Source organism: Duganella lactea (assembly GCF_009857505.1).
Lineage (GTDB): Bacteria > Pseudomonadota > Gammaproteobacteria > Burkholderiales > Burkholderiaceae_D > Rugamonas > Rugamonas lactea.
On record NZ_WWCP01000018.1, the window covers coordinates 1 to 57,671 of the forward strand.

General features: G+C 57.4%; 39 protein-coding genes and 1 pseudogene (1 of these 40 running past the window's edge). 27 read left to right on the top strand and 13 right to left on the bottom strand.

The window, feature by feature from the left end; translation table 11 throughout:
- The first annotated feature begins 246 nt into the window (after nucleotides 1-246).
- Nucleotides 247-642, top strand: a complete 396-nt coding sequence (locus tag GTP44_RS15430; RefSeq protein ID WP_161020127.1) for a carbohydrate kinase family protein — start codon at nucleotides 247-249, stop codon at nucleotides 640-642.
- Nucleotides 643-690: 48 nt separating this feature from the next.
- Entirely contained in the window at nucleotides 691-1,371 is a 681-nt protein-coding gene (locus tag GTP44_RS15435) for an endonuclease NucS domain-containing protein (RefSeq protein ID WP_161020128.1), read from the top strand.
- 67 nt (nucleotides 1,372-1,438) lie between these two features.
- On the opposite strand, the gene GTP44_RS15440 is transcribed toward GTP44_RS15435, so the two are convergent.
- On the bottom strand, nucleotides 1,439-2,425 hold the full coding sequence (locus GTP44_RS15440; protein ID WP_161020129.1) for a hypothetical protein: 987 nt from the start codon (nucleotides 2,423-2,425) through the stop codon (nucleotides 1,439-1,441).
- A gap of 435 nt (nucleotides 2,426-2,860) precedes the next feature.
- On the bottom strand, nucleotides 2,861-3,340 hold the full coding sequence (locus tag GTP44_RS15445; RefSeq protein WP_161020130.1) for an SOS response-associated peptidase family protein: 480 nt from the start codon (nucleotides 3,338-3,340) through the stop codon (nucleotides 2,861-2,863).
- 200 nt (nucleotides 3,341-3,540) lie between these two features.
- On the opposite strand from GTP44_RS15445, the gene GTP44_RS15450 reads away from it, so the two are divergent.
- A complete protein-coding gene (locus GTP44_RS15450; RefSeq protein WP_161020131.1) occupies nucleotides 3,541-5,028 on the top strand; it encodes an AAA family ATPase in 1,488 nt (495 codons plus the stop codon).
- Between the two features lie 81 nt (nucleotides 5,029-5,109).
- Here the strand turns inward: GTP44_RS15450 and GTP44_RS15455 are convergent.
- Nucleotides 5,110-6,273: pseudogene (locus tag GTP44_RS15455) on the bottom strand (helix-hairpin-helix domain-containing protein); the annotation flags it as partial.
- Nucleotides 6,274-6,555: 282 nt separating this feature from the next.
- Nucleotides 6,556-6,840: an H-NS histone family protein gene (locus GTP44_RS15460; RefSeq protein WP_161020133.1), complete on the bottom strand. Its 285-nt coding sequence runs from the start codon at nucleotides 6,838-6,840 to the stop codon at nucleotides 6,556-6,558.
- Between the two features lie 190 nt (nucleotides 6,841-7,030).
- On the opposite strand from GTP44_RS15460, the gene GTP44_RS15465 reads away from it, so the two are divergent.
- Nucleotides 7,031-7,810, top strand: a complete 780-nt coding sequence (locus GTP44_RS15465) for a hypothetical protein (protein ID WP_161020134.1) — start codon at nucleotides 7,031-7,033, stop codon at nucleotides 7,808-7,810.
- Between the two features lie 126 nt (nucleotides 7,811-7,936).
- On the top strand, nucleotides 7,937-9,511 hold the full coding sequence (locus GTP44_RS15470) for an LA2681 family HEPN domain-containing protein (protein ID WP_161020135.1): 1,575 nt from the start codon (nucleotides 7,937-7,939) through the stop codon (nucleotides 9,509-9,511).
- A gap of 313 nt (nucleotides 9,512-9,824) precedes the next feature.
- Here the strand turns inward: GTP44_RS15470 and GTP44_RS15475 are convergent, their stop codons facing one another.
- A complete protein-coding gene (locus GTP44_RS15475; protein WP_202424094.1) occupies nucleotides 9,825-14,174 on the bottom strand; it encodes a hypothetical protein in 4,350 nt (1,449 codons plus the stop codon).
- 299 nt (nucleotides 14,175-14,473) lie between these two features.
- On the opposite strand from GTP44_RS15475, the gene GTP44_RS15480 reads away from it, so the two are divergent.
- Nucleotides 14,474-15,013 (top strand): hypothetical protein, encoded by a 540-nt coding sequence (locus GTP44_RS15480; RefSeq protein ID WP_161020136.1) that lies wholly within the window; start codon nucleotides 14,474-14,476, stop codon nucleotides 15,011-15,013.
- A gap of 22 nt (nucleotides 15,014-15,035) precedes the next feature.
- The gene (locus GTP44_RS27215) at nucleotides 15,036-16,034 is read left to right on the top strand and encodes a DUF6896 domain-containing protein (protein ID WP_202424095.1); all 999 of its coding nucleotides are present in this window, start codon (nucleotides 15,036-15,038) and stop codon (nucleotides 16,032-16,034) included.
- Between the two features lie 520 nt (nucleotides 16,035-16,554).
- Here GTP44_RS27215 and GTP44_RS15490 read toward each other — a convergent pair.
- On the bottom strand, nucleotides 16,555-18,864 hold the full coding sequence (locus tag GTP44_RS15490) for an nSTAND3 domain-containing NTPase (protein ID WP_161020137.1): 2,310 nt from the start codon (nucleotides 18,862-18,864) through the stop codon (nucleotides 16,555-16,557).
- A 330-nt stretch (nucleotides 18,865-19,194) separates the two neighbouring features.
- On the opposite strand from GTP44_RS15490, the gene GTP44_RS15495 reads away from it, so the two are divergent.
- From GTP44_RS15495 to GTP44_RS15505, 3 genes are read left to right on the top strand one after another with little or no spacing between them, the layout of a single operon-like run.
- Nucleotides 19,195-21,666, top strand: coding sequence for an ABC-three component system protein (locus GTP44_RS15495; RefSeq protein ID WP_161020138.1), 2,472 nt, complete (start codon nucleotides 19,195-19,197; stop codon nucleotides 21,664-21,666).
- Nucleotides 21,663-22,370 carry an ABC-three component system middle component 1 gene (locus GTP44_RS15500; protein WP_161020139.1) on the top strand — a complete coding sequence of 236 codons (708 nt, stop codon included), beginning with the start codon at nucleotides 21,663-21,665 and terminating at the stop codon, nucleotides 22,368-22,370. Before GTP44_RS15495 ends, GTP44_RS15500 begins: the two co-directional genes overlap by 4 nt.
- Nucleotides 22,367-25,492, top strand: a complete 3,126-nt coding sequence (locus tag GTP44_RS15505; RefSeq protein WP_161020140.1) for an AAA family ATPase — start codon at nucleotides 22,367-22,369, stop codon at nucleotides 25,490-25,492. Before GTP44_RS15500 ends, GTP44_RS15505 begins: the two co-directional genes overlap by 4 nt.
- Nucleotides 25,493-25,934: 442 nt before the next feature.
- On the opposite strand, the gene GTP44_RS15510 is transcribed toward GTP44_RS15505, so the two are convergent.
- Both GTP44_RS15510 and GTP44_RS15515 read right to left on the bottom strand, forming a co-directional pair.
- Entirely contained in the window at nucleotides 25,935-27,077 is a 1,143-nt protein-coding gene (locus GTP44_RS15510) for a hypothetical protein (RefSeq protein ID WP_161020141.1), read from the bottom strand.
- A 684-nt stretch (nucleotides 27,078-27,761) separates the two neighbouring features.
- Nucleotides 27,762-28,160, bottom strand: coding sequence for a hypothetical protein (locus GTP44_RS15515; RefSeq protein WP_161020142.1), 399 nt, complete (start codon nucleotides 28,158-28,160; stop codon nucleotides 27,762-27,764).
- Nucleotides 28,161-29,011: 851 nt separating this feature from the next.
- Here GTP44_RS15515 and GTP44_RS28245 point away from each other — a divergent pair.
- The 3 genes from GTP44_RS28245 to GTP44_RS15530 all read left to right on the top strand — a co-directional run bounded on the left by GTP44_RS28245 (nucleotide 29,012) and on the right by GTP44_RS15530 (nucleotide 31,492).
- The gene (locus tag GTP44_RS28245; protein ID WP_371867230.1) at nucleotides 29,012-29,239 is read left to right on the top strand and encodes a helix-turn-helix domain-containing protein; all 228 of its coding nucleotides are present in this window, start codon (nucleotides 29,012-29,014) and stop codon (nucleotides 29,237-29,239) included.
- A 466-nt stretch (nucleotides 29,240-29,705) separates the two neighbouring features.
- The gene (locus tag GTP44_RS15525; protein WP_161020144.1) at nucleotides 29,706-30,236 is read left to right on the top strand and encodes a thymidine kinase; all 531 of its coding nucleotides are present in this window, start codon (nucleotides 29,706-29,708) and stop codon (nucleotides 30,234-30,236) included.
- A gap of 32 nt (nucleotides 30,237-30,268) precedes the next feature.
- Nucleotides 30,269-31,492, top strand: a complete 1,224-nt coding sequence (locus GTP44_RS15530; protein WP_161020145.1) for a dienelactone hydrolase family protein — start codon at nucleotides 30,269-30,271, stop codon at nucleotides 31,490-31,492.
- A gap of 4 nt (nucleotides 31,493-31,496) precedes the next feature.
- Here GTP44_RS15530 and GTP44_RS15535 read toward each other — a convergent pair whose 3' ends face one another.
- Both GTP44_RS15535 and GTP44_RS15540 read right to left on the bottom strand, forming a co-directional pair.
- Nucleotides 31,497-33,686: a hybrid sensor histidine kinase/response regulator gene (locus tag GTP44_RS15535; protein WP_229256931.1), complete on the bottom strand. Its 2,190-nt coding sequence runs from the start codon at nucleotides 33,684-33,686 to the stop codon at nucleotides 31,497-31,499.
- 105 nt (nucleotides 33,687-33,791) lie between these two features.
- Nucleotides 33,792-35,153: an MFS transporter gene (locus GTP44_RS15540; protein ID WP_202424096.1), complete on the bottom strand. Its 1,362-nt coding sequence runs from the start codon at nucleotides 35,151-35,153 to the stop codon at nucleotides 33,792-33,794.
- A 256-nt stretch (nucleotides 35,154-35,409) separates the two neighbouring features.
- Between GTP44_RS15540 and GTP44_RS15545 the strand changes: the two genes are divergently transcribed.
- Nucleotides 35,410-37,641 (top strand): NADP-dependent isocitrate dehydrogenase, encoded by a 2,232-nt coding sequence (locus GTP44_RS15545; RefSeq protein WP_161020148.1) that lies wholly within the window; start codon nucleotides 35,410-35,412, stop codon nucleotides 37,639-37,641.
- Nucleotides 37,642-37,749: 108 nt separating this feature from the next.
- Here GTP44_RS15545 and GTP44_RS15550 read toward each other — a convergent pair whose 3' ends face one another.
- On the bottom strand, nucleotides 37,750-38,370 hold the full coding sequence (locus GTP44_RS15550; RefSeq protein ID WP_161020149.1) for a hydrolase: 621 nt from the start codon (nucleotides 38,368-38,370) through the stop codon (nucleotides 37,750-37,752).
- A gap of 135 nt (nucleotides 38,371-38,505) precedes the next feature.
- Here GTP44_RS15550 and GTP44_RS15555 point away from each other — a divergent pair, with 135 nt between their 5' ends.
- Complete coding sequence (locus GTP44_RS15555; RefSeq protein WP_160989893.1) at nucleotides 38,506-39,036, top strand: hypothetical protein; 531 nt, start codon at nucleotides 38,506-38,508, stop codon at nucleotides 39,034-39,036.
- Here the strand turns inward: GTP44_RS15555 and GTP44_RS15560 are convergent.
- Nucleotides 39,003-40,574 carry a DUF5060 domain-containing protein gene (locus GTP44_RS15560; protein WP_229256935.1) on the bottom strand — a complete coding sequence of 524 codons (1,572 nt, stop codon included), beginning with the start codon at nucleotides 40,572-40,574 and terminating at the stop codon, nucleotides 39,003-39,005. The two genes, GTP44_RS15555 and GTP44_RS15560, sit on opposite strands and share 34 nt — an antisense overlap.
- Before the next feature lie 90 nt (nucleotides 40,575-40,664).
- Here GTP44_RS15560 and pelA point away from each other — a divergent pair, with 90 nt between their 5' ends.
- Nucleotides 40,665-41,900: a pectate lyase gene (pelA, locus tag GTP44_RS15565; RefSeq protein ID WP_202424097.1), complete on the top strand. Its 1,236-nt coding sequence runs from the start codon at nucleotides 40,665-40,667 to the stop codon at nucleotides 41,898-41,900.
- Nucleotides 41,901-42,107: 207 nt separating this feature from the next.
- Nucleotides 42,108-45,014, top strand: coding sequence for a TonB-dependent receptor domain-containing protein (locus GTP44_RS15570; RefSeq protein ID WP_161020152.1), 2,907 nt, complete (start codon nucleotides 42,108-42,110; stop codon nucleotides 45,012-45,014).
- 91 nt (nucleotides 45,015-45,105) lie between these two features.
- On the opposite strand, the gene GTP44_RS15575 is transcribed toward GTP44_RS15570, so the two are convergent.
- Nucleotides 45,106-45,288, bottom strand: a complete 183-nt coding sequence (locus GTP44_RS15575) for a hypothetical protein (protein WP_161020153.1) — start codon at nucleotides 45,286-45,288, stop codon at nucleotides 45,106-45,108.
- 289 nt (nucleotides 45,289-45,577) lie between these two features.
- Here GTP44_RS15575 and GTP44_RS15580 point away from each other — a divergent pair, with 289 nt between their 5' ends.
- The 10 genes from GTP44_RS15580 to GTP44_RS15625 form a co-directional block, all read left to right on the top strand.
- A complete protein-coding gene (locus GTP44_RS15580; RefSeq protein WP_160989898.1) occupies nucleotides 45,578-46,672 on the top strand; it encodes an LLM class flavin-dependent oxidoreductase in 1,095 nt (364 codons plus the stop codon).
- Between the two features lie 26 nt (nucleotides 46,673-46,698).
- A complete protein-coding gene (locus tag GTP44_RS15585) occupies nucleotides 46,699-49,092 on the top strand; it encodes a beta-glucosidase (RefSeq protein ID WP_161020154.1) in 2,394 nt (797 codons plus the stop codon).
- Complete coding sequence (locus GTP44_RS15590; RefSeq protein WP_160989900.1) at nucleotides 49,089-49,697, top strand: NADPH-dependent FMN reductase; 609 nt, start codon at nucleotides 49,089-49,091, stop codon at nucleotides 49,695-49,697. The genes GTP44_RS15585 and GTP44_RS15590 overlap by 4 nt, the downstream gene beginning before the upstream one ends.
- Before the next feature lie 111 nt (nucleotides 49,698-49,808).
- Nucleotides 49,809-51,968, top strand: a complete 2,160-nt coding sequence (locus tag GTP44_RS15595; RefSeq protein ID WP_161020155.1) for a TonB-dependent receptor — start codon at nucleotides 49,809-49,811, stop codon at nucleotides 51,966-51,968.
- A gap of 137 nt (nucleotides 51,969-52,105) precedes the next feature.
- Nucleotides 52,106-52,753, top strand: a complete 648-nt coding sequence (locus tag GTP44_RS15600) for a gluconate 2-dehydrogenase subunit 3 family protein (protein ID WP_161020156.1) — start codon at nucleotides 52,106-52,108, stop codon at nucleotides 52,751-52,753.
- A gap of 8 nt (nucleotides 52,754-52,761) precedes the next feature.
- Entirely contained in the window at nucleotides 52,762-54,456 is a 1,695-nt protein-coding gene (locus GTP44_RS15605) for a GMC oxidoreductase (protein WP_161020157.1), read from the top strand.
- 39 nt (nucleotides 54,457-54,495) lie between these two features.
- Nucleotides 54,496-55,146 (top strand): TetR/AcrR family transcriptional regulator, encoded by a 651-nt coding sequence (locus tag GTP44_RS15610; protein ID WP_161020158.1) that lies wholly within the window; start codon nucleotides 54,496-54,498, stop codon nucleotides 55,144-55,146.
- A gap of 83 nt (nucleotides 55,147-55,229) precedes the next feature.
- Nucleotides 55,230-56,180 (top strand): sugar phosphate isomerase/epimerase family protein, encoded by a 951-nt coding sequence (locus GTP44_RS15615; RefSeq protein ID WP_229256932.1) that lies wholly within the window; start codon nucleotides 55,230-55,232, stop codon nucleotides 56,178-56,180.
- 9 nt (nucleotides 56,181-56,189) lie between these two features.
- Nucleotides 56,190-57,143: a sugar phosphate isomerase/epimerase family protein gene (locus tag GTP44_RS15620; protein WP_161020159.1), complete on the top strand. Its 954-nt coding sequence runs from the start codon at nucleotides 56,190-56,192 to the stop codon at nucleotides 57,141-57,143.
- On the top strand, nucleotides 57,140-57,671 hold the beginning of the coding sequence (locus tag GTP44_RS15625) for an MFS transporter (RefSeq protein ID WP_161020160.1). It continues 683 nt past the right edge of the window; only the first 532 of its 1,215 coding nucleotides appear in the window; the start codon lies at nucleotides 57,140-57,142; the stop codon falls past the right edge of the window. Before GTP44_RS15620 ends, GTP44_RS15625 begins: the two co-directional genes overlap by 4 nt.

Genomic DNA, 57,671 nt, shown 5'->3' on the forward strand with positions numbered 1-57,671 from the left:
CTTCGTCATGGTGGAGTTTCCTCTGTTGGTTGGTTTTGATCTCGACAATCAAATTTTCCAACAAAATCTCCACCGCCTCATCCCCGCCTGCAGATTTCAGCCCGTACACCAGATTCGACTATAGCTCTCATCGAAGACCAACAGACGCTTTCGGTATCTGCACAACTGCTTACCCGAACGTTCCGCCCGGAGAGTAGTGAGAAGTCGCCGCTTTTTATCAAGTGTCGCTTTGAAGATAAAGACCGGTTGGTTTCAGTTTTTGCAGCAAATGTGCTTGCTGCGGCTAAGACAGGGGCGTTATTTAATACTGCAAACCCAAGCCTGATTCTCTTTACATTGGCGCATCTAGGCGGAGCTGCCGTTTGTTCTCCAGTTTTCTCGGCAGTGGAAGGCAACAGCCTATTGATGGACGAGTTCGCCATGGCCTTAATGGGATATGCGACAGATGAACGCGGACGCGTATTTCGGATGCCAAAAAGTGTCACCGTGGTGGAAGCTTACTGTGGCGATGAGCAACTTAAACAGACCGCGAAACTTCGATTGGAAGATAAAGCTCTAGTTTATCCGGCTAGAGCTGCTTGGCGAGCTATCGTGGAAGGAAAAGCTCTTTATGGCGTTGACGGCATGCCGGCGCGCCTCTAGATTAGAGTACTAGCACTTTCGTCAAACTCTCATACGCCAAAGGCCCCAATGTCTCGCTATGCTCAGCTCACGCCATTTCTGGTATCAAAGCCAGAAGCACAAATTACGCTTTCATTTGATGATTTGGATAAGGTCATCGCTGGAGGTCTTCCTGCCAGTGGTCGGCAATACCACGCATGGTGGGCTAATAATGCATCAAGCCAGCCCCATGCAAAGTTCTGGCTCGATGCTGGCCGTCGTGCATCCCCAGACTTTAAGAACAAGAGAGTAACCTTCACGCTCGACGCTTCGGTGGACACGAGCGAATTGGCAGCAGCTGTGGTGGATGAATCGACCCATCAGGACCTGACGGAGTATGTTGAAAGTAGCTTGAGCCTGGAACGGGACTTGGAAGACCAGATTGTCAGCCACTTGGATATCCTGGAGCCAGGTCTTACGCTAGTGTCGAGGCAGGAGTCGAGCGATGTTGGACGACTGGACTTGCTCGCGAGAGACGCTGAGGGACGTACGGTTATTATTGAACTGAAGGCAGGAGAAGCCAAGGACTCGTCGATTGGCCAGATTGCCCGATATATCGGCTGGTACGGCGAGAAGGAAGGCACCGCGCCGCGCGCCATCTTGGTCGCAAGCGGCTTTGCAGAGCCTGTACGGTGGGCGGCCAAGGCGATTCCAGGCCTGAAGCTAGTGACTTATCGGGTTCAGTTCGCGTTCGAAGAAGCCACTGTTTAACGAGCGACGCTCGTTAAAACGCTGAGCTTGTGGATGGACCGGTAGTGCGACCCGGCCGCATCGGACGCTAATATCGCACACCACACTGCCACAACAAATCTACCCCAAATGGATGACCATGCATTGACAGGCTGGAGGCCAGATTGCCCGCCAACGCTGCAAGTCTCGAAGAGCAACGGGTTGTCTCGGGTGAATGAACTAGACCATTTCGAACTTTACGTACCTCATGAAGGTCGTGTGCGGTTGCGGCCGCAAGTTTGCCATCTTGCGATAGTAAATCAATGATGTGCTTCGCCTTTACGTTTTTGCGATTCCCACGTACATGTATATGCGGTGAATCATCGTAGAGCTGATTGCAGACCGACTCGATGACAAACCAGGATTGGAGCAGTGACATTGCGAAGTCATTCTTGCTGTACGCGACCTTGCTCCTGGTGACGAACGCGAGCCATTTCAGAACTCTCGGATGAGCGCAAATGTATTCGAAATTCCTCATTGCGGAATCCAAAGTACTTACCTTAACTTTTGGCCAACTATAAGGGCTGAATGTAATTTCAGAGGGGACCTCCCCGTGCTTAGAGACATACCGTATGTAGTGTTCTAGGTCTCGCAATTGCTCGTTGATAACGCGACCGCTTTCCCAATTCCGCCTGACTGGAAACCAATCAATCATGCCGATGGTCGAAGTGTAATCTGGTGCGACTTCACTAGCGGCGATGCCAAAAGGGGCTGCAACGCGCATAGTTTCTGATTCGATAATGGCTTGCAAAGCATAGGCGTAGTCCAGAAACTCATCCCACCAACTAAGGGCTTTTTCGATTTGCGTCGGGTCTCCCATCTGGGGGACGTTCGACGCCATTTCCTTGTGATGGAGTAGCACCATGCCGTCAATCGTGATGGCTACCATAAAGGCGGGACAGTCGTAGGCGTAGCCGATTTCTGCACACATGCCAGTGAAGCGTCGAGCCTCGTCATAAAGGCTTAAGTCTGGACAGCTTCCTATCCAGAACCCTGTCTGCATATAGAACCCGATGAAGTCATGGATGTGCTGCAATGGTCGCCTCCATGTATTTTGAGAGGGGGACCTGCATGCTGCTGGGACTCGTGGTTGCGTTGTACATGTTAGTGCTGCGTTTTTCCCCTAGAAGAGATTAGTTGGTAGCGAGGATTAAAAGAGAGACGCCTGATGAGTGGACCGAGATTCAGGATGTGGGCCTTCTGCATCCTGGACGTCATCATTGTCTGCACCTTGCTTCGGTGCAGCGTACGCACGCAACTCCAGCTCGGGGCGCAGCTCAATTAGGACGCGTGCAAATTCCGGGTTCTTTGAACTGAGCCAGTCGTCACAATGCTCTGGCCGCAGTATTGCCACCCCGCGCTTTTCCTCACCAGGGCGATGGAAGCGCTTCAGTAGTGGATGTTCATCGGCGTTCAGCGTGAAATGGGTAAAGCTGTGCGATATGGTTCCGTCCTTTTCCTCCCAGCTTCGTCACATGCCAGGGAGGCCAATTGGCTCGCCGCCGGCGAGTTCAAGTGCCCAACGTTCATGCAGACCTGTCTCCCAGTTCGGTTCGAACACCTTTAGGGCGGGCACAATGCACAGCTGCTGTTGTAGCCAAAAGCGCTTGTAGGTGACCTTGCTCCCTACTTCTTCTGCGCGGGCATTCATCGTGTCCATAGAAATGCGTGGGGGCTCTGTTAAGGGCTTACCGTCGGCTTTCGCCTTCTCGATTTTCCGCTCGAATTTTGTCTGCTCTTCCGGCGTCAACTTTTTGAAGGGCCGGTGGCGCTGCGGGACGAATCCGTACGTGCCCAGCAGACCCTTGCGACTTCCTTGGTCGTCGTGGATGATGAACGGCGCCAGGCGGTCCTTGTAGATTTCCTCGCGCCAGTCTTCATTGACCTCAATTGGGGTCTTGAACCAATCGAAGCAGATTTGACGGCTGACGGTGATGTAGTTGACACACATGGCTTTCGACACGAAGTTGAGGCTATCACTATTTTAGCTCTACACGATGCTTTTGAAAGCTGTCAGCTTCACATGTTGGTGTGATAATTGGTGATAATGCCACTTGGAAATTATGGTAAAGTAAGTAACTATGATTACCAATAAGAAATATCGAGATTTAAGGCTGGTTATTTTCCCATTTATGAAAGGACGAAGAACTCATGCAGGATACAGAGAATATCGAGTTAGAGATTCAAGAACTTAAGGGTATCAAGAATTTGAAATTATCGCTCCCTTTCAAAAAAGGGCTTTATGCGGTGACCGGCGAGAATGGCATTGGCAAGAGTACGACTTTCGCAGCGTTGTCTAAGCTTGTTTACCGGGGCGCTTTGCAGAATTCGTTCAGAAATGACGGGAGTTCTAATTCAAAAATAACGTTTAAATTAAATGGAACCGAAAACGTTTGGACCAAAACAATTAACTGGCAAAGGTCGGATGGAAATTCCGAAATATTTCTTGATGGATTTTATGAGGGAAGTTTGATTTTTGGAAGTCGTTTTAGTGATGCCCATACATCTAGAATCGGGAAAACTCAGAAAATTAAAGCAACTGACGTCTGTGACGCAGATGATTTTGTCATTGAAAATTTAGGAAAAATTCTTCGCGATAACCCGTTTGCTTATGGTGGGCTCAAGAAGGTAAAATCCAAGTCTATTGCAGAGAATATGGGATTCGGAGGCATTCCCTATTTAATCGAGAAGAACTCGAAATGGCTTTATCATTTCAATATGAGTTCGGGCGAATTTTTGCTTATTGGATTGCTTCACTTCATTAGCGAGCGCATAAAATTCAAGACAAAGACTAGAAATCACAACCTTAGTCTAATAATCATGGATGAAATAGAACTTGCCCTGCATCCATCAGCACAGGAAAGACTTGCGGTTTTTTTAAATAAGATTTCATCTGACTTCAACTTCTGTATTTATTTTGCTACTCACAGCGTTCAGATAATCCACAACATACGACCTGACCGTATTTACCACTTGGCTCTGGACATCGCAGGCGATATTGAAATTGTCAACCCATGTTACCCTGCTTACGCAACGCGGTGTTTGTACACGGCTGACGGGTTTGACTTTGTTCTACTAGTGGAGGATGAACTTGCAAAGTATTTTGTAGAAAAAGCTATAAGGGATAACAATATAAATGCTAGCAGACTTATTAAGATACTTCCGTCAGGAGGTTGGGAAAATACATTAAATTTACAGAAGGACCTGATTACTTCAAAATTGGCAGGTACAGATTGTAAGGTAATCGCGATTCTGGATGGTGATGTTCAAAATGAGTTTAATTCAAAATACGGAGGAAACTCTAAATTTAAAGGGCAAATTGTGTCATTCTTGCCAATTCAGAGTTTGGAAAAATATCTTAGGAAGAAGCTCGTAGATAATCCAGATGCTGTATTTGCGAAAAAATTTGGTGATGCTTTTTATAGTGTAAGAAGCTTGCCGAATATATTGGCAGATTATAATTCAAGGTCGGAGTCCGAGAAGGATAAAAATGGAAAAGGTCTTTTCCTTGTGCTAAAGAAATGTGCAGAAGAGCAAGGCATTAGTGAAGAATCTTTTAAGCGTGAAACCTGTTCTTTCATTTCCAATTTTGAGAATATTTCGACGCTCTCTCGCACTCTCATCGGCTTGTGTAGTTAAAATTGACGAGATAGTGACCATTACATAGGAGATGGGGGCGTGACGTGTAAAATTTTAATGGCGTTGCGTTGCCTCTCCTCATTACTGAAAATCTCTGGATTTTGTCCGAATCTCTCCCAGCAGTGGACTAAGGTCGACCATGCGTTTTGCCACTAAGTGTCGCACACCGCTTTCCGACTGCCATATCCCGTAGACGCCGAGCAATTCGGCGCCCATGACTTCCTTGCGATATTCGTCGACCAAGCTTGGCCAGCAAATGACGTTGACCGTTCCGTGCTCGTCTTCTAGCGTGAGAAATACTACGCCTTTCGCAGTGCCCGGTCGCTGACGCACGGTGACGATGCCGCACGCACGCGCGAGCTGTCTGTCCGCAAACCCTGCCAGTACATCGCTGGTGACAAATTTGCGCGCTGTCAGAGTCCCTCGCAAGAACGACAGTGGATGACTGCGGAGAGTGAGACCGAGACGTTTGTAGTCAGTAACTACATCCTCTGCCTCGGTCGGAGCGTCAAGCTCTACAAGCTCTTCTTTAATTTCTGCTGGCCTTAGTAATCCTTTGTCCGGCACGCTGGATTTCGCCTGCCAAATCGCTTGTCGTCGGTTCCCCGAGAGCGTTTGAAGAGCGTCTCCCTGAGCCAATTTGTTCATGTCGCCTTCGTCCAAATTCGCGCGGGAGGCAAGGTCGGTAGTGCTCTTGAACGGCGCGATGGCGCGTGCCTCTTCGATACGCCAAGCGGCTTCCTGTTCCATCCCGTTGATGATGTTCAGACCTAGCCTCACTGCGGGCTGCATTCCTTTGGTTGGTGGTTCCAGTGTAGCCTCCCAATTGCTGATGCGGACGTCCGGCGGACGCACCTCGATTCCATTACGCTGCGCATCTTGGACGAGAGAAGAGGGCGAGTAGAAGCCCATTGGCTGACTGTTCAGCAGGGCTGCCAAAAACGCAGCAGGCTCATGGCGCTTAAGCCAGCAGGAGGCGTAAGCTATCAATGCGAAGGAGTGAGCGTGAGACTCTGGAAATCCATATGCAGCAAAACCTTTGAGCTGACCGATGATGTTGTTTGCAAATGCCTCGTCGTACCCGCGTCCCAGCATGCCGGACAAAAGGTCGTCTTCGAATTGCGCGAGGTTGCCTTTACGCTGCCATGCCGCCATGGCTCGTCGAAGTGCGTCCGCCTTGCCAGCAGAGAAACCGGCTGCAACCATCGCAATCGACATGACCTGCTCTTGGAAAATCGGCACGCCGCACTCGGCACAAGCATAGAGGGGGACGCCCGAGGCGAGGGCATCTTTAATCTCCAGTCGCTTTTTGACGGCATCGCCGTAGACGTCTCCAACCACCTCAGCCAATGTTTGGTAAGAGCCGTCAGACAAGTTCAGGACTTCTGGAATCTCCGGGTCTGGAACATAGTAGGGCGGCGGGGGAATGTCAATGAACTGCATCAGCAAGAATCAGGTTAAATGCAAATCGAACTTCCGCGCCGACGTCTGCTTCGTGCCGGCGTCAATAGCGCGTTCGGGACTAGGTCAGACCAAAAAATCTTCTTTCTTCTTCCCATCGAGCCACCTTGGTGCGCGTCCTCGGCCGGTCCAAGTCTCACCAGTTTCGTTGTTGCGATATTTGATTTCAACAGGCTTGCTTGCCTTGCGTACGGTTTTCTGCGTGCTGGAGAGGTCCGCTAGCGTGATGCCGTACTCATCCATGATGGCTTTAATGTCAGCACAGGCCTTGGATATCTCATCTTTCCGAGTCCGCTCGGCAGCCGCCTTGAGTTCAGCGATTTGCTTTTGGTAGTCTGCGTAAGTTGGCATATCGGTCCTTTATCAAATAAGATAATTGTACAGGCGCTGCTACTGATTAGTGCTGATGAAATGTTGGTTCTCAAACGTTCCAATCTTTAGCGCCGATGGAATTGAAGTGAGCGCTATCCAAGCCAAGTGCGGGTATCCTTTCTGCCAACTTGTCAGAGCCGTGACCGGTAACTAATTTCAATGGATGCTAATGAGCTCTCTACCGCAAAATTTCGTAAAAGCCATGGGCGATTTTGTTGACCCATTTGTCACCGCCATCGCCTTGATAAAGCCCGGCGATACCAGAAATCCACCAGGTGACCACGAGGGCACTGGTAACTTCGTCACCATTGATAATCGCATTTATATCGTTACCTGCGAGCATGTTGCACGCTCGCAAAGTTCGGGAATGTTGGGGTGGACGCCGTTCGGGAGCAATGCGGGGCTGAGCATTCCTGAGTCTTTTCAAAGCGACCCATACCCTGTTGATATCGCAGCAACTCGGCTCTCATCGAACAGTTGGACGCTTGTCCCCCACAGAGCACAATGCGCGACAACTGAAATGTTTGCCAACACGCATAGTCCGGTGGAGGGAGAATTTCTTTACGTGTTCGGGTTCCCGGGCTCGGAGGCGACTGCCGGCTTCGGACAACATTTAATCAGAGGGATAGGCGTCATTACGCACGAAGGTCCATATGACCCTGTGCTTCTCAAAGAGAGCCCGGTGCCAAAAGAGGGTATCCATCTCTGTCTGCCTTATCTGCCCGAGGTGGCAGAAGTTGTTGCCGGCGATAACGGCGTACTTCCACTGGGCGATGGGTTAAGCGGCTCGTTTTTATGGAACACCAGGTACAAAGAGGTAACTGATGCGGGGGGGGCATGGAGTCCAACGGATGCGCAGATAACTGGGTTGGTTTGGGGGCATTCGCAAAAAGCAGGGATGCTTATCGCATCTCGTGTCGAAGATTTTCGCCAATTTCTGGGTATTTGATTGTTGAAATAATGTAGGTCCCACTTCCATTCTCTACGGAGTCTAATATCCACCTCAGTCGGCCGGCACTGTAGGCATTGGGTCTACAAGTTAAAGTTAATTTGTGTAGAGATAGATGAGAGAAATATGGCAGAACTAAGTTTGGCAGAGCATCTTGAAATGCTGAAGAAGTCGACGGAACAAAGCTCGGACTTTGGGAAATGGGTTGAGACACTTGCTTTAGTAATCGATACAGCGGGCGACGAGTCTAACGAAAATGTGCTCGTTGCCGCGATAGAAATCTCGGAAGGGATGGAAAACAAAAGCATCCAAGCCGACGCAAGTTTGGTTCTCTACCATAGGTCGAATGCGTGGGCATCACTACAGCACATCAGGCGGACTGGCGATGATGTTTGGAGGTGGGAGCAACCTGAGTTAGTGGAACAAATTTTTGCCCTGAGAGGCGCCATTCAGCATCCAGGGTTTGTAGAGTTGCCCGCACCTCGACGCGCGCAGATATATTGCAATCTTGGGAATTCCTTGAGCACCGCAGGGAGGATTGTTGATGCCCTGGTGGAATGGAAAAACGCCCTCGTAGAGCAGAGGAATCTGGGCATGGCGCGCGGCAATCTTGGAGTCGGGCTCGCGCGATATGGAATGCAGTTGTATGACGAAGGTCACACCTATTGGTTTTTGCGTTCAGCTCAGAATGAATTGTCGCAGGCAATTACAGGCGGCCTAGGCAGAGATGGTTCGACATACCCGGAAGCTCTTGATGCTTTTAGGTGGCACAGTACAAAAGTCGAGCGCGAGCTGAGCTGTTATGAAGGCCCCCATGATAGCGGGCCGTCCGAATATCCGGTTGGAAAATCAAAGCGGGAGCGTGCCTATCGGACCTGGTGTTTGGGGCGCAATCTATTTTTAAATCCGTTGAATGACCTCGGCCCGCTTTCCATTGCCGCGCAGGACGTGCTCCTTTTGCCAGGTCATAGGATTAAAGGGGCAGGAATCACATACCGTGCTTTCTTCAATCAGCTTAAGCAGGAATACGTCTATGCGCGCTTGAATCTCTTTGAAGGAACAGCAAGAGAGCGGCAGCATTTTGCGGACCGGGAGCTACCGCTGGAGTCAAATGCTGACTTTGCTCTGTACTCAATTGGCGTCGAGCAGGTCAAAACATCGTTCCGGCTTGCGTACTCATTACTTGATAAATTGGCCTACTTTATTAACGATTATTGGAGGTTGGAAATCCCCGAAAAGCAAGTGAGCTTTAGAAAGCTTTGGGTCGAGGACAAAAAAGGCAGGGAGGTGCCGGTTGGGTGCGTCCGGAAAGTCTTTGAGGACTCTAAGAACCTACCGCTGCGTGCACTGTACTGGTTGGCTAAAGATATCTACGACCAAGATTTCCAAGAGGTGGCGGACCCTATCGCTAAAGAACTGGATGCGTTGCGCAATCATCTTGAGCACAAGGCACTGAAAGTCGTACTTGACGGTTTGCCGCAGGCAGACCGCGGCGAATCTGAAATGTTTGAAGACCACCTTTCCCATCTAGTGGGGCACGATGAGCTTGCGGCACGAGCTGAGCATCTTCTTCGCATGACTCGGTCGGCACTGATATATCTTGCTTTAGCTATGTTTGTCGAAGAGCAGCGTGCCTACCGCCCAGGCGATAAACTTGCACCGGTTGACTTGGGGTTATATACAGAAGATAGGAATTTTTAGTCGTTCAAGAAAGGCGAGGCATGCTCTTTTGGTGGCTATGGCAATCGTAATCCTGCAATACAATCGAAAGCTGAATTCTATTAAGTCGCGCTCCAGTTCTAAAAGCCCGCTCCAGAGAAGACCATCAAGTCCGATACCGTGGGCTAGCGAATTGCGAATGTCCGACAAGTTCATTCGCGCGCGCGGTTGCTCACCATGACGTTCGGGCTTCTTCGGCTTCAGCACGTGCATAACAGAGCCGCCATACTTCCGAACAAATGAGAGTTTGTCGTCGGACAGTTCGTCTTCGCCAATGAGATGTGTCATCAGCCGTTTAAGCTTTTTTGCGGAGGCTGGCCTTGGTGGAAAGCGGCTTAGCCTTGCCAGCGGGTTTGCTCGTGGCAGTGCTTGGTCGCACGCCGTTGCGAACGCTCGGCGCTTTGGTTTGCTTGCCCCGGTTACGAAAATCTTCTGGCGCCGTTGCGTCAATACCGATGACCCTCAGATATCTCGACCGGTCCTTCCCCTCGAGTTCTTGCGCCTTTGCCGACAGAATTTCTAAGACTTCTTCGAATCCAACCTTCTTACCGGTCGACGGATTAGTCCATCTTCTTCCCTTCGTTTGAAGAACGAGCACCAAGAATCCGGTGGTCGCGCTACGGTGCCGCATATACTGTCCGACCAACTGAGATTCGAGAGCTTCGATGTAGTCTTCGATAGTCCACCGCTCTGACATCTTTAACTCGATTGAAGCGCGCCAATCGTTGCGGCTGCAAAGTACATCTCTGCGTTTGCTTTCTGCAGTTTCAGACTCAACGGAGACAGAGTAGCGGCCGCGCGAGTGATGATTTAGCTCGCTTGCGAGCAGGCGCTGGAAGTTAGCCTCAAGTGCAATTCCTGCTTTGGCTCCTTGAGCACCGGGTTTTAAAACACGTGTAAAGTCAATCTCGCTGAAGAAGCTACGGAGACTATGTTCTCCACGCTCGATGTCGTATTTCATCGCCTGAAGGTCGGAGTGGACGGACATCGCGAACGAAAGCGAGTCCGTCACCTCCGCACGGAAGTCTTTTTCAAACTGGTCATACCTTATTTGAGGCAGTGGTTTGCGAGTGAGCTGGCGCTCGCGCAGCTCGAACTGAAGCCGGCGTATGTACATGCGCATAGACTCATGCGTTGCCTTTCGTCGAAGTACTCCAAGAATCTCGTAAGCCATCTGCGAGTTCGCAGACGCGATGCTTGGAATCAGGGTGTCTCTGAAGCTTTGCGCGTTGTCCCTGGCACCTGGACTGTATACGACGCCGTTTGGACGTGCCTTGTCCTCGTCGGGATTGACCGCCCACTTTGTCCATAAATATAGGTCTCCAAGTACCTCCACGCCGTCATCACTACTTCGCGCGAGTTGACTGATGCTTCCTTCTCTGTCTCTGCCGAAATGAGCCGCCAGCGCGAACAGGAAAGCCCGCACAGCTTCGGGGTCCTTTGGTCCCCAATTACTAACGGCATTATAAAAACCGTTCGGATAGGTAGTCAGCCAATAACTCGCCCACATGGCAGCGGCCGCGCGTTGTGCGGTCAATGCGGTGTCAGGTTCTGCCGGAAGAGGGGACTTAAACGCTCCCTTCATCGCTCCAAGCGCAATATGTTCGAACTGCTTTGGTCGGGCCGTCGTTGGATTTTCCAGCATGGCACGGAGAATCTGCTCCGCGACCCACTCCCGAGAAGGGTTTTGTTCGACGAGATAGTTCCAGGCAATCGGCGCCAGTACCTCTCTGACCGGTTCCGGAGCGTCAGACAGGGCTGTGAATAGTTCTTCCGCGTGCTCCTTAGATACCGCGCCTTTACTTGCTTCGTTGGCGATGTTCGACAGCTCAGAAATTGAGGTGACGTGATGCGCTGCAACCAATGGCCAAAACCACTTCGGATATCCGTTCATTTCGAACGTACCGTAGCGCAGAGCCTGCCGTACTTCCGCCGCAGAAAGAGCGGGCAGATTCTCGCCGGTCCCCAGCTCCAAATGCAACCCCTGCAGACCAGCTACCGTGATGTTATAAGTCGTCCTGGGGTCTTCTTCATCGTAACGAGGTAGTTCCATTCTCCATAGCTTACTCAAGCCCGAAAGGACAGCGTCAGCTAACGGCTTGCCTGCCGCTCGTCGGAAGACCTCAAAGTCGACTTCGCCGTAGCGGGAGTCTGTATTTGTTTGCAGCAGCCATCCCGCAATCCATGCAAGGTCACCCGTTGAAGTCGCATCAGCGATGCAAGCGCGCCTGGATTTCAGGACTTTCTTCGACTTGCTGTCTATTTTGAGCTCATTATCCTTCGAAGATTTCTTGCTCTTGAAGGGGGGCTGCGGCGCCGGCGTCGCGAGTTGCGCTTGGTAGTCCGAAAACGCCTTCGACAGGCGAGGGTTGTCGAGCCACTCGACATCGGTAGCCTGGAATTCGAATATACTTCGGTGGCCGAACACTTCCCGCATGAGGCGCGCATCGTCAACCTTGGACTGGCCGACAATGTATGTCAGCAGCGCCCGACGCACAGGTGCGTTGTCCTTCAGTGATATGCTCAGCTGTTTCTTGTCAATTCCGAAGTGACCTTCCCTAAGCGCGTGTTGCAGGACAAAGCAAACTCGAGCGGCTTTCTGTGTGTCTCCCGCACTGTCTCGGCTCAAAAAAGCTATAACGATGCCAACTGCCATCTCGACATACTTGTCCGTGTTTCGCCTGTCTGTACCGAAGAGACGTTGTCTACGGTCGCTCATCCTAGCGACCTTCAACACCATGCTCCTACTCACCTTGTAGAGTTGTTCGTAGGAGGCGCTTCCTAGGAATTCCTCTGAATCGAATAAATATGAAAGATTGAAGAAACTTCTGTCCTTTGCGAAGTGTCGGTTGATAATGCTCAATACTTCACGCGCAGTAAAATAGCTCCAACCCAAGCGGCGAAGTAATAAGGAAGCCAAGCTGTCGTTTGCTGTTACGCTGGATACAATCGCTGCGGCGATGCCCTTGAAATCATCTTCTATGCCTACGTCCAAGAGATACTCGACCCCCGCGCGGTCGCCAAGCAGGCGGTTGTAATCGCCTTCTGACCGACGCAACACTTTGCCCCTCAGTATGTCCGATTTGGACGCGGCTGCGATGTCCATCAGGAGCTCTCGAGCCACGTAATTTTCACAGTGCTCCTCGAATAGGCTAGCGATGGTCGGCAACAAGCGTTGAGGACCCGCCTGCCAGTGGTTCTCAGAAGTCAGAGTGAACATTCCGCGCCCAGGATGGTCGCCTTGGTCTGCAAGCCGTTTAAAGCTCTCGCGCAGTGCGTCCTCGGCATCCGCAATGGGTATCGCGGCATTACGCAAGTCGCCGAAGAAGGCCAATGCCTGCGGGTCTGATTGCAGTATGATTTGGCGACAATGCGGATTTAGCGTAGCGAGCCAGCCCATCAATGGCAAGTATTCGCGCTGAATCCCTTGCTCACCGCTTGGTGCTGACCAAATGAAATTTTGAACAAGTCTCTGAGCTTGTTCGGCAGATTCGACGAGGTCAGCTAGGCGCCGGGCAGCTAAAAACGGAAGCAGTTCGTCCGGATATATTTTTACTTGATGAAAGCCGACGTCAATGCAGAGCTGCGAATTGAGCAGCTGCTTTATCGATGCCTCGTTCAAGATGGGAGTGGCGATGAGACGGGCTGATAGAGACTTTACTGGGATGTCCAAAGTCGCTGGAGGCATCTCGATATTGACCAGTTGACATACCTGCGAAGCTGCCGCAAGACGTTGCGCGGCCTGAGCGAGCGGCTCGCTCGCTGGAGCCCCCGCATCTGTTAAGCGATGGTCCGCCGAACGTAAGATTTGAATGGCGTCAATTACGCGGTTGAAAACTTCTGTGAGCGAGTTTGGCGGAGCCTCGAACATGTCAATATGAGCCAGAATGTCGAGCCCGCCAGGGTTTTTCGTGAAGCCCCCCAGCCCGCGTTCGCGGGCAATGCTAAGAAGTTGCGCGCCATCGATGCTTGGGTGGTGGCCAGTAAGATACTGCTGCGCTTGCTTGGTCTCCAAAGGAAGCATCGAAAAAAGACTAAGGCTTCCTGCTTCAGTGCTCGTCTCAGTCGTTGATGATGACGCTTCATGGCTCAACATGCCGCCAGATACTGGTACTGAAGACGTGTGGATAGTTGAAGCGGGCCGGGCAAGAATTTCCGCAAGCTTTCCGTATATCGCTGGGGTCAGAACTGCCGGCCTGGTCGAGACAACCCAGTTCACTCGGTCGCTTGGCCACGATACCGCCTCTGCAAGCTCGCTAATCAGGTATTCGATGGACTCAGCCTTGCCGGCTGCAGCCTCGTCCAAAGAATCCACGAAGAGCGTCAACGTTTCGGTTGGCGATTCCCTCCAGGTTTTGAAAGCTGCAAGGTCCTCGCCCGTTAGCGCTTTCTCGACGCTGCCACGGTCAGCGAGAGCCCTCAACGCGATGAACACTGCCGTACTAGGCTCACTACGCATTTGAGCTGCACGGTGCTTCATCTCCGTCGTTTTTCCGTAATTTGCTGGCGCCACCACCAAGCAAATTCGACGCTCCAGTACTGCGGGCCAGTCTAGACGTTTTCCACGAATTTCAGAGGCAATGAGTTCATCGGCGTCGTAGGTTTTTCTTTCGACGAAGCGTCGGTTTAAATCGATGTAGGGCATTAGTAATTTTATTGAGAAGCGGGCTGGACAGACGCGTTCGGGGATTCGACAGAATCAAAGTGTAGAAGGATGGTACAAGAATTAGCGAAGGCCGGCGAGTTATCGAAGCTATTTCGGATGTTCCAATCGATGCAGCACGCACAGCGCGGCGAACCGCACCATTGCGCGAAGCGGTTTTCGATAGCGCTGGCAACTGAATTGGGAGAATGCGTGCATAACTGCGTAGTCGTTGGCGCTACTGCGCTGCGTACAATCCATAGGGTACTATGGTTATTCCATGACCAACGTGCAGAGATTTCATGAACTTTACGCTTCCCCAGAATTGGCCTTTACCTGATGAATACATGCTGGAAATTGGGCGCCTTTCTGCCAATTTTAGTGTAATGGAGTCCGGTGTGAATATGGCGATAGGCAAGCTAATGGGTTACGAGGGCGTCCACGACTGGCGCGCTGCTGTGGTGGTAGCTCACTTAAATTTTAAGCAGCGGGTTGATATGCTTGAGACGCTTTGCCACGAGCTGCACGACGAATTCCCCGCACTCGCCGACTATGCGAAAGTAATGTCGGACATCAAAAAGGCCCAGAACGGCCGAAACCGCTTTTTGCACCAATCACTTTTTTACGACAAGAAGTCCGGTACGGTCAGCTCAGTATCATTGAGTGCGCGCGGGCAGATGAAGCCTCGCATCGACGCCGTGTCGCTCCAAGACATTCAGCGCGTATCGGCAGAAAGCCATCTGGCTACGCTTAGCCTCCATCAACTCATCACAGGTAGCAAGTACGCTCCGATTTGGGAAAGGCAAAACCAAGAAGTTGACAGTGGTCAAAACGCGACCTGACGAATCAGTGGAGGGCTGCCTTATGGATAGAAGACTCAAAAAGCTAATCACCGATTATCAGGCCGGCGTGCGTGAGGCCGTCGAACTTATGGCTCGCTCAGGAATTCCGATTCCTGTTACTTCGAGCGACTGGGTCGAGAACAGCATCCCTCACTGCGGCAAGCTAAACGGCGAAGTGAAGTATTTCAAGCACGGCGTCGGATGTGAGGTCGAGCTAGAGACTGGTCCGGTAGACTTTGACTTTGGCAGGCTAGGGGAGATAGACGGTTTTGATGCATGGCGCCTTGGCAAATTTGCTGGTTCAAATTTGACAAACTTTGGATTCGAATCTGCAGAAGCGATTGATAGGTGCTTTGAGGCGGCCATTAAGTCAGGCGAACTCATTGCGCCTTCATTGACCATTTATTATGTGGCGGAAGCTGAGCGCATGCTGGCGAGTGAGGTATGTCGAGACATTCCGGGAGACCTTCTACCCCACTACGACCAAGACAAAGTAGTAGCTCTGAACGTCCACAGCTTTTTAGCCGCTGATTTGATGCGCAAGAATTATCAGAAGCTTGCAAGTAAGCTGAACAAAAATAACTACCTAAGCCAAAATGACGCGCTTGCGTATCGAATCTACTTTTTGACTTGGTTAGGGTATCTTTCTGAAACATGCTCAAAGTTCGATAAGCCGACCATGTGCATCTTGCTTGCAGAAAGTCGCCCTCAGGCGTTTCGAGAGCTCATCGACCAAGCCCAGGAGCTAACGCGGCTTATCAAGCTTCACATAAAACCCCTTAAAAAGCTTCGAAATAACGTTTTTCATACACGTGAAGACGTGAAGCCTATATTGCAGTTCGCGACTGACGAAATGGGACGGTTATCCTGGGCAGGTGAACTACATTCGGCTTTCGAGGAGTTCTTTTCCATGTATAGCATACTTTGTGAGGACCACTACCTGACACGTGGACGGTTGGATGAAAGTCAGATTCGCAAGCAACACGCTCGCAGGAAAACCCAAAGGTCTAAGCAAAGTTGAGCAGCGCAACCACTAATGTATAACGGCGCACTCGAGATAATTAAGGCCCGCGTTAGCGCCTTGGGCCGGATGGCGCTGAGCTAATGTGAGTTAGACAGTGTCGTCCCGTGAGCTATCGACAATCTCCGACCATAATGCGAATGCACGAGAGCCTAAACGCCGAGTAGCTAAAGGCCTCCTAGCGAAATGCGTCACTCAAATGCTGGACAGCGAAGGTGTGTCCATTTTCCGCTCATCTCACATGTGCCGATGACCTTTGGGTTACGACGTGGTTTACCCTGGTTCCGCGTTTGTGGACAATGATATTTGGGAACACGGTTTTTGCGTCGGTAGGCATAGGCTACCGACGCTATGCAGCGCTCCAAGTCGCGTGAAGGTATTTATCTGTATCTCTTCCAGTTAAACGACGTGGTTGGGCGGAAGTGACCGCAACTACTCTAGCATTTGAGGCGATGCGAAAGTTCAGGTGTAGCACTTACTTCAAAGCTTGAATCGGATGCGTCCGGCTGACATCACGTCCTTATTCATCCACGTCGCTGAACAGCGAGCGTCCCGTTGCGTGTTCGCGTTGAACTGCCGCAGGCGCGTTCCAAAAGATGCTCTCCTCCTCAGGGTCTGAGGACTTGTGAGATTGGACTTCTGCTATTGCGGCCTGAAGCGTATCCCATAGTTCTTTATGCTGCGCCTCGAAAACAATATCCGACTCAGCTAATTCGCGCAAATCCGCAAGGAAATTGGTTATCTCCTCAAACTGACTCTCAACGTCATTGTTAGGGTCTGCTTGAGATTGAAGGTGCTCAATTCGCGAAGCAATAGCCGAGTCCATTGTTGCAAGCAGGCCAGCTGAGAGGTGCATAAGTTCGGAAGGCTTAAAGAGCGCAAGGACGGAGTCGTTGTGTACAAAGGACATTTCAAATGAATGAAGCGCTCCATGCTCAAGCATATCGACGGTCGCGTAACGTGTGCTGTCGTCAAGTAAATGCATTGAATGGGCTGTCGCGCGTAGCACGACTTCTTCGCTACCGCTAAACCTCATCCATCGTTGCAAATGTCCGTCGCGCTCAAGCAGCTCTGGGGCACGCTCGAGAATTTTTTTCACTAACTCCGCAGGCAGGCGATGGTTCAAAAAATGGAACAGTTTTTGGTTGGCTCTGGTTTCGTCTGGTGTCTCAAGCAGTCTTTCGATAAGGTCGTCGCTACAGCTCATTGGGACGACCACGGCATCTCTAACGTAAGTCGCGCCTTCAGACACTGCTTCGGAGAAAAGCGTATCGAGTTTTGCGCCGCGGACGAAGACGCTAATGAGGTCAGGCCGTTTGCTGAGAATTTCGCTGATTGCGTCAGCAAACGTGGGATGCCAGAAAGCCCAGTACTCGTGCGGGCCATCTCGGCGGCGAACGACAAGAGAATCCGCGAGCTGCATCAACGATTCAGTAAGTTGCGCTTTTGATACCCCATAATTTTTCGCTAGTAGGTCAACATCGGTCTCAGGAAATAGATAGACCGGTAGCCTAGACTGGCTCAGGAACACTAGCGTAAGGGCGGCGCGCTGGGGCACATTAAGTTCTTCGAATGTTTGAACAAGAAATTTTTGCGGCTCAGAGATGAAGCGACGCAGGTCGTCTGGGAGTGCTCGGATATGTGCCGTGTACGTGCTGTCTCCAAGTCGCCGCGCCAGTTCGGGCAGAAGTCTCTTTTCCTTCGACAATTCCGGCAAGTGCTCACGAATCTTTACTTTCCATTCAGCAGGCTGGTTGCCCACCTTTAAGTGGTTGTAGAGAATTTGTTCACGTTCCGAATGTGACAGTTCGCCAACATTAACCACCGCTACATCGTTGGCTAAGAGCTGGTGGTTTCTGGAACCCAGGCGAGGCTTGGCCTCATTCCATATGTGAGTACGGGACGTTAGGATGAAGTGGCAACCGTGCTCAATTGCCGTCTTCAGTTTTGGCATGAACTCCAGCCAGGCATTTACGTAATCTGGCATCAATAAGTTGGAGCCAAACGCATCATCCACCCAAAATAAGCGTTTGGTTTCGTGGGGATTCCAGTGTCGACGCAACTCCATGGGGCCTTCGCACTTGAAGACCTCGACTTCATCTTTGTCCACTGCTAACGTCGCTAAGATGGCCGCCAGAGTAGATTTACCCGTTGCGGGGGCGCCAAGAAGTAGAACAAGTTTATGCTCCGCAAGAATGTTGACAGCCGCTCTGTGAGGGGCGGTAGGCACGTAGACGTTGAGCGCCTTTTGGTGAGAGCCCAGTAGGGCAGCCGTTTGCTGCGCACATCTGTCGTCAAGGATGGTCGAGAGGTCGCCAAGTCCATATACTCGTGGAACCAGCGCGCGGAGGCGGGGACTACCTCTAATTTTCAGGAATAGCCATTCCCTCCCAAGAACGTGTGCTTGCTCCACGCCCAATTCCACTAAGCGCTTGCGGATTTGCGTGCCAATGTCGGCATCAATCCCCATGCTCGTGATGAAGTAATAGCGCGAAGCCAATCCCTTGGCGACCAACTCAGTGACGTTCTGCAGCTCGCCGGTGATATCCGCTGCCTTTAACCTACGGTCGGCCTTGCTAGAGAACTTGCACTGTACCGTTCCGATTGTCGATTTCCCGTTCAGCCGAGTAGCAAGGAAAACCGCGTCCTGGCCGCCGTCTTGTGCTTCGCGGTAAATCGATACTGTGCCCTGGATTTCTTCTTCCATTACTTGAGCACACAAGTCTTGGAACGCCTTCCAGCCAAGTGTGTGCAATGCAAAGTCAGCGTGATATCCCTGTGCCTCTCGGACCGGATTCGGTTCATTTAGGTGCGGTTGTTTTGTGTTCATGTCTATTTGGTCGGGCAGATTTTGGCTCGCGCAGTTCCGGAAAGGCCTCTGCATTATGACTGAAATGTTGAAGGCTCCATTTTTAGACGTAAGGTAGAACAAGGATGGTCTCCGCTGGCGATAAAGATTCGTCAGAGAGCTCAAAGTGATAATTGGTGTATTTTTCTACTAGGAAAACTGTTAATCTTTTGGCTTCTAATGTGGGTGTGGTACGTACTAAACGACAATGAAAAATTTCAGAAATCGAATGCTGCGATTTATGCAGGAAGCGAATATGAGGCGTGCAGTGCAAGTTAGGCTTGAAAGCTCTGTATTGCATTGGAGACAAGGGTGAATCCGGCTGATATCTTGGCGGGTGCAGCAGTTCCGGACAGCCCTAAACTTTATGTCATTGGCAGTTTCGACAAGCGAATCACTTTTTACTCGCAACAGGCGCGCGCGCTTTCTCTTGTTCATGCTCTGCACGACCAGGGGCACCTGAAAGATTGCAAGCGCGTTGCTGTCATCGGGGCAGGAGCTGCGGGAGTGACGGCGGCAGCCGCATTGCTGCTAGCGACGAGTGCTAAAGTGGTGCTCTTCGATAGTGCGCCTAATATGCTGTCGCTCCAAGGCGCCACAGAGCGACGAAAGCTAGACCCCCATATTTATGACTGGCCTAAAATCGATACAACAGATAGGGCTGCGAATTTACCTTTGCTCGATTGGGAATCCGGCTCCTCCAAGCAGGTCCGGATGGATGTAATCAAACAATTTGAACAAATCGTGGCCTGTCGGCCTGAGCTAGAAAAAAAGCTAGGCTGTAAAGTCACAAAAATCGAGCGCGACGATAAAGTGTACAAGGTAGCATTCACCCGTATTGGAAGCGCAGCCAATCCGGTGCCGGAAGACGATAACCCCGGCTACTTTGATATGGTATTTCTCGCAATTGGTTTCGGGGTCGAACCTAAACAAGCAATCCGCGGTGTTCGAAGCGCAAGCTATTGGTCTGACGCTGGAGTGCCTGGACCGGAGTTCGATGGACGGCCATCGCCTTCCTTTTTCATTAGTGGCAATGGAGACGGTGGACTGATTGACTTCGTTGCAGCGGCTTCGTCGGACTTTAATCACGGAACGATGCTAAGTCTCATCACCGAGAACCTGCGCATGGAAGCAGTGCGCTCAGCTTTGCAAGACATCGACAAGAGGGCGCGAGAAGTGGAGCCTGGTCAGCCACCATTGGACCTGTGGGCTGCTTACGAGACGGAAATCCATCCTCTCATCCGTGACAACGGACTTGTTCACCAGTTTCGCATGCAGATGAGGCCTGGCGTTCGCCTCGTCCTACAAACTAGAGAAAAGCAAATATTCAGTCTTGACACGGCGGTGCTCAACCGTCTTGCTGTCTACGTGAGCGTTAAAGCTTGCCAAGAGATTGGAGCGCATATTTTTAAACATATTCACTGCGGTGAAGTGACGTCGACGATTAGTGATGATGACGGGTACTTGCTAAATTGCGATGGAATTGGAGAAATAGCTGCAGATGAAGTGATTGTACGCCGCGGGCCGAATCGAGATGCTGTTCGCGAACCATTCCAAAACGTGCTAAACGCCTACGGTGAAGCTCACGCGAGATGGCTAGCACGGTACAAGAATATGACAGTTGTTCCAGGACTTTCACAGGACGCTCGCTCGTTCTTTGAGAAGTTGTGTAGAGATGCTGGCGTCCCGCCGTCGCCAAGAATACAAAATGCAGCAATACGCGCTCGTCGATTCAAGATGACGAGGGACGGCACAAACATTCATTGGACCGGGGCGGTGGCGAAAACTGACCTTGCTCAAATTTGGTCGACCTCTAACTATTACGAGCTTGTTCTTGCTGACGGAGCGGAAAGCCTCGGCAAGATGGCGCCGCTCGTGCTGCGAATTGCCGGACACTGTAAAAATTTGACTGTTTATTCGGACCGCGTATTTTGGGACGGTCTAATCAAAAGCGTGATAGATAAGGGGCCCGCCAAGGGACTCAACAAACCACTTTTCGGAGAGGGCCTTCCTGCGGGCGCTACCGAGGAGCCTCATGACTTTCCCCTCGAAGCGTTAGCTGAAGAATTGCATCACCACCTGGACAGGTGGGTGTTAACTAAGGTGGACAATTACATTAGCAAATTCCTAGCCGATGGTACCGAAGAGGGTACAGATATCGCGCTCACAATCGCACAGGACCTGCGTGAAATGATGGCAGTAACCTGGAAGAATTGGACCGCCTTATTTGATGCGGACCCTGCCTTGCTTGGGAATTTCTTGTGTCTCATGATGAACTCCAATCATGCAGAACATCCTGCTGCTCGAGTCCTTGTGGGGCCAAGCTCGACTTCAGAAATAATCCTTGGTGTCGTGGTTTCGTTAGCCATCGCCTCATGCTGGAATTCAGTTGGACCGAAAGCTGCTCTCCCTGGTAATTTGCATCGAAAATTTGATGCGGAGCCAGAGTGGGCGGGCCACACCTTCGCTGCTACTCGTATTAACGGGAAACATACACTCCGAAACGTCGCCGAGGGAATGTGGCGCACTGAGTTCGTCGTACTTGCAGTAGATGGGGCACTTGACAGCGAGCGCGCTTCCAATTTGTCGTTTAGAGATAACTCTTCAGACGAGCTAACCTTCAGTGTTCCCCTCGGTCACGAACCAGTAATGCTCACACTAAGCGGCCAGTTCTGCGAGGCGATGGAGCTCGGCGCGGCTGCGTTGACCAAATTCCTAGCTGGGGTGGACGCGAGGCGGTTTATTAGATGGGACAACGTAATCGATAAAAGGACCGCAGCATGAGCGCCATTTCCAATTCTTCGGTACTCAGTCACTTTTGTGAGCGCCTTATGTCGACAGCACAGCGAGTGTCCGCTGTGGACCATCGCGAGATGATTGCTGAACTCAAACCAGCATTAGCTGGTCACCACTTTAATGGCGGTACCACGTCCGCAAGTATGCTGAGTCCGAGCGACCTGCCGGCGGAGTGCGAAGCGCTTTCCATTAACCGCTACACGCTGATACTTGGATTACTCCCGGACACTCCAGCGCTTGAGGCGGTTCAGGAGGCCGTAAGACGCTATCGAAATCAGTGCGTTATCGCTAGGTCATTTCTAAGTCCGGCACAATCGTTAGATTTGCTCCTTGTTCTGGTCGGTCCACGTGGCAGTGATACTGACGAAGAATGGGATGCCTTGGCGAAGTTTGTGGAGCGGGATGAAAGGGTAGCGCGAAAGCTCGTATGGTTGATGCCTATAGACCCCGCGAGCGATGCCGAAAGTTACGAGCGTTTTATCAAGCAAACCTTTTTCGCACGTCCGTGGATTCAAACGGACATTCTCGATGATGTTGAACTTGATAAGTTAACGACTGAATCGACTAACAATGACGGGTTGCCGCGCGAGACAATCGATGCATGGGAGTTGGCCGTACTTGACCAAGATAAAACTCCGGATGAAATTGTGAATGAGTTAGTGGAAGCGTGGGCAGTAGGGAGGACCAAATGAGCGAAATTTTCCTATCAGGCGTAAGTATCAAAGATTTCCGAACCTTTGGAGATTTCGACATTAGCATTCCTGCTGGACCTGGTTTGACCATCGTGACTGGGGCCAACGGCTTAGGGAAGAGTAATTTCTTTGATGCTATTGAGTGGGGCCTCACAGGAAACGCAAGACGTTTCCAGCAATATGCGGAGAAAAAGAAGGTTTCGGAAGACGAGTACTTAACGAGAGCCGGGGCGCCTTCGGGGGCTCATAAAGTGAAGCTCACGTTCACTGACCAGATTGATATTGAACGGGGGCTCGGCTTAGCAACTTCTCAAGAAGAAATCATCTCTTATCTTGCCAGGCACGGTAAGAAAAAAATTCAGGACCTTGCCACTTATCTCGCGTTGACCCATTTCCTCGGACAGGCATCTGCACAGCGATTTACAAGCAGGGACGAAAAGGACCAGTGGAGGACGTTGCGTGGACCCAGTGGCATAGAGCAGTTGGAAAGCGTTAGAGAACGGATTAAACATCGGTCAATTACGCTGGCTTTCACTCGTAGAAATCAAGACGAGCAAAAAGCTATAGACGACATTCGCAACAAGCTAGCGCAATGGGAGAATTGGCAAGTCCGACTCTCTCGCCTCAAACAGTCGTTGAACGCGGCCGGCACATTGACTTCCGAACAGATGGAGGAGCGCATTGCGACTCTCGAGCTTGAAATCGCAGGCGCTCTTTCGGAAGGCCCAAAGGAAATTCAGGGCGCTTCGATTGCACAGCGCCTCGCGCAATTAGGGTCAAAAATTCGTACAGCAATTTCCCGGCTGCATGAACGGACGGACCAACTCGACGGGCTTTCGAGTTTAGTGGATTTGTTCGCCAATGCAAAATTGAATGCTGACCCCGAACATCCAGTCTTGGTCCGTGCTAGAAACGACGTCGCAAGTGCAAACGTAGTCGTCCGAGAACTCTCCGAAAGAGTTAACGCTGCCGTTTCGAACTGCGACGCTCAAAGTACGGCAATGCGCGATGTTGAACAGCACATCAATATGCTGGAGTCGACTAGATTAGACATCACAAAGCGCGATGACGTTGCAGCGCAAATTGTCTCGTTGGATGCACAGCAGGTTCATTTTTCAGAAGTAGTGCTTCAGCGCCGGACAGTATTAGTAGAAGCAGAAGCTGAGGTGCAGAAGCATCATGATGCTGCTAGCACAGCAGCAGCCTTGCGGGCTGAGGTTGATAGGGCTAGCGCGCTTGCGGTTTCGCATTCTAAGTTGCTGGAATTGGACGACGCCGTCGTGCGAGCCTTAGCAGCATCAGCTTCGGCGTTGGAAGCAGCAAATACAGCTAAGCCAGCGCTAGAATCCGCATTGAAAGAAAGAGGAGTCCTGGCCGAGGCAATAGATAAAGCCACAGTCGCATACGCTGATTCTGAGGCGCACACTACAGCCATCAATGCTGCGGTCGCGATGATTGCGAGCCATATCGCACATGACGACACCGACTGTCCAGTTTGCAGCACTCCTTTTGAAGTCGGCCAACTGAAGCTATTAGCCGATAAAGCTGCCCGCGCTGAAAGCGAAACCTTGGCAAGGATTTCTAGTGAGATTGCTTCTCTTCGCAGCAAGTCCGCTCAGCTGAATTCAAAAATCGAGGAGCTCAGCGGAATAGTGAATCGCTCGTCGGAACTCGATGTCAGTCTCAAAGCCGGTCAGGATGCAGCATCGCGAGCTCGCCTGGAATTAGCCACGGAGTTAACCCTTGATGTAACTGCAGACCTGAGCGCTGCTATTACCTCTCGCCAGCAAAGAGCCGTTGAAGGTCTGTCAATCGCCATTGCGCAACTAGAAGCGCTTGCTGGTTCTGCTGCTAGTGCGTCGGAGCGACGTCGGGCTCTTATCGAGGACATTGAGAACCAAGTCGCTCGACAAAGCCAGCTAAATGCCGGTCTGAACCAATTGCGAGCTGAGGAAAAGGCATGCTCAGAGCGCATAGTCGCTCGAGGTATGGCGAGCTGGACCATTGACGCTATCAATGACCGATTGCCTGAACAGCGGTCAACACTCGAAGCGGCGCGAATCCAACTCGGAAAATTGAATGACGAACTTTTAGCATCGCGCTCTGCGCTTGATAACGCTGGTCAGATTCTATCCGTGGCAGAGAGAGCATTGGCTGAATCGGACCTTGCACGAAAAAGCGCGCAGGAACAACTGGCGCAATTAGAGCAGCGGTGGGAGCGGGCGGGTCTGGATGGATTGCCAAGCCGCGTTGCTTTAGATGGCGCGCTATCGGCCACGCAGTCAGAGACAGCTGACTTGCGCAATAAGCAGGAGGGCCTGGACGTACTTACAACGAGCAATCAGCTTCATCTTATGCAGACTGAGTTGGAAGAAGTTATTGCCTCGATGAAGGCGGAAGGCGGTGAAGATGCAATCATCAATTCCGAGCTTCATAAAGTAAAGTTGGAGTCGCAGCTAAAGGCCGCCACTGAAGCCGCTGAGGCAACCATCGAAGCACAGAGGGCGGTGAACGGCTATGCAAGAACACTAAAATCAAACGTTGAGGAATATTCAGCTCAAGTGCTAGCTCCACTTAATGGAGTGATTTCAGAATTCAACGAGGCGATGCTGAGCACACCGGGCCAATCCATCCAGTTTTCGACAACTCATCGAGTGGATACCACGACGTTTGGAATGTCCTTGCGACGTCGAGCAAACCTTGTAGCCGGCCACAGCACGGCAGGAAGCACCGCTCCTCAACTGACGCTGAGCGAGGGCCAACTTGCCGCAAATGGGTTCAGCATCCTTTGCGCGGCCAGCACTTCGTATAAGTGGTCCCGTTGGCGTGCATTGCTGTTGGATGACCCGCTTCAACATAACGACATAATTCACACATCTGCGTTTATTGATGTAATGCGAAACCTCGTTGAACTTAATGGGTATCAGTTAATTATGTCGACACACGACAAAGCCGAGGGCGAATTTATCGCTCGTAAGTTCGATGCTGCCGGATTGCCATGCACTCGGATTTCGCTTACTGGGCCTTCAAGCAAAGGGGTACAGTTCGAAAAGCCTATTTATAACCTACCAGCTCAGGCGATAATTGGTAGGGCTGATACGCTTGGAGTGTTGGAGGCATAGGCTCGGTCAGTTTACAAAATGCGAAGCTATTTATCGAAGCCACAATTGTTTTAATAGACGCGACGCGAGATAGGACGTGTTCGTTACCACGTGCAGTATGGCCAAGACTCGGTCCGGGCTCCGCCTCCGTGACTGGCTCCACTGACGCACTCTGAACGCCGTCGCAGCGACTCCGGCTGATAGTCCCACTATCATAAGGAAGAAATTATCGAAGCCTAGTCTTCCCCCTGACTGGCGTAATTGCGGTGCAATTGCCACTCTAGGAGGAGAGCGACGATAACCCAGTTAGAGGAGCTCCCGCTTGGATATGCAAATCAGAGAGTTGAGCGGGCGTTTTGGCTACTCTAGTTAAATTTCGCCCGTAAAACATACAAACGGCCATGGATTCGAATGGTTGCCAACGCCTAGTCTCATCAGTGTGAGCATGAACAGCGATGACCTTTCAATCAGATGTTGAGGGTTCGTCGTTAATCGTCACTACGAGTAATATCGGCACGTGCCCAGCGCCTGAAGTAGGCTCTTCCTCAATAGGCATGTCTGGCGTTCCATTGCCTCCCGTATCCGAATTGCCATTTCCGCCAGAGAGAATTATTGATACGATGCGGGACGTCGCATCGTTATGTAAGGTGGGATAAGTTGAAAGAGTCTGGAAATTCTGAGCGACCTTCGAACTGAAGCTCATTGTAATGCCTCTCGGTTCCGACGTTATGTCTTGATTCTTCGAGTTATAGTTGTAACGAAGGCTCGACGTTGCCGCCGCCGCGAGCATAAAGTTCACAAAAACAGACCAGTGGTCCGTCGCTGCTGGTGTTCCCGGAGTGAACTCCCGTCCCGTAATACCGTCTAGAAAATCTGAAAAAGCCTTGCCGAAATCATCAGGGCAGTCAACGCCATCTCGAGGCTTTGTTTTAGTACCTGGGCTGGCGCCGATTGACCAAGTGCATGTATTGGGAAAACCTATAGATAGCACGCTATGGTGCGTCCCGTGAAGTACGGGGGCAGCCCATTGCTTTGCGTGCGCGGTAGTGGTGTAAGCTTCATCTTTGAAGATAGTAATATAACCCGACCCCGATTGAGCAGTCGTTGTGGCCGGGGGAGTAGGGTGAAAATCCCAATCACCGGTGCCCATTGGTGGCTGCTTTGGAAGGCGAGAAGTTCCTGTAAATTTATCCCAGTCCCTATACAGCATGAACTGCCAAGATTGATTCCCACTAGCCAGCGAACCGGTCTGGGATGTTGAGGTGGTTTTAGCCTGCAACAGCAATGCTCGCCCTGTGGCTGGTGCGCCTCCCGCATATTCTATGTGGACAAACATTAAGTCTCCGATTTCGACAGAATTTGGAGCCCTCGGAGTCTTAACCTTTGGAGTTTGATGCGTGAAGATGCCTTGTGTGAGTACGGTTGTTCCCTTCGGGGCATGCCTGCTCAGTATGTCTCTCATACCCTGAATAATTTGTGCGGAAAGCAGCGCGCTAACGAAGGCGGGCTCATCAGGAGTTTTCGGAGGATTTTGAATCCCTGCACGATGCCAGGCATAAGCATGCGACAAATTGGCGTAGTCACGAAGTTCGTCTTCACGAGCCATCTTAACTCTCTCCATAAATTATAAAGTCCCTCACAGAACTTTTAGCTGCCGTCAACTCTGCAGCGCGCAAGCAGAGACGCGCTCTTGATAGCCCCTCAGTGTTGCCTTTATAATATCTCAAAATCGCTCTCTAATGTTGAGATTGCTGGTGGAGCGGAAGCTCCTTTCCCTCGAGCCTCATGTTTCACTACGCTGTAATGACATACCCAGTTAGCCACATCAACTGAAATCTGCTACCTCTCAACTTCGCTACTTTGCGACAAAAAGCCTAACTTCTTCGCTGTTTTTCGATAGACGCGCCTAATTGCTTCAGTTTCGCCATCCCAGAACGACAGCGCATCATGCAGCGTCATTGAGGCGAGCTATTTTTAGCCGAGGCTATTGGCGTCAGCGTCCAGGAGCTTCGAAGTGGGAATGGCCCTCTTCACATTTGCGAGTGCACTGGCTTTCGCAGAAAACATATCTTCAGCTTGCCCCGTAAACTCGAGTGTGATGCGACCAGGCTGACCAACACCTAATCGCTGCTTGGTCTGCGAGTCTGACGCCGCAAGATATCTTGCGCCTCGGCTAGCTTTGAATTTATGAAGCCAACCGATGCATCGCAAAAGGCGGTCCACTCCTCGAGATGCGACCCAATCGAAGACTGACCGCTCAGCACGTCAACCTCCGTGTGAGTCGGTCCCATTACTTACTCTGACCATGGTAGGAAGAACTGGCGTTGAGGCATATCTCCCGCACTCGAGCCATAATCCATTTCTGCTCAGCTTCTGTGAACAGCCATTTTCCTTGCGCCACTTTGTTCGCAATTCCACGGCGAATTCTTTCCAGGTGAACTTCGTCTGGCCACGATGGGAATTGAAATTTTTTGCGTTCAAAGTAAATGACGAGCTGACGTACCAAATTGTCGGCGGCTTCGAAGCGGCTCATAACTTCTTCGGAAGAGCGACGCGGACTTGCATAATTGCCTTGCTCATTGCGGCACAATGCAAGCTTCGGTTGAGCGCCGCCGACGATGGCAAAAATTGGTTCAACCGGGAAATCCGCAGGCGGTGTTCCAATCGAATTGCGTTTCGACCCGGTCATTTAATTGTTCTGCCTAAGATTCAGGTGTTTGTCGAATTGCGTTGCAAGCGGCTGGACAACGAGGGCTATATGAGATTCGCCATGAGAGCGGACTGCTGACTGCTAATTTCTAGGGGCGGCCAGACTTTACGTTCTTCACTGCGCATGTGAACGCTCTTCAAGACCAGTTCGGAATCAAAGACTGCATTGAACAGTCCCACCTCATTGCGAAATACTGCCGTGTATGGAGATGCTAAAGTAGGCGTGAGACAAATAAATTCCAGGTCTCCTCCCCTAATTGCTCTAGCAGATTGAACCACGGCAGTTAACGCTACATTTAGCGCCTCCGAAATAGCTTTCAATATCTTGTCCCGACGTTCGGAATGCCCAGGGGCTGATGCGAGAGATTCCTTGGAAAATGTGTAAAGCGCAAGTACCTCCATCTCTGCATAGAAACTGCTGAGCGCGTCGGGTTTTTGCAAGCAGAGCAAGTGCTCAAATGCATCTGCAATTATTTGGGAGCTTACCTCGCGGAACCGGCGTCTCGCCAAACTTTTAGCAGCGTCGCTTAGCTCAGAGTAATGGGAATCCTCGACGCTGAAGCGACCCCAGGAAATGGTGTTGCGACAGAGTCTAAAACGTCTACCGTACCAGGTTTTAGAACGCGCATATTTTGGTGTCAAAGCAGGTGCTCCTAACAGGCAAACGGTCGCAGTCCGGCCCGTGCTGGCATGATTTACTGAAGTCGGACCACGCCAAAGGCGGCCGCGACCGACAAAAAACGTGATTTAAAAGGCGATTTTTCATACTGCGAAATTTTGTAAACTATAGTTTATATACAAAATAAAGTAAAGCGGACATGCTTTCGCTCAATGAGCACGCCGCCTAAAACCCTCGACGCAAGACAGAGATTTGCAAGCAATTTGCGAAGATGGCGTATGGTCCGCGGTATCACTCAGCAATACGTCGCAGAGCACTCCGGTTTATCGCGTGTCTACATCTCCAAAGTTGAGAACAGCTCAGCATCAGTGTCCATCGATGCAATGGAGAAGATTGCCATCGTCCTTTCAATCGATGTAGCTGAGTTGCTTGCTCTCTGAAGTGCGAAGTTGGCGAGAGATGGAATTGATGGCAGCGGCCTTGTTATCCGTCCCGATAGTGTTCTTGCGCTGACCTTCGCATCGTGAATGCTCGCGCTCAATCAAGCGCTGCAGTGGCTGCCGAACGTGGAATCTTGAAGTTGGTCCATGACGAAACCGTAGCCCACTTGTAGGCCTACAGCTGAATTCTTCACCCTGGATGCATTCGAATCACTTGACTCACTGATGGGGGAAATTCATTGCGTTCAAATGACACTCTTCGTCTATGTACACAAATGCGCTTTGTATCTGTCCTTCCGCAGTCGCCTTCGCGGCCATACAGTATTCTGTTGATGTTTTGGCGTCGAAACGATGTAGAAGGATGTATGTATGAAGGTCTTGAGATGTCATCGTAAGTGTTTGAACGCAAAAAAGAATTTCGGGATGCCGCCACTAACTTTGTATGTTTTAGGGGGGGACCTCAAGCATGAACGCAGGCAAGTCCACCGCCATGTTGCAGGTGGCCCACAACTACGAAGAGCAGGGCCAGATGGTGCGCCTGTTCACGGCGGTGATCGACAATCGCTACGGCGTCGGCAAGGTGACCTCCCGGCTGGGGCCGCAGCGCGAGACCGAGGTGTTTGACGCCAACACCGACTTCCTGCAAGTGGTGGACAAGAAAATCGCCTGCCTGCTGGTGGACGAGGCGCAATTTCTGAGCAAGGAGCAGGTCAAGCAGCTGCACCAGTTGGCGCAGGTGCGTGGCGTGCCGGTGATTACCTACGGCCTGCGCTCGGACTTCCGCGGCGAGCCTTTCCCCGGCTCGTCCTATCTGCTGGCGCTGGCGGACGATATCGAGGAGATCAAGAACATCTGCAGTTGCGGCAAGAAAGCCACGATGAATATCCGCGTCGACGAGAACGGCAAGCGCATCAAGGATGGCGAGCAGATCAGTATCGGCGGCAATGAAAGCTACCGCCAGGCATGCGGGCGTTGTTTTTATAGCGAAATCCACTAAGCCGGCGGGATGCCGAACCGAACCGAACCGAGATGAGGCGATTTATTTCCCTGCTGCTCCTGTGCTGTGCCAGCATCTCGGCGCAGGCCGCGTCGCACTATGCGTACTTGAATGCCGCTGGGAAATATCCGGTCGGCTTCCAGCTGATCAAACAATACGACTACAGCCGCTCCTCTCTGCCGTTGATTGACTCCGATACCGGCAAACCGCGGCAAGGCGAATGGGCGCGCGCCATGCAGACGCTGGTGTGGTATCCGGCCAACGGCAGCGGCAAGAGCATGACCTACGCCGATTATCTCGGCACGGCCTTTACGCGCACGGATTTTTCCCTGAGCGACGCGCAAGTGGCACAGAAGACGGCGCGGCTCATCAACCAGTCCGGCAAGGCGCTGACGCCGGCGCAACGGCAGGCGGAAGCGGACAGCCCGGTGTGGGCGCGGCGTGACGCGGCGCCGGCCGCCGGCCCGTTCCCGCTGGTGGTCTACGCGCCCGGCGCCGGTGGACCGGCGCATGAAAACGCCGAGCTGTGCGAATACCTGGCCAGCCAGGGCTATGTGGTGATCGCCAGTGCCAGCGTTGACGGCCAGGGGCGCGGGATGAAGGCGAATCTGGAAGGGGCGGAAGCGCAGGCGGCCGATATCGCCTTTCTGATCGGCTACGCACACAGCCTGCCGCAGGTGGACATGGGCCGCATCGCCGTGGCCGGCTTCAGCTGGGGTGGCCTGGCGAACGTGCTGGCGGCCGCCAGGGACCAGCGCATCCGCGCGCTGGTTTCGCTGGATGGCTCGATGCGCGGCTTCCCGGAATACATCAACGGCGGCAAGGATGCGGCCAAATACGTTACGCCGGAGCGGGTCAATGTGCCGCTGCTGTATCTGTCGGCCCGGCCGAGGACGATCGAGCAGCTGGAAGGCAGCTATGACGTGTCGTTCAGCTTCATCAACGCCATGAAGTATTCGGATGTGTATTACTACATCCTGCATCCAATGGCGCACACCAATTTCAGCACGTCGCAAATCCGCTTCAGCGGTGACGACGACTTCGATGAATATTCACGCGAGGAGATCGTGCAGGCGCACAACTGGGCGTCCCGCTATACGCTGGAATTCCTCAACGCCTACCTGAAGGGCGATGCCGGCGGCCGCGCATTCCTTGCCGCGCGTCCTGTGCGCAACGGCGTGCCGTCGCATATGATCAGCGCCGACATCCGCATGGCGGAGCAGGCGCTCAAAGTGCCTGAGGCGACTGGGCGCTAACGGCCTACGCGGCGGCGTCATTGAAGGGCGCGGTGGCGCGCCGCAGATCGGCCACGCTGGCTGGCTTGGTCAGGTGCAGATCGAACCGCGCTTCATAGGCGCGCGCCACGTCTTCCTTCTGGCCATAGCCGGTCAGCGCCACCAGCCGCACGGCGTCGCCGCCGGCTTCCCGGCGGATGGCGGTGGCCAGTTCGTAGCCGCTCATGTCGGGCAGCCCGATGTCCAGAATCGCCACTTGCGGCATCCGCTGTCGCACCGCCGCGAGCGCCTCGGTGCCGCTGTGGGCGATGCGCACCTCGTGCCCCAGCAGTTGCAGCAGTGCCGCGCCGGAGAGGGCGGCGTCGACATTATCGTCCACCAGCAGCAGGCGCAGGCCGTCATGCGCCGCCGCGCCGTCCATTGACAGTTCGGTCGCTGGCGGCACCGACAACGGCAGCACCAGCTCGAACTGGCTGCCCATGCCGGCGCCGGCGCTGCGCGCGCTGACCAGGCCGCCGTGCAGATCGACGATCTTGCGCACGATGGCCAGCCCCAGGCCCAGACCGCCGCCACGCCGCGCCAGCGATTGCGGCGCCTGATGGAAAGGCTCGAACACGCGCGCGATCAGTTCCTCGCTCATGCCGATGCCGTTGTCGCTGATGGTCAGCCGCGCATGGCTGGCGTCTGCGCTCAGTGCGATCTGGGTGACGCTGCCACCGAAACGGGCGGCGTTCGACAGCAGGTTGTTGAGCACCTGGGTCAGACGGCTGTCGTCGCCCATCACCCACACCGCGTCCGGCGCCGACAGATGGATCTGCAGGCCCGGCGTGGCGGCCACCGCATGACGCACCACGTCGGCCAGATTCAGTATGCGCAGCTCCAGTTGCAGCTTGCCGGAGGTGATGCGCGACAGATCGAGCAAGTCATCCACCAGCCGGCGCAAATGGTTGACCTGGCGCCGCATCACGCCGCGCTCCTTGCGGCTGGTCGGCTCGTCGCGCATGTCCAGCAAATCGAGCGAGGTGACGATGGGGCTGAGTGGGTTGCGCAGTTCGTGACCCAGCACGGCGAGGAATTCATCCTTGGCGCGGCCGGCCTCGCGGGCGTCCGCCAGGGCGCTTTGATGGCTGGCCAGCGCGCGGTTGAGCGAATCGAGCAGTTGCGCGCGCTCTTGCTCGCGGGCGTCGCGTAGCTGCTCGGCCTGTTTCAGCGCGTGGCCGATCTGGGCGATTTCGGTGATGCCGGACGGGCTCTGCGTCAGCGGCGCGCCGGAACCGAGCGCGGCGGCATTCTGTTGCAGCGTCCTGATGGTCGCCACCAGCCGGCTCGACAGCAGCGAGGCGAACAGGAAGCAGGCCAGCAGCGACAGCACGATGCCGGCGGCATACACGCCCATGCGCTCGTAGGCGGCGGCGCGCAGGCCCTCGGCCGGCCGGCCGACCACCACCGCCCAGCCGTAGCGCGAGCGCGTGGTGTAGGCGGTGGACATGTGCTGGCCTTCGCTGGTGACGGCGTTGCCGAAACCCTCGGCCCCGGCCCGGCGCATCAGCGCCACCAGCGAGGCGCTGGGGGCATCGCCGACCTTGCCTTGCTGGTCGCGCGAGCGCGCGACCACGGCGCGGGTGCCATCGCGCACCGCGATCACGGCGTCCGGCGGCACTTGCTGGCGCTGGATCAGGCGCACCATGCGGTCGGGCTGGATCACGGCGGTCAAGGTGTACAGCTTGCCCTGGTCGCCGGCGATCAGCACCCGCACCGGGAAGGCGAGGCGGCCGCCCGGCCCGCGAGTGAGTTGCCCTGCCACCGGCTGCTGGGTGGCCAGCAGCTGACGCAGGCTGGCGGGATCGGCCAGCGGCGGCGCGGCGGCGCCGTAGGTGTCCATGGTGCGCAACAGGACCTTGCCATCGCCGTCGGTCAGGATCACGCCGAGCCAGTCGGCCTGGTGCCGGTTCAGCGCGCTGGCGGCGGCGTAAAATCCGGGCAAGTCACCGTTTTGCAGCGGCGCCGCGTTGCCGAGCGAGGTCAGCGTGGCGATCGCGCTATCGAGTTCGGCGTCGACCGCGCTCGACAGGGCGCGCGCCAGGTCCAGCATCCAGCGCTCCTGCTCGCGTTCCTTGTAGATGCCGGCCTGGTGCAGACTCCACGCTCCCAGCAATGCCAGCGGCAGCAACCCGATCGCGGTCAGCATGATCAGCAAGTACCGCAGGGAAAACATAAAACGGGGCCGTGCAGGCATAGCAATTCTTGAACTAAATGTTGGAGTCTGACAATTTACACGAAAAAAAAGCCCGCACCGCGGGCTTTTCTGTATCGTGCACGCTCAGATGGCGTTGGCGGCGTCGTCCAGCTTGCGCATCACCGGCGTTTTGAACTCGAAACGCTTGATTTCGCCCACCATCAACAGGTAGCAGGCAATGGTCACGACGGCGTTGGCGCCGACGAACACCAGGGCCCCCGAGAACGAGCCGGTTTTCTGCAGGATGTAGCCGATCACGATCGGGGTGGTGATACCGGCGGTGTTGCCGAAGGTGTTGAACAGCGCGCCGCTCATGCCGCCCGCTTCTTTCGGCGAGGTGTCGGCCACCACCGCCCAGCCCAGCGCGCCGATGCCCTTGCCGAAGAAGGCCAGCGACATCACGGTGATGACCAGCCAGTCGGCCTCGACGTAGTTGCAGACGATCATCGAGGTCGACAGCAGCATGCCGCACACGATCGGCGTCTTGCGCGCCGTCGACAGCGATTTGCCCGACTTGATCAGGCGGTCCGAGATCACGCCGCCCAGCACGCCGCCGAGGAAACCGGCCACCGCCGGCAGCGCGGCCACGAAGCCGGCTTTCAGAATGGTCATGTGACGCTCTTGCACCAGGTAGACCGGGAACCAGGTCAGGAAGAAATAGGTCAGCGTGTTGATGCAATACTGGCCGATGTACACGCCCAGCAGCATGCGGTTGCCCAGCAACTGGCGGATGCAGGCCCAGGTGTCGAGCTTGGTGGTGGCGGCCGCCTTGTCCTTGCTTTCCAGGTCGACCAGCGCGCCGCCGGCTTCGATGTAGGCGATTTCAGCGGCGTTGGCTTTCGGGTGCTCCTTCGGACCATACACGGTTTTGAGCCAGATGAAGGCCATGACGACGCCCAGGCCGCCCATGACGAAGAACACGCTTTCCCAGCCGAACGAGTGCACCAGCCAGCCCATGATCGGGGCGAACAGCACGGTGGCGAAGTATTGCGCCGAGTTGAAGATGGCCGCCGCGGTGCCGCGTTCGCTGGTCGGGAACCAGGCCGAGGCGATGCGCGAGTTGCCGGGGAAGGAGGGGGCCTCGGCCGCGCCGATCAGCAGGCGCAGGCAGAACAGCACCGTCACCGCCGTCGCACCGGTGAAGAAGCCGACGCCGCCCATTAGCATGGTGAACACCGACCACAGGAAGATACTGAAGAAATAGGTGATTTTCGAGCCGAAGCGGTCGAGCAGCCAGCCGCCCGGCAGCTGCGCCAGCACATATGACCAGGCGAAGGCCGAGAACACGAAGCCCATCTCCACCGGGGACAAGCCCAGCAGTCGTTTGAGTTCGGGGCCGGCGATGGCGATGGTGGCGCGGTCGGCGTAGTTAATCGTGGTGACGGCGAACAGAGTCGCCAGAATGGTCCAGCGCACGCGGGTGGCTTGAGGTTGTTGCGGGGTCATGCTGTCTCCTTGCTGTGGTGCGCTGATCATAGCTCAGATATCAGACATCATACAACTGGATATCTGCTTGCAGCTTGCTAGTAAACGTTTAACGTGTTGATTTTCAGGCACATGCACCAGGGCGATGCGGGTGTCGGTTGTATGATGACAAGTGAGCCCATAAGCAAACTGGCATCATTTGCACAAACCGGGGTGTGAAGGTTTAAAATAACGGGCGGCATTACTCCAAGCACCGATTGATCACGAGGGAATAAACATGGCAACAAACAATCCAAAAATCATCTACACGCTGACTGACGAAGCGCCATTGCTGGCAACTTATTCCCTGCTGCCAATCATTAAGAAGTTTACGGCGCCGGCCGGCGTTGACGTGGTCGCCAGCGACATTTCCGTCGCCGCCCGTGTGCTGGCGGAGTTCCCGGAATTCCTGACCGACGCGCAAAAAGTACCGAACAATCTGGCCGAACTGGGCGCGCTGACGCTGAAGCCAGAAGCCAACATCATCAAGCTGCCGAACATTTCGGCCTCCGTCGGCCAGCTGCAAGCGGCGATTCGCGAGCTGCAAGGCAAGGGCTACCAACTGCCGGACTTCCCGGAAGATCCAAAAACCGACGAAGAAAAAGCGCTGAAAGCGCGCTACAGCAAGTGCATCGGCTCGGCCGTGAACCCGGTGCTGCGCGAAGGTAACTCCGACCGCCGCGCGCCGAAGGCCGTTAAAGAATATGCCCGCAAGCACCCGCACTCGATGGGCGAGTGGAGCCAGGCGTCGCGCACCCACGTGTCGCACATGCACGCCGGCGACTTCTACCACGGCGAAAAGTCGATGACCCTCGACAAAGCGCGTGACGTCAAGATGGAACTGATCACCGCCTCCGGCAAGACCATCGTGCTGAAACCGAAGGTCGCGCTGCAAGCCGGCGAAATCATCGACTCCATGTTCATGAGCAAGAAAGCGCTGCTGGAGTTCTACGAGAAGGAAATCGACGACGCCTACAAAACCGGCGTGATGTTCTCGCTGCACGTCAAGGCGACGATGATGAAGGTGTCGCACCCGATCGTGTTCGGCCACTGCGTGCGCATCTTCTACAAGGACGCGTTCGAGAAGCACGCCAAGGTGTTCGACGAGCTGGGCGTGAACGTCAACAACGGCATGGTCAACCTGTACGAGAAAATCGAGAAGCTGCCGGCGTCGCAGAAGGACGAGATCCTCAAAGACCTGCACGCCTGCCACGAACACCGTCCGAAGCTGGCCATGGTCGACTCGGCCAAAGGCATCACCAACTTCCACTCGCCGAACGACGTCATCGTTGACGCCTCGATGCCGGCGATGATCCGCATCGGCGGCAAAATGTGGGGCGCCGATGGCCGCACCGCCGACGTCAAAGCCGTCATGCCGGAATCGACCTTCGCCCGTATCTACCAGGAGATGATCAACTTCTGCAAATGGCACGGCAACTTCGACCCGACCACCATGGGCACCGTGCCGAACGTCGGTCTGATGGCCCAGCAAGCCGAGGAATACGGCTCGCACGACAAGACCTTTGAAGTCGCCGAAGGCGGCATCGCCAACATCACCGACCTGGCCACCGGCGAAGTGTTGCTGACCCAGACCGTGGAAGCGGGCGACATCTGGCGCATGTGCCAGGTCAAGGACGCGCCGATCCGCGACTGGGTCAAGCTGGCCGTGACGCGCGCCCGTCAGTCCGGCATGCCGGCCGTGTTCTGGCTCGATACCTACCGTCCGCACGAAGCCGAAGTGATCAAGAAAGTACAGACGTACCTGAAAGACCACGACACCAAGGGCCTGGAAATCCACATCATGTCGCAGACCCGCGCCATGCGCTACACGCTGGAACGCGTGTCGCGCGGTCTGGACACGATCTCCGTCACCGGCAATATTCTGCGTGACTACCTGACCGACCTGTTCCCGATTCTGGAACTGGGCACCTCGGCCAAGATGCTGTCGATCGTTCCGCTGATGGCCGGCGGTGGCATGTACGAGACCGGCGCCGGCGGTTCCGCGCCGAAGCACGTCAAGCAACTGGTGGAAGAAAACCACCTGCGCTGGGATTCGCTGGGCGAGTTCCTGGCGCTGGCGGTATCGCTGGAAGAGCTGGGCATCAAGGAAAACAACGCCAAAGCCAAGATCCTGGCGCAGACGCTGGATGTCGCCACCGGCAAACTGCTGGACAACAGCAAGTCGCCATCGTCGCGCACTGGCGAGCTGGACAACCGTGGCAGCCACTTCTACCTGTCGCTGTACTGGGCGCAAGCATTGGCCGCGCAGACCGACGACGCGGAACTGGCCGCCAAGTTCGCGCCGCTGGCCAAGCAGCTGTCGGAAAACGAGACCAAGATCGTTGACGAGCTCAACAGCGTACAAGGCGCGGCCAAGGACATCGGCGGCTACTACCAGCCTGATCCGGTGAAAACCGCGGCCGTGATGCGTCCAAGCGCCACCTTCAACGCCGCGATCGACGCAGCGTAAAGCCAATGCCGGGTGTCAAAAACCGGTGTCAGGTCTGACAAAAGCACACGGGCTCAACTGCGTAGCAGTTGAGCCCGTGTGCTTTTGTCAGACCTGACACCCGGTTTTTTACTTAGGCGTGAGCATCTGGCGCGCGTAGCGCAGGCCGACGCCGTAGCCGCCGCCGTTCTTCTCGATCACGGCCCGGGCGGCGTCGTAGGTCTCGTGGCGGGTCCAGTCGCGCTGCAGTTCCAGCAGCACTTGCAGCCAGCTGGTCATCTGTGCGCCTCGGCCCGTCATGCGCTGCACGGCGAGGTCATGGCCGGCCAGCGTCAGGCCGCCGCAGGCGTCGCCCACCACATAGCATTCGTAGCCGGCTTCCAGCGCGCTCAGCACGGCGAAGCTGATGCAGGCTTCCGTCAGCATGCCGGAGAAGATCAGCTTCTTGCGGCCGGTCGCTTCGATCGCGGCCCGCACCGTGTCGTCTTCCCACGCGTTCATGTTGCGGCGCTCCAGCACCGGATGGGCCGGCGCCAGCGCTTGCAGGTCCGGCAGCAGCGGGCCGCTGTAGACCTTGCTGGCCGAGGTGCTGATCACCATCGGCAGCGCAAACGCCAGCGCCGATGCCATCAGCGCCACCGAATTGTTCAGCAGCGTCTGGCGCTCCATCGATTGCACGCCGAATTGCAGGCCGGCCTGCTGGTCCAGCAGGATCAGGGCGCAGTTTTGGGGAGTCAGTAAGTCGTGCATGGTTTTCTCGCATTCAGGGGATGATGGCGGATTGTAGGCGCGTCGCGCCGTTCGACCATCCCTTGAAGTGGCAGCCCCGGGTTCTCCCATTGGGGGCAGATTTGACGGCGCGCGCCGGCCGTGCGAGCATGGCTCATGCTTATTTTTCATTCGCTGACGGGGAATGCCGTTGCCTCGGCCGCGCTGGTCGTGGCGTGGTTGTGCGTGTTGCGCTGGGCGCGCCATTCGGGCTGGGGGATTGCGTTGCTGACCTTGATCGGCACGATCGGCCACGAGGCCTTGCACGCGGCGGTTGGCTGGGCGGTCAATGCGCAGCCAACCTCGTTTTCCATCATTCCGAAGCGACAGAAGAACTGCTGGGTGCTGGGCTCGGTCGGTTTTAGAAACCTGAATATCTGGAACGCGGCGCCGGCCGCGTTTGCGCCGTTGTTGCTGGCCTGGGTCGCCTGGCTGGTGTTCGGGCATTGGATGCAGCCGGCGTTTCAACACGGACACTATCTCAGCTGGGCAGGCGCCGGCTACGTGACGGCGGTGGCCTTGTTTTCCGCCGTGCCGTCACATATCGACATCAAGTTGGGCGCGGCTTCGGCGCTGATGTATGGCGTCATCGGCGGCGTGATTGCGCTGGCGATTTATAGTTCGTCCTCGACCTTGGCCTTCGGCTGATTGGCCGCGTCGCCGATGCGCTGGATGCGCAACGCCATGAACGGTGTGCCGGGCAGCTTGACCACGCGCCGGTGTTGGTCGGCGGCGGTGTAGCGGGTTGGCGTGTCCAGCTCGAAGGTTTCCGGCACGCGGGTGATGCTCATGTTCCAGGTGTCGATCACGTCGACCTGGAAGCGCATGCCTTTGCTCAGATCGCGCACCGGCAACACGAACGGCCATTCCTTGATCGGATCATCGCCAAAATAGTAGAGGTAGTATTCGCCTTTCTTGCCGGCGGCGTTCATCACGAAGGCCGGATCGATCGGCGTGAGTCCCTTGGCCGGACCGGCTTCGACGATCTGGCGCAGGAAGGCGATGCGTTGCGGACTGCTGCCGGTCAGTTTGCCGCCGCCACCGATCCAGCCGTTGTCGATGATCTCGCCGTGGGTGGCGTAGGCGCCGCCGGTCAGCGCGATCCAGAAGCGCCGCGTCAGTTCTTCGCCGCTGAGCTGACCCCAGCGGCTTTCCGAGTTGCCTTCGTAATTGATCTCGTCGTGGATGATCGGTTTCTTGTAGATGTCGCGCAGCAGCGGCGAGACGCCGAACACTTTCACCGCGTTATAGTACTGCAGGCTGACGTGGGTCACCCATGGCTTGTTGTAGTCGTACAGGCGGTCGGCGTTGTGGATGGAGCGCAGATGGTCATACGGGTCGTATTTCTGCACCAGCTGGAAGTAGTGGTCGAAATCTTCATCGCTCAGGTGCTTGATGTAGCTGTTCTCGTTGGCCAGGCTCCACCAGATGTTCTGGTATGCGGCGAAGCGCGCCACCAGGTATTGGATGAAGCGGCGGTTGGTGTCGTCACTGGTGGTGTCGAAGCCCCACTGGCCTTTGTCGTAGGGCCGGAACAGGATCAGGTCGACCTGAATGCCCAGATCGCTGAGACGTTGCACATCGCGCTCCAGACGCTGAAAATACTTCGGATTGAAGCGCGAGAAGTCGAAGTTGTCCCTGGCCGTACCGACAAACGGGAACTCGGTCAGCCTGGTCGGCCCTTGCACGTAATAGGGCTTGTAGGGCGGCACGGCGAGCATCCGCGCCTTGTTGAAGGCGGTCCCTTTTAACGTCTCCAGCGTTTGCAGTTTGCGCGCTTCGGGTTGGAACGCCCATTCGTACATCGTGGTGCCGAAAGGGTAGAAGCGTTCACCATCGGCGTAGGCGAAGTGGTAGGTGTCGGCGACGCGCACCGGTCCCCGGTTCTTGCTCTCGACGCAGAGCAGGGCGCCGGTCTGGTTGTTCAGCTCCGCATAGTTGCTGTGCGTGGTGTAGGTCCATGTGCCTTCGCGATCCGGCATGAAACGGATCTTGTACACGCCTTCGCCATCATAGAATCCTTCGGGGCGGTAGGTCTTGTCGCCCTGCTTGAAGGTGGCGCTCAGCTCCAGGTTGGCAAATGGATTGCCAGCGGCAGGGCCGGACAGGGTGATCTCGTAGATGCCGTACCTGGGCACGCTCTGCTGTGCCCACACCATGCGGTGGAGGCCATACAGCAGTAGCATGCTCAACAAGATTTTCCTCATTGCTTGTCCTCTGGTTGAAAAGAATGCAGGATGCGATTATGGCAAACAACACAATGGAAGGACATGAATATGGTGAAACAAGTTTTGCTGGCCGTGCTGGCGGCGCTGGCCTTGCCGGGACAGGCCGCCGTGGTCGGGACGGTTGTGCCGGCGGCGCCGTTGACGGCGGCGCGGGTCGCCGACCAGCCTGCGTGGCGGGCGTATCTGGCGCGTTCGCGCGCGCTGATGGCGGCCGACAAGGCGGCCTTCAAGGCCGAGCGGCCGGCCGGTCCCGCGCCCGCCGTGCCGGCGTCGTCGGCCGGCGCCAACAGCATGCCGCTGAACCGCTCTGCGGCCTGGTATGCGTCGGCGGAGGCGCGCCACATCGCCGAAGTGATCGTCAGCTTCCAGACGCCCGCCGGCGGCTGGAGCAAGAACACGGCGCGCGACGGCGCCTTGCGTCAGCCCGGTCAGCCCTATGCGGCGGGCCACACCGGCGCGCCGGATGATGTGCCGTGGAACTGGATCGGCACGTTCGACAACGACGCCACCACCACCGAGATGCGGTTCCTGGCGCGCGTGGCGCAGGCGGCGCCAGACGCCGCCGGCCCGTATCGCGCCAGCTTCCAGCGCGGCCTGCAATACATTTTCGACGCGCAGTATCCCAATGGCGGCTGGCCGCAGGTGTATCCGCTGCAAGGTGGTTATCACGATGCGATCACCTACAACGACGACGCCATGGTGGACATCGTCAAGCTGTTGTCGGATGTCGCCAAGGGCAATGACAATTTCGCTTTCGTGCCGGCCGACTTGCGCGAAAAGGCCGCCCAGGCCGTGCAGCGGGCCATCGATTGCATCCTGGCTTCCCAGGTCCGTATCGACGGCCGCCTGACCGCATGGGCGCAGCAATATGATCCGCTCTCGCTGCAACCTGCCGGCGCGCGCAACTTCGAGCCGGACGCGCTGTCGAGCGCGGAAAGCAGCGGCCTGCTGATGTTCCTGATGCAGATCGAGCCGCCGACGCCGCAGGTCCAGGCCGCCGTCGATGCCGGCGTGGCCTGGCTGCGGGCGACCGCCTTGCATGATGTGGCGTGGCGGCACACGCCACAGGGCAGCGTGCTGGTCGCGCAGGCCGGCGCGCCGCCGCTGTGGCCGCGTTACATCAGTCTGGCATCCGGCCAGCCGGTCTTCGGCGACCGCGATCGCACCCTGCATGACGACGTGCGGGAAATCTCCGCCGAACGCCGCGACGGCTACGCCTGGTACGTCACCAGCGGCCAGAAGGTGCTGGCCGTCTATCCGCGCTGGAAGCAGCACCAGCACTAGGTTTGACGCGCCGGCGCCGCCCGGCGACATGCCTTGCTATAACTTGCAATAAAAAAGTAATCTATGGTTTTTTAGCAACATGCGTTGATTTTTTCTGGCAAAAGTGGCCTGACCACATTACTGTACTGGTAGTGCCACCTCTGATGCTGGTACTACCACTTAAAAAAATGGTCAGCCCATCGACCGTATAAAACGACAGGAGATAGAATGAATACACCACGTTCAACCCGTGTGCGGCGGCTCGCCCTTGCCAGTGCCGTCGCCAGCGCGATGCTGCAACTGGCCGCCGAGGCACAAGCCCAAACCGCCCCCGCACCGGAAGCTGAGCCGGTCACCGCCGTTGTCGTGACCGGCTCGCTGATCCGCCGTGTCGCCGACGAGGGCGCCACCCCGCTGAGCATCACCAAGTCCGCCGATCTGGAATCGCGCGGCAATACCGAACTGAAGGACTTCGTGCTGGAGCAGCCGCAGTCGCTGTCGCTGGGCACCAACTCCGGCGCCGCCGGTCCGGTGACCAATCTGCGCGGCCTCGGCCCGATGCGCACTCTGACGCTGCTCAACGGCCGCCGCCTGGCCAACGAGCCGCTGCAGGACCAGTACGTGTCGGTCAACGTGATTCCGCGCATGGCGCTGGACCGCGTTGAAACCCTGAGCGGCGGCGCCGCGTCGATCTACGGCGCCGACGCCATCGGCGGTGTGCAAAACTATCTGACCAAGCGTAACTACCGTGGTGGCGCCGTCAAGGCGGAGTACGCGACGCCGGAAATGAGCGGCGACGGTCGCACCAAAAGCGTCGGCTTCATCGCCGGCTGGGGCAACCTGAATACCGACGGCTGGAACGTCTACGTGTCCGCCGATCACCAGGAAAAGGGCGCGCTGTTCCAGCGTGACCGTCCCGACCAGCACGACCCGGCAGTATTGCGTCAGCTGGGCCTGGGCATCGCGCCGGATGCGCGCAACGCCTCGCCGTTCGCCAACTTCGGCTTCACCCGCGCCGCCAACAGCAACTACAACCCGGCCTTTGCCAGCGGTTGCGGCGCGCCGTATGCGCTGCCGACGCTGGGCAACAACAGCCAGCTGGCCAACCCGACCTATGCGCCTGGCTGCGCCCGCAACACGCTGTACTGGAACCAGATCACCGACGGCAGCCGCATCACCACCATGTCCAGCCGCGCCAGCCTGAATCTGGACGGCGGCCACCGCATCGACCTCGACCTGTTGCACTCGGAATTCAACGTGCAGAAGTATCGCGGCATGCAGACGCCGGGCTCGTCCAATCCGTTCACCACCTATTCGATGCCGGCCAACAGCCGCTTTTATCCGGGGGCCGGCATCACCCCGGCCGTCAAGGTGGTCAACGGCAGCGCCGCCACGCCAACCATGTACATCGACGCCACCAAAACGCCGGGCACTGTGAGCAACCTGGCGATGGGCGGCCGCACCATCTACTTCCAGTGGGGACCTGCTGAACTCGGCCCTGCGTATCGCAACGACCGCCAGACCAACGACCGCCTGGTGCTGACGGCCGAAGGCACGGTGCTGGGCTGGGACTACCGCGCCGGCATGAACTATGGCCGCTCGGAACGCGACACTGCGGCCGGTCAGGGCTATGTGCTGTACTCGAAAATCCAGGACGGCTTCAACAAGGGCATCCTGAATCCGTTCGGCCTGCAGGACGCGGCCGGCGCCGACTACCTGCGCAACGCCCAGGCGCTGGACTATACCTACCGCCTCAACAAAGCCTACAACCAGAGCGTCGACCTGACCGTGTCGAAAGGTCTGTGGGAACTGGGCGGTGGCGATCTGACGGTGGCGATTTCGGGTGAGCTGCGCAAGGACTCGGCCAAGGTCGGCGCCGCGCCGCTGGACTACGTGCTGAAGAAAGCCGACGGCAGCTACAACATCGATGCCTCCGGCAACGTGGTGCAGACCGATCTGGTGGGCGAGACCCCAAGCGGCGTGGCCAAGAAGCTGGAGCGCAAGATTTCCTCGCTGACGCTGGAAGTTGATGCGCCGCTGACCGACAAGTTCCTGCTGAACGGCGCGGTGCGTGCCGACCGTTACGACGACCTGAAAACCACCACCGTCAATCCGAAGCTGGCCACCCGCTGGCAGCCGATCCAGCCGCTGGTGCTGCGCGCCTCGGTGTCGACCGGTTTCCGCGCGCCGTCGATCATGGACATCCAGAATCCGACGCCGGAAGTGCGTACCCAGATGATGGACGATCCGGTGCTGTGCCCAAGCTCGCAACCGACCGTGCCGGCCACCGGTACCCCGCGCGCCGGCTACACGGCCGACCAGGTGTGTAACGTCAACACTGCCTACTGGACCAAATCGCCGAACAACAGCTTCCTGAAGCCGGAAAAATCGCGCGGCTTCTCCTACGGCTTCGGGCTGGAACCGTTCAAGGACTTCACGCTGACCGTCGACTACTGGGGCCTGCTGCTGACCGATGTGCTGGGCGCGACCTCGATCGCCGAGATCCAGCAGAATCCGGGCAAGTATGACTCGTTCATCATCCGCAATGCCGATGGCCTGATCGACCATATCGTCGCCAGCCAGGCCAACCGCGGCAAGGCCCGCATCCGCGGCGCCGACCTGTCGGCCTCGTACCGCTTCCCGCGCGCCAGCTTCGGCAACTTCGATGTGAAGCTGGACGGCACCTGGTATCAGAAGAACGAGTTCCAGGCCGAGAAGGATGGCGTATGGCTGCAGAACGTCGGCGTGATCACCAACGACGGCCGTTATGGCAGCGCTGGTCCAAACGCCGGTCTGGCCGGCATGCCGCAGATTAACCCGCGCTGGAAACACACGGCGTCCGTCAACTACAGCCTGGGCGACTGGCGCGCGACCCTGTCACAACGCTACAACACCGGCCTGACCGACCTGACGCCACGCGCCGGTTCGACCAAGACCAAGGTGGAGTCGTACAGCCAGTACAATCTGAACATGCGCTATGTCGGCATCAAGAACACCACCATCTCGCTGGGTGTGAACAACATCACGCAGGAATGGCCACCGGTGACCGCCAACACCATCTACAACGGTTATGTCACCAGCATGGCCGACATGATGGGCCGCGTGTATCGCCTGTCGGTGGAGTACAAGTTCTGATCGGCTAAGCGGTAGGAATAGCTAAAAAGAAGGGCGGCTTTTTAAGCCGCCCTTTTTGCCTTCAGGTCGGTTCGATGATTCGGCACGCCGCCTAGCGGCGCGCCGCGTCGAACATGCGTCCCATGTCGATCACCGGTGCAATCTGTGGTTGCGGGGATGCCTGGGCCACGCTCAAGGCGCCGGCGCCGTCCGGCTCTTGCAGATAGGCCGCCGCCGCGCACGTGGTGACCAGTGCGCCGGCGGCAAATACTCGCATCAGGGTGGTCGCTTGCATGGTGGGTCTCCTGTTCTGATTATTGGTGCTTGCATGGTAGGTCCGCATTCGCCGGCCCACAAATCGGTTTTGCGGATGCCTGCTATCGGCGTCGTGTATGGTGGCCCGCTGTCATCGTATGCGACCGTCGTCGTATCGGTGCGCCGTATTCCGGCTATCCGTTTTATCGATACCTTATTCCACGGTTTTTCGTTGACTTTCAAAATGCCGACTCATAACATAATCAGAATTCGGATTCTAATTTAGTGGATTCCGGCTTTTTGTGTATCACTCACCGAAGGGAATTACCATGCGCTTCTCCGTTTTCCTCAATGCGCGCACCATGAGCGCGGACGCCGACAAACAGCTGATCATCGATCTGGAGCAGCACGCGCTGCTGGCGGGGAAGCTGGGTTTCGACGCCATTTTCCTGCCGGATCATCACTTCAACGGCTATATGCCGGTGGCCAGCGACAGCTATATGTTCGCCTCCTACCTGGCGGCCAAGCTGCCGGACATGCACTTCGGTTTCTCGGTCACCTCGGTGCCGCTGCACCATCCGGTGCGCTTCGTTGAGCGCATCAATATTCTCGATCACCTGACCAAGGGCAAGCTGCTGGTCGGTATCGGCTCGGGCACCACGCCGGAAGAGATGATCGGCTTCGGCGTCAACTACAAGGACGCTGGCCGCATCGCCGAGGAAAACCTGCAAGCGGCGGAGGCGCTATGGAAGAAGACCATCAACGATGCGCCGGTGGAGCTGGACGGCTTCCACAAAGGCCGCGTGCTGCAGCGCATCGCTCCGGCGCCATATGGCCAAAAACACGCGCGCCTGATGCCGGTGGCGATGAAGGAGAGCAGCACCACGCGCGCCGCCGTCAACGGCTGGCCGGCCTTCATCCCGGCCTTCACGCCACCGAAGATCGGCGGCACCGAACCGCTGACCCACGTGAAGAAATACTTCGGCAGCTACCACGAGCAACTGCTGGCCGCCGGCCACTCGGACGAGGTGGTGGCCGACGCGCTGTCGTGGACCACGCACAGCTACCAGTGCGTGCACCTGGCGCCGACCGACGAGCAGGCGCACAAGGAAGTGATGGAAATCCTGACCTCGTACCAGGAAGCGATCGAGCGCGAGGCCGCATTCAACGCCAAGGCCGAAGCGGATGACGCCAACAAGAAAACCGACCGCACCAATTCCGCGCTGACCGATGAGTGGATGGCCACCTGGTGCCTGTACGGCAGCCCGGAAACCGTGATCAAGAAGCTGCGCGACTATCAGCAAGTCGGCATCGGCAACATCCTGTGTGGTACGACGACCGGTCCGCTGACCGCGCAGCGCCTGAAGTACGCCAATCAGACGCTGGAACTGCTGGCTCAGCACGTGCTGCCGGCCTTCAAATAAAAACGCATCAGCAGGAGATGGAGACGATGACAAGAGAATTGAGCCTGGACGAAATGGCCTCGCTGACCGCCGGCGCCACCATGTGGACCACGCAGGCGATACCGGAGGCGGGCATCCCCTCGCTGTCGATGGCCGATGGCCCGATGGGCGTGGCCGGCGCGCGTGTCGATGAACGCGACATCTCCTTGCTGACGCCATCGCCGCTGGCCCTGGGGGCCAGCTGGGACCCGGCACTGGTGCGGCGCGTCGGCCGGCTGGTCGGTGGCGAAGCGATACGTCGCGGCGTCGACCTGATGCTGGCGCCGAATCTGAACATGGCGCGCAGCCCGCTTTCGGGCCGCGCCTTCGAATATTTTTCCGAGGACCCGCTGCTGTGCGGGACGCTGGGTGCATCGTGGGTGCAGGGCTGCCAGTCGGTCGGCACCGGCGCCGTCGCCAAGCACCTGGTGTGCAACGACAGCGAAACGGAGCGCGACCGCATGAACGCGGTGGTCGATGAGCGCACGCTGCGCGAAGTGTATCTGCTGCCGTTCGAGATGGCGGCGCAGGCGGGATGCGCCGGCATGCTCACCGCCTACAACAAGATCAACGGCGACTGGTGCGCGGAAGCCGGTCCGGTGGTGCGCGATATCGTCAAGAACGAATGGCGCTTCCCCGGCGTCTTCATGAGCGACTGGTTCGGCACCCATTCCACCGTTGGCTCGCTGGCCGGCGGCCTGGATCTGGAGATGCCCGGTCCGGCGCGTTTTCTCGGCAGCCGCAGCGCCGGCGCGGTCGCCGAAGGCCAAGTGGAACAGGGGCGCCTGCACGACGCGGCGCAACGCGTGGCCACCGCCGCGCGCCGCTTCGGCGCGGGCAAGGGCATGCCGGTCGATGAGGCGGCGGCGTCGGAACTGCTGATCGAAGCGGCGGCCGCCGGCTTTACGCTGGTGCGTAACCAGGACCAAATGCTGCCGCTTGATACGCGGCGCTGGCCGCGCATCGCCGTCATCGGCCCGAACGCCAGCGCGCCGTGCTTCCAGGGCGGCACCTTCGCCAAGATCGCCGTCAAGCCGGACGCGGTGCTGCCGGTCGAGGCGTTGCGCGCGCGCTTTGGTGCGGCGATTGTTGGCTACGCGCCGGGTGTTGATCCGCAGCCCAAGCTGCCGCGCATGCCGGTGCGGCCGGCGCGCGCGCTGGACGATGGCTGCGTCAGGGGCATGACGCTGGATTATTTCGACAACGCCGATTTCACCGGCCGGCCGCTGCTGAGCGAAACCCGTGACACCAACTCGCTGACCTGGTTCCACGGCGTGCATGAAGCGGGCGCCTTGCAGGCCAACGCCGGTACGCGCGCCAGCGGTGTCTTTAGCGCCAGCGAAAGCGGCGAGCATCTGTTTTATGTCGGCGGCACCGGCGCGCTGCGCCTGCTGGTGGACGGCGAAGAAGTGTTTCGCCGCGACGAGCAACTGGCGCCGGGCGATGTCATGGGCCGGCTGAAAAGCGGTGACGCCGACAGCGTCACCATCGCGCTGGAGCGGGGCCGCGAGGTGACCGTGGTGGTGGAGCTGCGCTACACGCCGGCGCGCTGCCAGGGCCTGTGGTACGGCGTGCGCGGTCCCGGCGGCGCGGAAGCCATGCTGGCCGCCGCCGAGCAGATGGCGCGCGATGCCGATGCCGTCATCCTGATGGTCGGCGAAACCTCCGACGCCAGCGTGGAAAGCAAGGACCGCCCGGACACCTATCTGCCGGCCGAGCAGCTGGCGCTGATCGAGCGCGTCTGCGCCGCCAATCCGGACACGGTGGTCGTCACCAACGTCGGCCACGCCTTCGACACGCGCTGGGAACAGCAGGCGAGGGCGGTGCTGCACTGCTGGTATCCGGGCCAGGAATTTGGCGCGGCGCTGGCGCAGGTGCTGGCCGGCGAGCGTGAGCCGGGCGGGCGCATGCCGGTCACCATCGCCTGTGAAGACAGCGACTATCCGGCGCTGTCGCTGCAACCGGACGCCGACGGCAACCTGCATTACAGCGACGGCGTGCGCTTCGGCTATCGCGGTCTGGCGGCACGCGGCGTGGCGGCGCGCCAGTCCTTCGGCGCCGGCATGGGCTACGCCAGCTTCGAGTTGTGCGACGCGCGCGTGCGGCCGGCCGACGATGGTTGCACGCTGACCGTCAGCGTGCGCAATACCAGCGCGCGCGCCGGCGCCGAAGTGGTGCAGGTGTATCGCACGCAGCCGGAACTGACGCTGGTCGGCTACCAGAAAGTGTGGCTGGCGCCTGGCGAGCAGGCCGACGTCAGCGTCGCCATTGCGCTACGCCGGCTGCAGCTGTGGCGCGATGGCTGGACCACGCTGCAAGGACCGATCGAACTGCTGGCCGGCCGCTCCAGTGCGGAGCTGCCGCTGTCGGCACATATCACAATCAAAGGAGACCAGGCATGAACCACTTTTCCAATTCCGCGCGCGCCAGCGGCCGCGCGCCATTCATCGTCGGCATCGGCGGCACCACCCGTCCGGGTTCCAGCACCGAGAGCGCGCTGCGCGCCACCTTGCGCCACGCCGAGGAGCTGGGAGCGCAGACGCGGTTATTCGGCGGCGAGGCGCTGGCCGCGCTGGCCGGCTACTCGCCGGAGCTGGCCGACCGCACCGACGGCCAGCGCGCGCTGGTGGAGGCGGTGCGCCGCGCCGACGCGGTGATTTTCGCCTCGCCCGGCTACCACGGCGGCGTCTCCGGCCTGGTGAAGAACGCCATCGACCTGCTGGAGGATTTGCGTGCCGACGAACGGGTGTACCTCGATGGCATGCCGGTCGGCTGCATCGTCACCGCCGCCGGCTGGCAAGGCTGCAACACCACGCTGGCGGCGATGCGCTCCATTGTGCACGCGCTGCGCGGCTGGCCAACGCCACTCGGCGTGACGCTGAACACGGCCGGCGTCAAACTGTTTGACGGCGACGGCCAGTGCCTCGACCCGCAAGTGAGCGGCAGCCTGCGCGTGCTGGCGGAGCAGGTGGTGGGTGTGCGCAGTCCGACCACGCCAGCTGGATAAAAATTGGAATTTTGATTCTGAATTTATGCTATTCTGAATTGGTGTGACGCCTGACGATAACAGGCGCGCCCAGATAACTAGACTGCAAAGTCAAGAAAATCGGAGACAACAGTGCCCTCGCAAACCGTAGCCAACCGCCGGTTGCGCGCCGCCCTCGCTCGGCCGCATCACGCGTTAATCCTCGCCAGCCTTTGTGCGGCAACAGCCGCCGCCCAGGATGGCCCAATCCAGGAAGTCATCGTCACCGCGCAAAAGACCGCGCAGCCGGCGTCGAAAACGCCGCTGGCGTTGTCGGTGCTGGGCGGCGGCGATCTGCGCCAGTCCGGCGCCACCAACGCGGTGGCGCTGACGGAGCTGGCGCCTAACGTGCAGATCACCACCGATACCGGCATGCTGCAGGTGGCCATCCGTGGCGTGGTCAGTCTCGACACGACTGAAAAAGGCGACTCGTCAACCGCGTTTAATGTCGATGGCGCATACGTCGGTCGTACCGAAGCACAGTTGGGCAGCTTCCTCGACCTTGACCGCATTGAGGTACTGCGCGGGCCACAAGGCACACTGTATGGCAGAAATGCCACGGCGGGCGCGATTAATTTGATCACCAACAAGCCTGGAAAAAAGCTGGAAGGCCGGGTCGACGTTGAGATTGGCGACTATGCGTCGCGCCATGTGGAGGGCGTCGTCAATATTCCGGTCAACGATACGCTGGCGTTGCGTGCGGCGGCGCTCGCTGTCAGCCACAAGACTTATTTGAATCCGGGGCCGAATACGATAGGCCTGGACGACCGGGATGACAAGGCCGGCCGTCTGCACGCGCTGTTCACCTTCTCGCCACGCACATCCTGGCTGCTGACGGCGGAGCGCAGTAACACTGGCGGGAATGGTGCGAGCACGGTGCCACTGACGAATTTCTTCATTGGCACGCCCATCTCCAGCGGCAACAACCTGGCCAATCCGGTCTACGTCGATCGTGGCGCGACCACGCAGCTGACGGCGGCCGCGCGCTACGCGGACGTCGGTTCGCACCGGGATAATGTTGCCACCAGTCTGCGTTCGGAATTCAAGACCAGCCTCGGGAACCTGGCGGACTTGACCTATCAATTCGCCCGCTTGAATGCGTCGGTTGATCAGTTGAATAACGGGATCTACTTCGGCTTCCCGATGTACAACACCATCAATGGCAACTCCAGCCAGCGCACGCATGAGATAAGGCTGAATTCCGCTGGCGAGCAAGCGCTGAGCTGGGTGGCAGGCGTCTATCATTTCGATGAACGTATATTCCGCCTGTCCACTTACAATACGGTCACGCCGGGACCGTTGATCACGCTGCCATTTAGTCCCAACATCGACAATCGGTCAAAGGCGGCTTTCGGTCAACTGACCTACCGCGTCGACGAGCAACTGCGCTTGACGCTGGGCGCCCGCACCACGCGCGACGAAAAATCGGGCCACGATCCACTGAGCGGCGGTCCGACCGGACCAGGCTACAACGCCCATGTGGACAGCTCAAAGTCCAATTTCCGCTTGGCGGCCGATTACGATCTGGCGCCGGCGGTCATGGTGTACGGGAGTGTGTCGACCGGGTACAAGGCTGGTGGCTTTAACGACACCACGGGATCACCCTACAAGCCTGAAAATATCAAGTCGCTGGAAGCCGGTATCAAAGGACGTTTTTGGGGCAACAAGCTGCGACTCAGCGCGGCCGCTTTCCACTATGACTACAAGGACATGCAGCTCACTTCCGTCGTCTGCACCGGCACCAGCACCGCGTCGAATTGCGGCGTGCTGACCACCAATGCATCGAATTCCACCATTCAAGGCGTGGAAGTGGAGGGCAACCTCAACGTCACGGCCGACGACAGGATCAACTTTTCGCTGGGCACCTCGGATGGCAAGTTCAAAAAATATCGGCCGAATACGACCGATGATTGGTCCGGTCAGCGCATCGACCGGGCACCGGCGTATAACGCGACGCTCAGCTATGTCCGCACATTTGTCCTGCCCAGCGGCGCGACCGTCCAGGGGCGCGTCGGTACACGCTTGAACGGCGCTTATTTTATTAGCGATTCGTCGAACGGGGTGCGTTATCGCCAGCCTTCATACCGCAAGAGCGATATCGGCGTGACCTATACGTCGCCGACGCAAAGCCATTATTTGCAGGCATACGTCCGCAACATCGAAAACAGTATTACGCTCGATAGCCTGGTGCCGAGCGGCTTTGGCATCGGTGCGCCACGCACGTTCGGGCTGCGCGCGGGGACCCAGTTTTAAGCGTGCTCGCGGTATCGGCCAAGCCGATATCAGCTATCGATAAAAAGCCAAGCGGATTGCCGTCGCGGTGGCCCAGCGCGGTGCGGGAAAGCGCTATCATTTTCCCGCGAAGCGATAATAACCGAGGAGACAAGATAATGCGCAGTTCGATGTTTTTCCGTCGCAGTCCCGACGTCGACGCCGATGGCGGTGGCGTCTCGCGGCGCGACGTGCTGGCGGCGCTGCTGGCCGGCGCCGCCGTGACGGCCACCTGGACCACCTCCAGCGCCATCGCCGCTATCGAGGCGGCCGGTGGCCCGGCCGCCAAGCGCCCCGGCCTGAGCGCCGATGAAATGGCGCTGCTGTCCGCCGCCGCACAAGTGATCGTGCCCGCCACCGACACGCCGGGTGCGCAGGAAGCCGGCGTGCCGCACTTTGTCGGCGCCCTGGTGGCCGGCTGGATGAACGACGACGAGGCGGCGCTGTTCCGCAAAGGCCTCGCTGACCTGGACGCCAGCGCCCGCGCGCGTTACCAGCGGGGCTATGCCGCCTGCACGCCGGAGCAGGGCGCCGAGCTGCTGCAAGCGTTGCGCGCCGCCAGCCCCTATGGCGGCCGCACGTTCTCGCTGACCGACCGCATACTCGATCCGAAAGCGCCGTTCTACCTGCGCCTGCGCGACTTGGTGGTGCTGGGCTACTTCACCTCCGAGGCGGGCAGCAACCAGGAACTGCGTTACCTGCCGGTGCCCGGCAAGTTCGAGTCGAATGTCGATATCAAGACCTGGCCCTACCAGGTTGTCATCTGAGGACGCACATGAGCAAGACTACCCAATTCGACGCCATCGTCATCGGCTCGGGCATCACCGGCGGCTGGGCCGCCAAGGAACTGACCGAGAAGGGCCTGAAAGTACTGTTGCTGGAACGCGGCGCGCTGGTCGAACACCAGAAAGGCTACATCCACGAATTCACGCCGCCGTGGCAGGCCCCCAACCAGGGCTTGCCGGACCGCGAACTTGATGCGCACGATTATGCGGTGCAAAGCAAGATCGAGCGCGGCGCCTACAGCTGGGCCAACCGCCAGTACTGGATCAACGACCGCGAAAATCCGTATGAGCAGGTCAAGCCGTTCCGCTGGCACCGCACCAATGTGCTGGGCGGCCGCTCGCTGACCTGGGGCCGCCAGTCCTACCGCTGGGGCAACGACGACTTCCTCGCCAATGCGCGCGATGGCCATGGCAACGACTGGCCGATTCGCTACGCCGATCTGGAACCGTGGTACACCCACGTCGAAAAATTCATCGGCGTCAGTGGCCAGCCGGAGGGGCTGGAGCATTTTCCGGATGGCCATTACCTGCCACCGATGGAGATGACCGCGCTGGAGCGTGCACTCAAGGAGCGCATCGAAGCCAAATGGCGTGAGCGCCGCGTCACCATCGGTCGCGTGGCCAACCTGACGGTGCCGCACAACGGCCGTGGCCCGTGCCAGAACCGGAACATCTGCAATCGCGGCTGCTCGTTCGGCGCTTATTTCAGTTCGCTCAGCTCGACGCTGCCGGCGGCGCAACAGACCGGCCGCCTGACCATCCGCACCGACAGTGTGGTGGAAGCGATCGACATCGATCCGCGCACCAAAAAAGCCAGCGGCGTGCGTGTGATCGACGCCAAGAGTGGCGAGCGTTTGACCTTCAAGGCGCGCATCGTGTTCCTGTGCGCCTCCACCTACGGCACGCTGCAGGTGCTGCTGCAATCGCGCAGTGCGCTGCACCCGAACGGCATCGGCAACCATAGCGATCAACTGGGCCGCCACCTGATCGACCACCACGGCGTGGCCGCCTTTGGCGAAATCAAGGGTTTCGAGGACCGCAACTACAAGGGCCGGCGCCCGACTGGCATCCTGATCCCGCGCTTCCGCAACGTCGGTGGCCAGGATGCGGACGCCGATTTCACGCGCGGCTACGGCTTCCAGGGTGGCGCCATGCGCGACGACTGGACCAACACCGCCGCCATGACCGACGACTTTGGCGCCGACATGAAGCGCAATATCGCCCGGCCCGGCAAGTGGATCGCCTTCCTTGGCGCGTTCGGCGAGCAGCTGCCGCAGGCGCATAACCGCGTCACGCTCAACGACAAGAAGCTTGGCAACTTCGGCTTGCCGCAGCTGAGCTTTGACGTCGCCTACGGCGAGAACGAGCGCAAAATGGCGGTTGACGCCGGCAAACAGGCCGAGCAGATGCTGAAGGCGGCCGGCGCCGAACGGGTGCAACTGATCCCGGTGCGCACGCTGCCCGGCGTCTCGATCCACGAGATGGGCGGCGCGCGCATGGGCCACAATCCGGCCGAGTCGGTGCTGAATGGGCACAACCAGGTGCACGGCGTCAGCAACCTGTTCGTCACCGATGGTTCGGCCATGGCCTCGGCCGGCACGGTCAATCCGTCGCTGACCTATATGGCGCTGACGGTGCGCGCGGTAGATTATGCGGTGGCCCAGTTCAAGGCTGGAAAGCTATAATCTTCCCTCACCCTTCAGCGAGCCATGCCACCGTCACCTATGCCAACGATCAGCGCCCATGCCCGCGCGCCCAAACAGGGCCGCAGTCGTCAATCCTTTGAGCGCATCCTCGAAGGCACCATCGACCTGCTGCGCGAGCGTCCCTACGACCAGATCACGCTGGCCGAGATCTGCGAGCGCTGCGAGGTGTCGACCGGTTCACTGTACGGGCGCGTGGCCGGCAAGGATGAGCTGCTGCGCGCGGTGCAGGTGCGCTTCCTCGAACGCCTGGCCGGGCAGTTCAGCGCCGAGGCCGCGCGCATCGCCGCCGAAGCGCGCGGCCTGCGGCAGGTGGTGCCGGCGGTGGTGGCCAGCCTCGGCAATCTGCTGAAGGACAACGCCAGCGTGCTGCGCTCCTTCATGCTGCGCAGCGCCGCCGACCCGGCGATCGAGGCGGCCGGCAAACAGTCGGCGTTGGAGAATCACGCCAAGTTCATCGCCTTGCTGACGGCTTGCTCGACGGAGATTCGCCACACGCAGCCAGAACGTGCGATAGATACGTCGATGTTGCTGATTTATGCCACCCAGGCCCGCTTTCTCGGACTCGATAGCGTCGGCGGCCAGGGTGACGCCAGTGAATGGAACGCGTTGCTGCAAGATTTGAGCGACATGATGCTGGCATTCCTGTTGTTTACGCCTCCCAAGCGCTGACCAGGCGTGGTGCGCGGTTCCGCCGCGTGCCAGGTTGCGCAAGAAAAAATAATCAACATTCTAGTTCTAGAAAAGGAATAGGCATGACTGCACCCGCAAATAAGCTGCGCTGGGCCTACATGGACCATTGGCGCATCGACACGCCGCAAGGACAACTGTCGCAATACACCTCGGTCAAGCGCTTCGACGCGTTTCTCAAGCAGATCTCTGCGCTGGGTTATGAGGGCATCGAGACCTTCGATTTTCATCTGGGCCCGCTGCGCGAGCTGTTCGGCTCGCTGGAAAACGCCCGCGTCTTCATGCAGGAACGCGGCATCGACAAGGTGCTGAGCCTGTTCCATGCGGTGATGTACGACGAGCGCCAGAGCGCGCCGCATGTGCGCTCCACGCATGACCACATCTTCAACTATGCGCAGCACATCATGCGTTCCAGCGCCGGCCTCGGTGTGGAAAACTTCATCGTCATGCCGGCCGGCCTGTACTACGACGTCGAACCGGTCACCGACGACAAGCTGCGCGCCTGCGCCGAATTGTGGAACCGCGTCGGCAAGATGACGCTGGACTACGGCGTCAAGACCTGCGCCCACCACGAATTCTTCTGCGGCATCCGCAGCGCCGAGCAACTGCGCAAGTTCTACGAATGGACCGATCCGCGCTACGTCTTCTTCTACTGCGACACCGCGCAGCACGTGATTGCCGGCGTCGATCCGGTTGACCTGTACCTGAAGCTGCACGACCGCTGCGGCGGCTTCCACATGAAGGACACCAAGCACGTCGACCTGACCGGCGACTATCGCCGCAAGCCGGACGCCGAAGTGATGGCGCCGACCACGCCACGCTGGTTCCACGAAATGGGCGTGCCCGGCGGCCTGGTTGATTTCCCGGCCATGATGCAGGCGATGAAGGCTTGCGGCTACGAGGGCTGGGTCGGCGTCGAGCATGACAAGGCCGATGTCGGCGGCGGCAACTACCCGGAAAGCACGGCATTGTCGGCCTGGTATATCCAGCACGTTCTGAAGAAAATCTACGCGTAAGGTGACAACATGATCAAATGGGGATATGGAGTAAATCAATGGAAGGCCGGCTTTACCAGCTTCGCGCGCCTGGAGGAAATCGAACGGGCGCTGAAGGTGACGGCGGCCTGCGGCTTTGATGCGGTGGAACTGAACGCCGGCAGCGGCCGCTGGGACCCGATCGGCCGGCCGGAAAACGTCGCCATCAACTACGGTTCGGCGACCCACTTCCGCCTCAAGCTGAAGGACCTGGGCATCCACCACGTGGCCAGCACCTTCTTCGACCCGACCGTGATGAGTTTCGAGGAGCTGCACTTTGGTCTGATGAGCACCCAGCCGGGCGACCACGCGCGCATCGTTGCGCAGGCGCGGATACACGCCGAGATGCTGGCGGAATTGGGCGGCAAGCTGCTGGTGGTGCGGCCGTTCCCGTCGTTCTGGAAAGAGGGCGCCCTGAATGGCGAACGTCTGCATGCGGCGGCCGATTGCTGGAACCAGGTGGGCGCCATGGCGGCCTCGCTGGGGCTGAAGGTGGCGCTGCACGTGGACGCGCTGTCGGCGCTGCGCAGCGAGGACGAACTGGAACAGCTGCTGCAACGGTGCGACCGCGACCACGTCGGCCTGGCGCTGGACACGGCCGAGCTGACCATCGCCGGCCACGACGTGGTGGCGCTGTACCGCCGCTTCCATGCGCGCGTGCTGCACTTCCACTTCAAGGATGCGCTGGCGGTGGACACACTGGGCGAATACCAGTTGCAAAACGCCGAGCGGGCGATGATCGCCGCCGGTGGCGAGCGCGAAATCCAGCGCTGGTTCGGCGAGATGGGCACCGGTCTGGTGGACTTTCCGGCGCTGCTGGCGGCCATCAAGGAGCATCGCTACGCCGGCTGGATCATCGTCGAAAGCGATAAGGGTCCGGAGCCGATCGCCACCGGCATGATGCTTAACAGCTGGTACAAGCAGAACGTCCTGGACCACGTATGAACCCGCTATCGACACCGCAGGGCGCGGGTGCGCCGTCCGCCGCCGCGCCACGCCAGGCCGGCCGCGCGCAAGGCCTGGCGCTGATGGGCATCCTGGCCATGCCGACGCTGGCGCTGGCGGCGCTGGTGCCCAGCTTGCCGCAGCTGTTCCAGCAATTCTCGTCGGTGCCCAACTTCCAGTTGCTGGTGCCGATGATCATCACCGTGCCGTCGCTGTGCGTGGCGCTGTTCTCCGGCTTCATGGGCGCGATCGCCGACCGCTGGGGGCGGCGCACGCTGCTGCTGGTGTCGCTGTTCGCGTTCGCGCTGCTCGGCCTGGCGCCGATGATGTTCGACAGCCTGCTGTTGATCGTCGCCAGTCGCGTGATCGTCGGGCTGGCGGAAGCGGCCATCCTCACCGTCGGCAACGCGCTGATGGGCGACTACTTCGAGGGCGAGGACCGGCAGAGGTGGCTCGGCTACCAGAACATGTTCGCGCCGCTGATCGGCTCGGCCATCCTGCTGTCGGGCGGCTTCCTGGCGGGCATGC

What these genes read in the sequence shown, in the direction of transcription:
- GTP44_RS15435 (WP_161020128.1), top strand. Translation starts at nt 691, where the DNA reads ATGTCTCGCTATGCTCAGCTCACGCCATTTCTGGTATCAAAGCCAGAA.
- GTP44_RS15445 (WP_161020130.1), bottom strand. Translation starts at nt 3,340, where the DNA reads ATGTGTGTCAACTACATCACCGTCAGCCGTCAAATCTGCTTCGATTGG.
- GTP44_RS15450 (WP_161020131.1), top strand. Translation starts at nt 3,541, where the DNA reads ATGCAGGATACAGAGAATATCGAGTTAGAGATTCAAGAACTTAAGGGT.
- GTP44_RS15460 (WP_161020133.1), bottom strand. Translation starts at nt 6,840, where the DNA reads ATGCCAACTTACGCAGACTACCAAAAGCAAATCGCTGAACTCAAGGCG.
- GTP44_RS15465 (WP_161020134.1), top strand. Translation starts at nt 7,031, where the DNA reads ATGAGCTCTCTACCGCAAAATTTCGTAAAAGCCATGGGCGATTTTGTT.
- GTP44_RS15470 (WP_161020135.1), top strand. Translation starts at nt 7,937, where the DNA reads ATGGCAGAACTAAGTTTGGCAGAGCATCTTGAAATGCTGAAGAAGTCG.
- GTP44_RS15475 (WP_202424094.1), bottom strand. Translation starts at nt 14,174, where the DNA reads ATGCCCTACATCGATTTAAACCGACGCTTCGTCGAAAGAAAAACCTAC.
- GTP44_RS15480 (WP_161020136.1), top strand. Translation starts at nt 14,474, where the DNA reads ATGAACTTTACGCTTCCCCAGAATTGGCCTTTACCTGATGAATACATG.
- GTP44_RS27215 (WP_202424095.1), top strand. Translation starts at nt 15,036, where the DNA reads ATGGATAGAAGACTCAAAAAGCTAATCACCGATTATCAGGCCGGCGTG.
- GTP44_RS15490 (WP_161020137.1), bottom strand. Translation starts at nt 18,864, where the DNA reads ATGAACACAAAACAACCGCACCTAAATGAACCGAATCCGGTCCGAGAG.
- GTP44_RS15500 (WP_161020139.1), top strand. Translation starts at nt 21,663, where the DNA reads ATGAGCGCCATTTCCAATTCTTCGGTACTCAGTCACTTTTGTGAGCGC.
- GTP44_RS15505 (WP_161020140.1), top strand. Translation starts at nt 22,367, where the DNA reads ATGAGCGAAATTTTCCTATCAGGCGTAAGTATCAAAGATTTCCGAACC.
- GTP44_RS15510 (WP_161020141.1), bottom strand. Translation starts at nt 27,077, where the DNA reads ATGGCTCGTGAAGACGAACTTCGTGACTACGCCAATTTGTCGCATGCT.
- GTP44_RS15515 (WP_161020142.1), bottom strand. Translation starts at nt 28,160, where the DNA reads ATGACCGGGTCGAAACGCAATTCGATTGGAACACCGCCTGCGGATTTC.
- GTP44_RS28245 (WP_371867230.1), top strand. Translation starts at nt 29,012, where the DNA reads ATGAGCACGCCGCCTAAAACCCTCGACGCAAGACAGAGATTTGCAAGC.
- GTP44_RS15525 (WP_161020144.1), top strand. Translation starts at nt 29,706, where the DNA reads ATGAACGCAGGCAAGTCCACCGCCATGTTGCAGGTGGCCCACAACTAC.
- GTP44_RS15530 (WP_161020145.1), top strand. Translation starts at nt 30,269, where the DNA reads ATGAGGCGATTTATTTCCCTGCTGCTCCTGTGCTGTGCCAGCATCTCG.
- GTP44_RS15535 (WP_229256931.1), bottom strand. Translation starts at nt 33,686, where the DNA reads ATGTTTTCCCTGCGGTACTTGCTGATCATGCTGACCGCGATCGGGTTG.
- GTP44_RS15540 (WP_202424096.1), bottom strand. Translation starts at nt 35,153, where the DNA reads ATGACCCCGCAACAACCTCAAGCCACCCGCGTGCGCTGGACCATTCTG.
- GTP44_RS15545 (WP_161020148.1), top strand. Translation starts at nt 35,410, where the DNA reads ATGGCAACAAACAATCCAAAAATCATCTACACGCTGACTGACGAAGCG.
- GTP44_RS15550 (WP_161020149.1), bottom strand. Translation starts at nt 38,370, where the DNA reads ATGCACGACTTACTGACTCCCCAAAACTGCGCCCTGATCCTGCTGGAC.
- GTP44_RS15555 (WP_160989893.1), top strand. Translation starts at nt 38,506, where the DNA reads ATGCTTATTTTTCATTCGCTGACGGGGAATGCCGTTGCCTCGGCCGCG.
- GTP44_RS15560 (WP_229256935.1), bottom strand. Translation starts at nt 40,574, where the DNA reads ATGCTACTGCTGTATGGCCTCCACCGCATGGTGTGGGCACAGCAGAGC.
- pelA (WP_202424097.1), top strand. Translation starts at nt 40,665, where the DNA reads ATGGTGAAACAAGTTTTGCTGGCCGTGCTGGCGGCGCTGGCCTTGCCG.
- GTP44_RS15570 (WP_161020152.1), top strand. Translation starts at nt 42,108, where the DNA reads ATGAATACACCACGTTCAACCCGTGTGCGGCGGCTCGCCCTTGCCAGT.
- GTP44_RS15575 (WP_161020153.1), bottom strand. Translation starts at nt 45,288, where the DNA reads ATGCAAGCGACCACCCTGATGCGAGTATTTGCCGCCGGCGCACTGGTC.
- GTP44_RS15580 (WP_160989898.1), top strand. Translation starts at nt 45,578, where the DNA reads ATGCGCTTCTCCGTTTTCCTCAATGCGCGCACCATGAGCGCGGACGCC.
- GTP44_RS15585 (WP_161020154.1), top strand. Translation starts at nt 46,699, where the DNA reads ATGACAAGAGAATTGAGCCTGGACGAAATGGCCTCGCTGACCGCCGGC.
- GTP44_RS15590 (WP_160989900.1), top strand. Translation starts at nt 49,089, where the DNA reads ATGAACCACTTTTCCAATTCCGCGCGCGCCAGCGGCCGCGCGCCATTC.
- GTP44_RS15600 (WP_161020156.1), top strand. Translation starts at nt 52,106, where the DNA reads ATGCGCAGTTCGATGTTTTTCCGTCGCAGTCCCGACGTCGACGCCGAT.
- GTP44_RS15605 (WP_161020157.1), top strand. Translation starts at nt 52,762, where the DNA reads ATGAGCAAGACTACCCAATTCGACGCCATCGTCATCGGCTCGGGCATC.
- GTP44_RS15610 (WP_161020158.1), top strand. Translation starts at nt 54,496, where the DNA reads ATGCCAACGATCAGCGCCCATGCCCGCGCGCCCAAACAGGGCCGCAGT.
- GTP44_RS15615 (WP_229256932.1), top strand. Translation starts at nt 55,230, where the DNA reads ATGACTGCACCCGCAAATAAGCTGCGCTGGGCCTACATGGACCATTGG.
- GTP44_RS15620 (WP_161020159.1), top strand. Translation starts at nt 56,190, where the DNA reads ATGATCAAATGGGGATATGGAGTAAATCAATGGAAGGCCGGCTTTACC.